At 43.0% G+C, this 48,458-nt stretch carries 42 protein-coding genes, 3 tRNA genes, 3 rRNA genes and 9 pseudogenes; 35 read left to right on the top strand and 22 right to left on the bottom strand.

Annotated features, from left to right (window positions below):
• The 9 genes and pseudogenes from C9889_RS02535 to C9889_RS02500 all read left to right on the top strand — a co-directional run.
• A pseudogene (locus tag C9889_RS02535) lies at nt 1-267 on the top strand (diphthine synthase); the annotation flags it as partial.
• Between the two features lie 45 nt (nt 268-312).
• Nucleotides 313-1,947, top strand: a complete 1,635-nt coding sequence (locus C9889_RS02530) for a helicase HerA domain-containing protein (RefSeq protein WP_129596930.1) — start codon at nt 313-315, stop codon at nt 1,945-1,947.
• Between the two features lie 10 nt (nt 1,948-1,957).
• Nucleotides 1,958-2,239, top strand: coding sequence for a DUF357 domain-containing protein (locus tag C9889_RS02525; protein WP_129596928.1), 282 nt, complete (start codon nt 1,958-1,960; stop codon nt 2,237-2,239).
• Between the two features lie 161 nt (nt 2,240-2,400).
• On the top strand, nt 2,401-2,745 hold the full coding sequence (locus C9889_RS02520; RefSeq protein ID WP_129596926.1) for a DUF555 domain-containing protein: 345 nt from the start codon (nt 2,401-2,403) through the stop codon (nt 2,743-2,745).
• Nucleotides 2,746-2,758: 13 nt separating this feature from the next.
• Nucleotides 2,759-3,313, top strand: coding sequence for a PfkB family carbohydrate kinase (locus tag C9889_RS11065; protein WP_318531497.1), 555 nt, complete (start codon nt 2,759-2,761; stop codon nt 3,311-3,313).
• Nucleotides 3,226-3,648: a PfkB family carbohydrate kinase gene (locus tag C9889_RS11060; RefSeq protein ID WP_318531583.1), complete on the top strand. Its 423-nt coding sequence runs from the start codon at nt 3,226-3,228 to the stop codon at nt 3,646-3,648. The genes C9889_RS11065 and C9889_RS11060 overlap by 88 nt, the downstream gene beginning before the upstream one ends.
• A 172-nt stretch (nt 3,649-3,820) precedes the next feature.
• Nucleotides 3,821-4,101, top strand: a pseudogene (locus C9889_RS02510) (DUF357 domain-containing protein).
• 161 nt (nt 4,102-4,262) lie between these two features.
• Complete coding sequence (locus C9889_RS02505; protein ID WP_129596924.1) at nt 4,263-4,607, top strand: DUF555 domain-containing protein; 345 nt, start codon at nt 4,263-4,265, stop codon at nt 4,605-4,607.
• A 13-nt stretch (nt 4,608-4,620) separates the two neighbouring features.
• A complete protein-coding gene (locus tag C9889_RS02500) occupies nt 4,621-5,532 on the top strand; it encodes a carbohydrate kinase family protein (RefSeq protein ID WP_129596921.1) in 912 nt (303 codons plus the stop codon).
• A 129-nt stretch (nt 5,533-5,661) separates the two neighbouring features.
• Here C9889_RS02500 and ppdK read toward each other — a convergent pair whose 3' ends face one another.
• Complete coding sequence (gene ppdK, locus C9889_RS02490) at nt 5,662-8,319, bottom strand: pyruvate, phosphate dikinase (protein ID WP_191985815.1); 2,658 nt, start codon at nt 8,317-8,319, stop codon at nt 5,662-5,664.
• Nucleotides 8,320-8,592: 273 nt separating this feature from the next.
• Between ppdK and C9889_RS02485 the strand changes: the two genes are divergently transcribed.
• The 5 genes and pseudogenes from C9889_RS02485 (at nt 8,593) to C9889_RS02465 (ending at nt 11,710) form a co-directional block, all read left to right on the top strand.
• Nucleotides 8,593-8,853: an H/ACA ribonucleoprotein complex subunit GAR1 gene (locus tag C9889_RS02485; RefSeq protein WP_164999259.1), complete on the top strand. Its 261-nt coding sequence runs from the start codon at nt 8,593-8,595 to the stop codon at nt 8,851-8,853.
• A gap of 47 nt (nt 8,854-8,900) precedes the next feature.
• A complete protein-coding gene (locus tag C9889_RS02480; RefSeq protein ID WP_072359502.1) occupies nt 8,901-9,914 on the top strand; it encodes a transcription initiation factor IIB in 1,014 nt (337 codons plus the stop codon).
• 49 nt (nt 9,915-9,963) lie between these two features.
• On the top strand, nt 9,964-10,575 hold the full coding sequence (locus C9889_RS02475) for a LysE family transporter (protein WP_129596915.1): 612 nt from the start codon (nt 9,964-9,966) through the stop codon (nt 10,573-10,575).
• A 4-nt stretch (nt 10,576-10,579) separates the two neighbouring features.
• A pseudogene (locus C9889_RS11405) lies at nt 10,580-11,573 on the top strand (class I SAM-dependent methyltransferase).
• 65 nt (nt 11,574-11,638) lie between these two features.
• Nucleotides 11,639-11,710: transfer RNA gene (locus C9889_RS02465), tRNA-Thr, on the top strand.
• 298 nt (nt 11,711-12,008) lie between these two features.
• Here the strand turns inward: C9889_RS02465 and C9889_RS10025 are convergent.
• Together C9889_RS10025 and C9889_RS10020 are read right to left on the bottom strand one after the other, a co-directional pair.
• Nucleotides 12,009-12,557, bottom strand: a complete 549-nt coding sequence (locus C9889_RS10025) for a hypothetical protein (protein WP_164999258.1) — start codon at nt 12,555-12,557, stop codon at nt 12,009-12,011.
• Between the two features lie 235 nt (nt 12,558-12,792).
• Entirely contained in the window at nt 12,793-12,948 is a 156-nt protein-coding gene (locus C9889_RS10020; protein WP_164999257.1) for a hypothetical protein, read from the bottom strand.
• Nucleotides 12,949-13,054: 106 nt separating this feature from the next.
• Between C9889_RS10020 and hsdR the strand changes: the two are divergent.
• From hsdR to C9889_RS02445, 3 genes and pseudogenes are all read left to right on the top strand, one after another.
• Nucleotides 13,055-15,360: pseudogene (hsdR, locus tag C9889_RS11400) on the top strand (EcoAI/FtnUII family type I restriction enzme subunit R).
• A gap of 33 nt (nt 15,361-15,393) precedes the next feature.
• The gene (locus C9889_RS02450) at nt 15,394-16,845 is read left to right on the top strand and encodes a type I restriction-modification system subunit M (protein ID WP_129596911.1); all 1,452 of its coding nucleotides are present in this window, start codon (nt 15,394-15,396) and stop codon (nt 16,843-16,845) included.
• Entirely contained in the window at nt 16,842-18,512 is a 1,671-nt protein-coding gene (locus C9889_RS02445) for a restriction endonuclease subunit S (RefSeq protein WP_129596909.1), read from the top strand. The genes C9889_RS02450 and C9889_RS02445 overlap by 4 nt, the downstream gene beginning before the upstream one ends.
• 453 nt (nt 18,513-18,965) lie before the next feature.
• Here the strand turns inward: C9889_RS02445 and C9889_RS02440 are convergent, their stop codons facing one another.
• The 5 genes and pseudogenes from C9889_RS02440 to C9889_RS02420 all read right to left on the bottom strand — a co-directional run bounded on the left by C9889_RS02440 (nt 18,966) and on the right by C9889_RS02420 (nt 22,051).
• Nucleotides 18,966-19,763, bottom strand: a complete 798-nt coding sequence (locus tag C9889_RS02440; protein WP_129596906.1) for a mechanosensitive ion channel family protein — start codon at nt 19,761-19,763, stop codon at nt 18,966-18,968.
• Between the two features lie 95 nt (nt 19,764-19,858).
• The gene (locus tag C9889_RS02435) at nt 19,859-20,275 is read right to left on the bottom strand and encodes a DUF1284 domain-containing protein (RefSeq protein ID WP_129596904.1); all 417 of its coding nucleotides are present in this window, start codon (nt 20,273-20,275) and stop codon (nt 19,859-19,861) included.
• Nucleotides 20,276-20,318: 43 nt separating this feature from the next.
• Complete coding sequence (locus C9889_RS02430; protein ID WP_129596902.1) at nt 20,319-20,726, bottom strand: fasciclin domain-containing protein; 408 nt, start codon at nt 20,724-20,726, stop codon at nt 20,319-20,321.
• 29 nt (nt 20,727-20,755) lie between these two features.
• Nucleotides 20,756-21,293 (bottom strand): annotated as a pseudogene (locus C9889_RS02425) (KH domain-containing protein).
• 16 nt (nt 21,294-21,309) lie between these two features.
• Nucleotides 21,310-22,051, bottom strand: a pseudogene (locus C9889_RS02420) (serine protein kinase RIO).
• A gap of 725 nt (nt 22,052-22,776) precedes the next feature.
• Between C9889_RS02420 and C9889_RS02415 the strand changes: the two are divergent.
• From C9889_RS02415 to rrf, 5 genes are all read left to right on the top strand, one after another.
• Nucleotides 22,777-24,251, top strand: a 16S ribosomal RNA gene (locus tag C9889_RS02415).
• A 75-nt stretch (nt 24,252-24,326) separates the two neighbouring features.
• Nucleotides 24,327-24,399: transfer RNA gene (locus C9889_RS02410), tRNA-Ala, on the top strand.
• Between the two features lie 121 nt (nt 24,400-24,520).
• Nucleotides 24,521-27,441, top strand: a 23S ribosomal RNA gene (locus C9889_RS02405).
• Nucleotides 27,442-27,552: 111 nt separating this feature from the next.
• Nucleotides 27,553-27,623: transfer RNA gene (locus tag C9889_RS02400), tRNA-Cys, on the top strand.
• Between the two features lie 24 nt (nt 27,624-27,647).
• A 5S ribosomal RNA gene (gene rrf, locus C9889_RS02395) occupies nt 27,648-27,769 on the top strand.
• Together the 16S, 23S and 5S rRNA genes with 2 tRNA genes alongside form the textbook arrangement of a ribosomal RNA operon.
• 226 nt (nt 27,770-27,995) lie before the next feature.
• On the opposite strand, the gene C9889_RS02390 is transcribed toward rrf, so the two are convergent.
• Nucleotides 27,996-28,328, bottom strand: coding sequence for an ArsR/SmtB family transcription factor (locus tag C9889_RS02390; protein WP_129596901.1), 333 nt, complete (start codon nt 28,326-28,328; stop codon nt 27,996-27,998).
• Between the two features lie 115 nt (nt 28,329-28,443).
• Between C9889_RS02390 and tgtA the strand changes: the two genes are divergently transcribed.
• Genes tgtA through C9889_RS11035 form a run of 7 tightly spaced genes read left to right on the top strand, consistent with a single transcriptional unit; the run spans nt 28,444 to nt 33,215 of the window.
• On the top strand, nt 28,444-29,919 hold the full coding sequence (tgtA, locus tag C9889_RS02385) for a tRNA guanosine(15) transglycosylase TgtA (RefSeq protein WP_129596899.1): 1,476 nt from the start codon (nt 28,444-28,446) through the stop codon (nt 29,917-29,919).
• A 48-nt stretch (nt 29,920-29,967) separates the two neighbouring features.
• The gene (locus tag C9889_RS02380; protein ID WP_129596897.1) at nt 29,968-30,909 is read left to right on the top strand and encodes a UbiA prenyltransferase family protein; all 942 of its coding nucleotides are present in this window, start codon (nt 29,968-29,970) and stop codon (nt 30,907-30,909) included.
• 6 nt (nt 30,910-30,915) lie between these two features.
• A complete protein-coding gene (locus C9889_RS11055) occupies nt 30,916-31,410 on the top strand; it encodes an NAD(P)/FAD-dependent oxidoreductase (RefSeq protein ID WP_318531495.1) in 495 nt (164 codons plus the stop codon).
• A gap of 8 nt (nt 31,411-31,418) precedes the next feature.
• The gene (locus C9889_RS11050) at nt 31,419-32,072 is read left to right on the top strand and encodes an NAD(P)/FAD-dependent oxidoreductase (protein WP_318531494.1); all 654 of its coding nucleotides are present in this window, start codon (nt 31,419-31,421) and stop codon (nt 32,070-32,072) included.
• An 11-nt stretch (nt 32,073-32,083) separates the two neighbouring features.
• Nucleotides 32,084-32,359 carry a hypothetical protein gene (locus C9889_RS11045; protein WP_318531493.1) on the top strand — a complete coding sequence of 92 codons (276 nt, stop codon included), beginning with the start codon at nt 32,084-32,086 and terminating at the stop codon, nt 32,357-32,359.
• A complete protein-coding gene (locus tag C9889_RS11040) occupies nt 32,341-32,628 on the top strand; it encodes a radical SAM protein (protein WP_318531492.1) in 288 nt (95 codons plus the stop codon). Before C9889_RS11045 ends, C9889_RS11040 begins: the two co-directional genes overlap by 19 nt.
• Before the next feature lie 17 nt (nt 32,629-32,645).
• On the top strand, nt 32,646-33,215 hold the full coding sequence (locus C9889_RS11035; protein WP_318531491.1) for a radical SAM protein: 570 nt from the start codon (nt 32,646-32,648) through the stop codon (nt 33,213-33,215).
• A gap of 33 nt (nt 33,216-33,248) precedes the next feature.
• Here the strand turns inward: C9889_RS11035 and C9889_RS02365 are convergent, their stop codons facing one another.
• Complete coding sequence (locus tag C9889_RS02365) at nt 33,249-34,115, bottom strand: coiled-coil protein (protein ID WP_129596895.1); 867 nt, start codon at nt 34,113-34,115, stop codon at nt 33,249-33,251.
• A 78-nt stretch (nt 34,116-34,193) separates the two neighbouring features.
• Nucleotides 34,194-34,877, bottom strand: coding sequence for a phosphoserine phosphatase SerB (serB, locus tag C9889_RS02360; RefSeq protein ID WP_129596893.1), 684 nt, complete (start codon nt 34,875-34,877; stop codon nt 34,194-34,196).
• Between the two features lie 172 nt (nt 34,878-35,049).
• Between serB and C9889_RS02355 the strand changes: the two genes are divergently transcribed.
• The 4 genes from C9889_RS02355 (at nt 35,050) to C9889_RS02345 (ending at nt 37,294) form a co-directional block, all read left to right on the top strand.
• Nucleotides 35,050-35,886, top strand: coding sequence for a F420-dependent methylenetetrahydromethanopterin dehydrogenase (locus C9889_RS02355; protein WP_129596891.1), 837 nt, complete (start codon nt 35,050-35,052; stop codon nt 35,884-35,886).
• 27 nt (nt 35,887-35,913) lie between these two features.
• Nucleotides 35,914-36,054, top strand: a complete 141-nt coding sequence (locus C9889_RS10015) for a hypothetical protein (RefSeq protein WP_157769641.1) — start codon at nt 35,914-35,916, stop codon at nt 36,052-36,054.
• A gap of 101 nt (nt 36,055-36,155) precedes the next feature.
• A complete protein-coding gene (locus tag C9889_RS02350) occupies nt 36,156-36,899 on the top strand; it encodes a proteasome assembly chaperone family protein (protein ID WP_164999256.1) in 744 nt (247 codons plus the stop codon).
• A 5-nt stretch (nt 36,900-36,904) separates the two neighbouring features.
• Nucleotides 36,905-37,294, top strand: a complete 390-nt coding sequence (locus C9889_RS02345) for a DUF473 domain-containing protein (RefSeq protein WP_129596887.1) — start codon at nt 36,905-36,907, stop codon at nt 37,292-37,294.
• On the opposite strand, the gene C9889_RS02340 is transcribed toward C9889_RS02345, so the two are convergent.
• From C9889_RS02340 to C9889_RS02315, 5 genes and pseudogenes are all read right to left on the bottom strand, one after another.
• Nucleotides 37,295-37,909: a DUF169 domain-containing protein gene (locus C9889_RS02340; protein ID WP_225419950.1), complete on the bottom strand. Its 615-nt coding sequence runs from the start codon at nt 37,907-37,909 to the stop codon at nt 37,295-37,297.
• Nucleotides 37,910-37,913: 4 nt separating this feature from the next.
• Nucleotides 37,914-38,482, bottom strand: a pseudogene (locus C9889_RS02330) (endonuclease V).
• A 98-nt stretch (nt 38,483-38,580) separates the two neighbouring features.
• Nucleotides 38,581-40,199: pseudogene (sepS, locus tag C9889_RS02325) on the bottom strand (O-phosphoserine--tRNA ligase).
• Nucleotides 40,200-40,211: 12 nt separating this feature from the next.
• Complete coding sequence (locus C9889_RS02320; RefSeq protein ID WP_129596881.1) at nt 40,212-40,847, bottom strand: translin family protein; 636 nt, start codon at nt 40,845-40,847, stop codon at nt 40,212-40,214.
• Nucleotides 40,848-40,892: 45 nt separating this feature from the next.
• The gene (locus C9889_RS02315) at nt 40,893-41,165 is read right to left on the bottom strand and encodes a UPF0147 family protein (protein WP_013037155.1); all 273 of its coding nucleotides are present in this window, start codon (nt 41,163-41,165) and stop codon (nt 40,893-40,895) included.
• A 220-nt stretch (nt 41,166-41,385) separates the two neighbouring features.
• On the opposite strand from C9889_RS02315, the gene C9889_RS02310 reads away from it, so the two are divergent.
• Nucleotides 41,386-41,877 (top strand): Sjogren's syndrome/scleroderma autoantigen 1 family protein, encoded by a 492-nt coding sequence (locus C9889_RS02310; protein WP_129596878.1) that lies wholly within the window; start codon nt 41,386-41,388, stop codon nt 41,875-41,877.
• Nucleotides 41,878-41,879: 2 nt separating this feature from the next.
• Here the strand turns inward: C9889_RS02310 and C9889_RS11030 are convergent, their stop codons facing one another.
• The 6 genes and pseudogenes from C9889_RS11030 to C9889_RS02290 all read right to left on the bottom strand — a co-directional run bounded on the left by C9889_RS11030 (nt 41,880) and on the right by C9889_RS02290 (nt 47,683).
• Entirely contained in the window at nt 41,880-42,647 is a 768-nt protein-coding gene (locus C9889_RS11030; RefSeq protein ID WP_318531490.1) for an ERCC4 domain-containing protein, read from the bottom strand.
• Between the two features lie 65 nt (nt 42,648-42,712).
• A complete protein-coding gene (locus C9889_RS11025) occupies nt 42,713-43,081 on the bottom strand; it encodes a helicase-related protein (RefSeq protein WP_318531489.1) in 369 nt (122 codons plus the stop codon).
• On the bottom strand, nt 43,066-44,142 hold the full coding sequence (locus C9889_RS11020) for a DEAD/DEAH box helicase (RefSeq protein ID WP_318531488.1): 1,077 nt from the start codon (nt 44,140-44,142) through the stop codon (nt 43,066-43,068). Before C9889_RS11020 ends, C9889_RS11025 begins: the two co-directional genes overlap by 16 nt.
• A gap of 76 nt (nt 44,143-44,218) precedes the next feature.
• Nucleotides 44,219-45,969 (bottom strand): annotated as a pseudogene (glyS, locus tag C9889_RS02300) (glycine--tRNA ligase).
• A 359-nt stretch (nt 45,970-46,328) separates the two neighbouring features.
• On the bottom strand, nt 46,329-47,120 hold the full coding sequence (locus tag C9889_RS02295) for a 2-amino-3,7-dideoxy-D-threo-hept-6-ulosonate synthase (RefSeq protein ID WP_129596876.1): 792 nt from the start codon (nt 47,118-47,120) through the stop codon (nt 46,329-46,331).
• Between the two features lie 44 nt (nt 47,121-47,164).
• Nucleotides 47,165-47,683, bottom strand: coding sequence for a deoxyuridine 5'-triphosphate nucleotidohydrolase (locus C9889_RS02290; protein ID WP_129596874.1), 519 nt, complete (start codon nt 47,681-47,683; stop codon nt 47,165-47,167).
• Between the two features lie 248 nt (nt 47,684-47,931).
• Between C9889_RS02290 and C9889_RS02285 the strand changes: the two genes are divergently transcribed.
• On the top strand, nt 47,932-48,162 hold the full coding sequence (locus C9889_RS02285; protein WP_129596872.1) for a hypothetical protein: 231 nt from the start codon (nt 47,932-47,934) through the stop codon (nt 48,160-48,162).
• Nucleotides 48,163-48,458 lie beyond the last annotated feature (296 nt).

Raw genomic sequence — 48,458 nt, 5'->3', positions numbered from 1 at the left:
AATCAGGGAATTGAACTTTTGCTTAAGATAGATGAAAAAAGAGGGCAAAATCTCATAAAAGGTTCAATAGCTGTAGGTATTGCAAACGCAGGTTCTGAAAAACCTATTGTAAAGGCAGATTTTGCTGAAAATCTCGAAAGTTACGATTTTGGCTCTCCCCTGCACATTGTAGCTATTCCGGCAGATCTGCATTTTGTCGAGGCAGAGGCCCTTGTTAAACTTGCGGGTGCACCTGTATCTATCCTTGAAGAAGGGGAAGAAAATTAATTTGAAGTATTCTGTGTAAAAATCATTTACTGGTGAGAGTATAATATGGTACGTGGTTCAGTAGGAGTAATATTCGGTGAAACAGGAACTCTTAATTTCAAGTTCCTGATATCGGACAGTACGGCAGTTCTGAGAGGCCATTATGTCAAAATATGGCATGAGACAGATGGCTGGATACTTGCGCAGGTGTTGTCAATTGTGCGCTCCAGTGAAAAATATTCTCTGGAAGAAGCTAAAAAAGGGCAGAGAAAAGATCGAAATGATGACCGTATAGTTGCCTCTGCCACAATAATAGGAAGCAGGGATAATAGTGGTCTTTTGAGGGCGCCTATGAGTCCTTTCAGTCCCGGGGATCAGGTCTATCTGGCAGATGATACACTTATTAGGGATACACTGGGTCTTGTGGGGGATGACATGTATATCGGATTGCTTGAAGGCACCGGTATTCCTGTGCACCTTAATGTGAACAGTCTTGTGCAGAAACATTGTAGCATCCTTGCAAAAACCGGCAGTGGTAAGTCTTATACTGCCGGAGTAATTCTTGAAGAATTACTTGATCATAATGTACCCATGTTGATAATTGATCCTCATAGTGAGTATTCTTCTATTAAAGAATCGGCCAGTGGAAATACTGGTGAATTAAAAAAATACGGTATAAAATCCAAAGGATACGGCTCCAGAATACAGGTTTACACTCCTGCCGATAAATCAATAAATCCAAACGCAGATCATCTTTTCAGGTTAAACGGGGTAAATCTCACTCCCAGTGAACTGATGACTTTATTTCCTGATAATTTTAACAGTACCCATTCCGGCATTCTCTATGAAGCTGTACACAGGTTACGTGCTGATGTGGAAACCTATTTCCTTGATGATATAATCAGGGAGGTCAGTAACAATGAAAGCAAAGCCCGCTGGAATGTAATTAATTTACTTGAAGATATTAACCAGCTGGATATACTTTCTCCTCAACCCACTCCGATTGAAGAGTTAATGCAGGATGGAAAGGCCTCGATCATTGACCTGAAAGGGGTTCCTCCCCATATACAGACAATGATTGTGGCCCAGCTCTGTGATACTCTTTTTGAAGCTCGCAAACTTGGCACGATCCCTCCGGGAATGCTGGTTGTGGAAGAAGCCCATAATTTTGCTCCTGAAAGAGGATATAGCAAGAGTTCCAGTTCCGAAATTCTCCGAACAATAGCCTCAGAAGGGCGAAAGTTTGGTTTGGGGATGCTGGTCATCTCCCAGAGGCCTGCAAGGGTTGATAAAAATGTACTTTCACAGTGTGGAAGCCAGATTATATTGAAAGTTACCAACCCCAATGACCTTAAATCCATCAGTAAAGGTCTGGAGGGTGTAAATTCCTATGTAGAAGAAGAATTGTTACGCCTGCCGCCCGGGATTGCGATGCTGGTGAGCAATGATATTGAACGCCCGATTCTTGTGGATATACGTGTCAGGAAATCCAAGCATGGTGGGGAATCCGTGAAAATTCTCAATAAATCTTCATCTAAAGCCTCTCCAGGTGTCAAAAAAGAGTCTAAAACAGAACCTGTAACCAAACCTGTAGAAGAAAAAAAATCCCAATCCCCGCCACCTAAAAGGAAACCAAGCCGCAATCCCAAGAAAGATAGTGGTGGTCTTTTCAATAAGCTGTTTGGCTCTGAAAGTAAATAAGGTGTTATAAATGGCAGCGGATTTGAATGAGAAAGTTGGACGATATGAAAAATTGCTTAAAAAGGCCCTGGAGCTTGCACAACCTGCTCCAAGAGCCAATTCCCATTTGATGAAAGTGGCAGATGATTACCTGAATATGGCTCGATCCTATTACAATGACGGTCTTCATTTCGTTAAGATTGGGGATCCTGTAAATGCCCTTGTATGTTTCAGTTATGGACATGCCTGGCTGGATGCTGGTGCAAGGCTTGGGATTTTTGATGTAAATGATGATGTGTTATTTACAATATGATCCATCATTCCTTATTCAAATTCGGTTTAAGCAGAGAATTAATATAAGTGAAACGAATATGACTGAGTTTATTGCTTAATGTACTATTTGTGCTTATTAGTTTTGATGGCGATGTTTTAATTTGAGAGAATGTAGAAGTTTTAGACCTGGAGACGAAAAGTATGCCGAGTTATCATGTAACCCTTGAAGCCGCCTGGTTGGTAAGAGATGTGAAAAGCGCAGATGATGCCATTGGTGTAGCAATTGCTGAAGCCGGAAAGAGGCTCAATCCCCAACTTGATTTTGTTGAAGTTGATGTGGGTTCTACTTTCTGTCCTGCCTGTAATGAACCTTTTAGTAGTGTTTTCATAGCAGCAAATACTGCTATAGTCGGCCTTATCCTGGAAATGAAAGTTTTTGATGCTGAAAGTGAAGAACATGCTTCCCGTATTGCCAAATCGGTCATCGGAAGGACCTTGAGGGATGTACCTCTTACTGTAATAGATGTCGAAGAATTTGTCAGATGAAGTGGGAGGTCTAATGTCAGGCCCCATAGATGTTGTAGGACATGCTGCACTGGATTATCTATTTGAAGTCGAACATATCGCTTCACCCAATGAATCCTATCCGATAACAAGCTATGAAGTACTTTTTGGAGGGGGTGGTGCCAATATTGCCGCAGCAATAGCGCATTTGGGTGGTTACTCCCGTCTGGTTGCTGCTGTGGGGGATGATTTTTCCACAAGTGGCTATGAGCAACATCTGAATAATCTGGATGTTGATCTTTCTCTCCTTTATCGTATAGAAGGTGAGGAAAGTACCAAAGCTTTTGTCTATACTGATCCAAATCATAATCAATCATCCTACTTTTACTGGGGTTCATCTTCAAAGTTGCCGGATATAGAAGCTCCAGCGCTGATTTTGTCCATCTGGCAACCTCTGAGGCAAGTTTCAATGCCCGGGTGGCTCAGAAATCAAAGTTTGTTTCTTTTGATCCTGGCCAGGATCTGGTTACTTACTCAAAAGAGCATCTGGTTACGATACTGGATAATACGGATATTCTCTTTGCCAATATCCATGAGGTCAAGCGTGTAAAAGAGATGACTGGAAGGTCTTTTGATGACCTGAAGAAATCCATTTCAACTATTGTAGTCACCTGTGATTCCAGTGGAAGTAAGATATATTGTAAAGATAAAAAAATTGATATCCTCATCGTATCTGTAAAAGCTGTGGACCCCACCGGGGCGGGAGATGGTTACAGAGCGGGATTCCTTTTGGCTTTCAGGAAAGGTTTTCCTGTAGAGGTATGTGGCAAAATAGGTTCAACAGTTGCTTCGTTTGCAGTGGAATGTGTTGGATGCCAGACCAATCTGCCAACATGGGATGTTATGAAAAAAAGATATGAAGAGAACTTTGGAGCATTGCCCTAAAGCCTCTCCAGGTGTCAAAAAAGAGTCCAAAACAGAACCTGTAACCAAACCTGTAGAAGAAAAAAAATCCCAATCCCCGCCACCTAAAAGGAAACCAAGCCGCAATCCAAAGAAAGAAGTGGTGGTCTTTTCAATAAGCTGTTTGGCTCTGAAAATAAATAAGGTGTTATAAATGGCAGCGGATTTGAATGAGAAAGTTGGACGATATGAAAAATTGCTTAAAAAGCCCTGGAGTTTGCACAACCTGCTCCAAGGGCCAATTCCCATTTGATGAAAGTAGCAGATGATTATCTGGATATGGCTCGATCCTATTATAATGACGGTCTTCATTTCGTTAAGATTGGGGATCCTGTAAATGCCCTTGTATGTTTCAGCTATGGGCATGCCTGGCTGGATGCCGGTGCAAGGCTTGGGATTTTTGATGTAGATGATGATGTGTTATTTACAATATGATCTGCCATACCTTATTCAAATTTGGTTTAAGCAGAGAATTAATATAAGTGAAATGAATATGACTGAGTTTATTGCTTAATATACTATTTGTGCTTATTAGTTTTGATGGCGATGTTTTAATTTGAGAGAATGTAGAAGTTTTAGACCTGGAGACGAAAAGTATGCCGAGTTATCATGTAACCCTTGAAGCCGCCTGGTTGGTAAGGGATGTGAAAAGCGCAGATGATGCCATTGGTGTAGCAATTGCTGAAGCCGGAAAGAGGCTCAATCCCCAACTTGATTATGTTGAAGTTGATGTGGGTTCTACTTTCTGTCCTGCCTGTAATGAACCTTTTAGTAGTGTTTTCATAGCAGCAAATACTGCTATAGTCGGCCTTATCCTGGAAATGAAAGTTTTTGATGCTGAAAGTGAAGAACATGCTTCCCGTATTGCCAAATCGGTCATCGGAAGGACCTTGAGGGATGTACCTCTTACTGTAATAGATGTCGAAGAATTTGTAAGATGAAGTGAGAGATTTAATGTCGGCCCCCATAGATGTTGTAGGACATGCTGCACTGGATTATCTATTTGAAGTCGAACATATCGCTTCATCCAATGAATCCTATCCGATAACAAGCTATGAAGTACTTTTTGGAGGGGGTGGTGCCAATATTGCCGCAGCAATAGCGCATTTGGGTGGTTACTCCCGTCTGGTTGCTGCTGTGGGGGATGATTTTTCCACAAGCGGCTATGAACAACATCTGGATAATCTGGGTGTTGATCTTTCTCTCATTTATCGTATAGAAGGTGAGGAAAGTACCAAAGCTTTTGTCTATACTGACCCAAATCATAACCAATCATCCTACTTTTACTGGGGATCATCTTCAAAATTGCCGGATATGGAAGCTCCAGCGCTGAATTTTGTCCATCTGGCAACCTCTGAGGCAAGTTTCAATGCCCGGGTGGCTCAGAAATCAGAGTTTGTTTCTTTTGATCCTGGGCAGGATCTGGTTACTTATTCAAAAGAGCATCTGGTTACGATACTGGATAATACGGATATTCTCTTTGCCAATATCCATGAGGTCAAGCGTGTAAAAGAGATGACTGGCAGGTCTTTTGATGACCTGAGAAAATCCATTTCAACAATTGTAGTTACCTGTGATTCCAGTGGAAGTAAGATATATCGTAAAGATAAAAAAATCGATATTCCTATCGTAGCTGTAAAAGCTGTGAATCCCACCGGGGCAGGAGATGGTTACAGGGCGGGATTCCTTTTGGCTTTCAGCAAAGGCCTACCTTTTGAGGTATGTGGCAAAATAGGTTCAACAGTTGCTTCGTTTGCAGTGGAATGTGTTGGATGCCAGACCAATCTGCCAACATGGGATGTTATGAAAAAAAGATATGAAGAGAACTTTGGAGCATTGCCCCTCTNGAGGTATGTGGCAAAATAGGTTCAACAGTTGCTTCGTTTGCAGTGGAATGTGTTGGATGCCAGACCAATCTGCCAACATGGGATGTTATGAAAAAAAGATATGAAGAGAACTTTGGAGCATTGCCCCTCTGATCTCTTCTTTTTTGTTTTATTTATTTTTGTTTTCGATTACAGCCTGGGCTGCTGCCAGTCTTGCAATGGGAATGCGGAATGGTGAACAACTTACATAATTGAGTCCCACGTTATGGCCATATTTTACAGAAGCCGGTTCTCCGCCGTGTTCCCCGCAAATACCAATCTTAAGTTCACTATTTGTGTTTCTTCCTTTCTCAATACCGATCTTGACAAGTTCACCTACTCCGTCCTGATCAAGTACTGCGAATGGATCCTGCTCCAGTATATTGTTCTCTATATAGGATGGGAGGAACTTTCCTGCATCATCCCTGCTGAAACCGAAGGTTGTCTGGGTCAGGTCATTGGTACCAAAGGAGAAGAATTCGGCCTCTTCAGCGATACGGTCTGCAGTCAGGGCTGCTCTTGGCAGTTCTATCATGGTTCCAACCAGATATTCAATGGTTGAACCGTTACAATCAATTACTTCCTGTGCAGCGGATTTTACTGTTTCCTTGATTACCTTGAGTTCGTTGACATGGCTGACCAGTGGAATCATTATTTCCGGTACAATTTCAAGCCCTTCCTTTTTCAGGTCGCACGCTGCTTCAATAATAGCTTTGACCTGCATCTCGTACACTTCAGGATATGTAATGCCAAGGCGGCATCCCCGGTGGCCAAGCATCGGATTGACTTCTTTGAGTGATTCTACTCCACCTATCAGTCTGTTTACTTCAGCGATCTCTGATTGTTTGGCGCCCTTAGTTTTCAGTTCGCGTAGTTTTTCCGTGAGTTCCTCATGGTTGGGCAGGAATTCGTGAAGCGGAGGATCAAGCAATCTGATTGTAACAGGATAGCCTTCCATTGCACGGAATATTCCGGTAAAGTCTTCCTTTTGCATGGGAAGCAATTTTTCAAGTGCCTTTTTCCTTTCCTGACTGCTTTCTGCCATTATCATTTCACGAACAACAGGGATTCTTTCCTCGCCAAAAAACATATGCTCTGTACGGCAAAGGCCAATCCCTTCAGCTCCGAATTCCCTTGCGACAGTTGCATCATGGGGGGTATCGGCATTGGATCTGACATTTATGGACCTGATATTGTCAGCCCATCCCAGAATTGTATCAAGTTCACCGCTCAGTTCAGGGGAAATGAGTTTGACTTCACCCAGTATGACTTCTCCTGTACTGCCGTCGATAGTTACATAGTCTCCTTCTTTGACAGTAACATTCCCGTTGGTGAATTCTTTTTTGTCCATGTCGATTGTAATTTCGCCACAGCCGGCAACACATGGTTTACCCATTCCTCTGGCAACAACTGCTGCATGGGATGTCATTCCGCCGCGAACAGTGAGTACACCTTCAGAAGCTGCCATTCCTCCGATATCCTCCGGTGAGGTTTCGGTACGTACAAGAATAGTCTGTTTTCCTTCCTTGGATTTTTCTTCGGCTTCCTCTGCTGTGAATACAACCTTTCCGACTGCTGCACCTGGGGATGCCGGTAATCCTGTAGCAATCACATCGAGGTTTGCATCGGGATCTATCATTGGATGGAGGACTTTATCGATCTGTGAAGCTTCGATACGTGATACTGCAATTTCTTTATCAATGAGGCCTTCTTTTTCCATTTCCACGGCTATTCTGATAGCTGCTTTTGCAGTTCGCTTCCCGGTTCTTGTCTGAAGCATGTAAAGGTTACCTTCCTGAATGGTAAACTCTATGTCCTGCATGTCCCGGAAGTGATTCTCCAGTTTCCTGTAGATGTCCACCAGTTTATCATAGACCTCAGGCATGCTATTCTGGAGTGCTTCGATGGGTTGTGGGGTGCGTATTCCTGCGACTACATCTTCTCCCTGGGCATTTGTGAGGAATTCGCCGAAGAAGCATTTTTCACCGGTTGCAGGATCACGTGTGAAAGCAACGCCGGTTCCGGACTTGTCACCCATATTTCCATAAACCATGCTCTGTACGTTTACAGCGGTTCCCCAGTTGTCGGGTATATTGTTCAGGCGGCGATATTTGATAGCCCTCTGGTTGTTCCAGGAATTGAATACAGCATCGATTGCCATCTGGAGTTGCTTTCTGGGATCCTGTGGAAACTCTTTCCCTGTATTGTCCTTTATTATTGCTTTGAATTTTTCGACCAGGTATTTGAGAGAATCCGTGTCCAGTTCGGTATCCAGTTCTACATCCAGCTCTTTTTTCTGGGATTCTATTACCTTTTCAAAATTTTCAGTAGATATTCCAAGTACAACATCTGCGAACATTGTCAGGAATCTTCTGTAACTATCATAAGCAAAACGCTCGTTAGATGTCTTTTTTGCAAGTCCTGTGACAGTTTTGTCGTTTAGGCCGAGATTGAGAACAGTATCCATCATTCCAGGCATTGAAACCCGTGCTCCGGAGCGAACAGAAAGGAGGAGGAGATTGTCCGGATCGCCAAATTGTTTGTTATTTGCTTTTTCGAGTTTTTGTAAAGCCCGGTCCACCTCATCAAGCATTCCGGGTGGATATTGATTGTCTCTTGTATAGAGCACACACACTTCAGTGGTAATTGTGAAGCCTGGAGGTACCGGAATACCCAGGTTTGCCATTTCTGCAAGGTTTGCGCCTTTACCACCCAGCAAATCTTTCATGCTGTTTTTTCCTTCGGTTTTATTATTTCCAAAAAGATAAACGAATTTTTTATCTGCCACTAACTTTCCTCCCATGGAAATTTAGATTCCTTATTATATGTAGGGTCCTGTTTGTTAGTAGATGACACAATAGTTCATTTTATATTAAGGTTTAACGATGCATCATATTTTTAAGTAAGAATGAAATAATTTCCGGGGAATTAATTTTGTTTTAATTATCGTTTTGTTCCCGGGAATTGTATATGTTTCTATTAAAGGTGTTGCGATACATTTATATGCAATCAATTTAATCTATTTATACTTCCAAATTACCTTATATAATGGACAATGCATATGAAAAGACTTGGAGTAGTATACCACCTGATAGGTGGCAGGAAACTTATAGTTAAAGGCTCCGAAAATATGTCTTATTGCAATATAAAGGAATTGCCCCGGAAAGGGTCGGCAGTTCTGGACAAGAAAGTTGCAAGAATTGGCAAAGTTTCCGATATAATAGGGCCGGCTTCCCGGCCTTATGTTGTAGTCAAAATTTTTAGTGACGTACCAGATTCGAAGATAAAAAGCTGGATTCGAGAAAAGGTGTATGTCAAATAATTAATGTTTACGTTTTTATTCCGTGATTTTAATCAGAGGTCCAATACATGGTAGAAGTTGAAAGGGTAAGGTATTCAGACACTTCCGAACGAGAAAAAATGCGTGCTATGATAAAAGCGCGTCGTGAGAAAGAAAAGAATACTGATGTAGAGAATAAGGCACTTGAGTGCCCTGAGTGTGGTAGCCGCAATCTTGAACAGGATTATGAACGTGCAGAACTTGTATGTGCGGATTGTGGTTTAGTAGTTGATGCTGATTTCGTAGATGAAGGACCTGAATGGCGGGCTTTTGACCATGACCAGAGGATGAAACGCTCCCGTGTGGGTGCGCCGATGACCTACACAATACATGATAAGGGTCTCTCCACAATGATCGATTGGAGGAACCGTGATTCTTATGGAAAGTCCATATCATCCAAGAATCGTGCCCAACTGTATCGTTTGAGGAAATGGCAGAGGCGTATCCGTGTAAGTAATGCAACTGAACGAAACCTGGCATTTGCTCTTTCAGAACTTGACAGGATGGCCTCAGCCCTTGGTCTTCCCAGGACGGTTCGTGAAACAGCAGCTGTTGTTTACAGAAAAGCGGTTGACAAGAACCTGATTCGTGGTCGCAGTATTGAAGGGGTTGCCGCAGCTGCTCTGTATGCGGCATGCAGGCAGTGCAGTGTTCCACGGACACTGGATGAGATTGGAGAGGTATCCAGGGTCAGCAGGAAAGAGATTGGCAGGACATACCGTTTCATTTCAAGGGAATTGTCCCTCAAACTAATGCCTACTTCCCCGATAGATTACGTGCCAAGGTTCTGTTCGGGCCTAAGCCTGAAAGGCGAGGTACAATCCCGAGGTGTAGAAATCCTGAGGCAGGCATCGGAGAAAGAACTAACAAGCGGACGTGGGCCTACAGGTGTTGCTGCTGCGGCTATCTATATTGCCTCCATCCTGTGTGGGGAACGCCGCACACAGCGTGAGGTTGCAGACGTGGCAGGTGTGACAGAGGTTACCATTCGTAACCGTTACAAGGAACTTGCAGAGGAACTCGATATCGAGATAATTCTCTGAGATTGGAAGGATAATTTTAAAATCCTTCAACTTCTTTTCTTTCCTATCCATGCTTGCAATACTGGACATGCTTTTTGTGGGATTCGCAGTAGGTCTTACAGGAGCGCTTGTGCCAGGCCCGATGCTTTTTGCCACCATTGAAGGGTCTTTGAAAAAAGGATGGAGGGCAGGACCTGAGGTTGTCCTTGGCCATGCTTTGATTGAACTTTTAATTTGTATTCTTATTGTGCTGGGCCTTACATCGCTTATCGGGGACACGGAAATGTCCGTTATATCCTTTGTAGGAGGTCTGGTACTTGTTGGATTTGGTTTACTTACGATAATACATTCCCGGAATACATCTATTGATTCAGGATTAGCTGGTGGAGTTCTGGCAAACCCTGTTTCTGCAGGTATACTAACTTCGGCTTCCAATCCTTATTTCTGGATATGGTGGCTGGCTGCAGGAAGTGCACTTGTGCTCCGGGGAATGGAAATTGGTATATTTGCTGCTGTGATGTTTGTAGTCGGACACTGGATGGCTGACCTTGGATGGTTTACCTTTGTTTCCACATCTCTTAGCAAGACGAGAAGTTTCTTTTCGGGACCTGTATATCGCGGTGTCCTTGCATGCTGCGGGTTTTTCCTGATGGGATTTGGTACCTGGTTTGCTTTTGGGTGATTTAATGGAACGTTTGTGTGTGAAAGTGAAAAAACGATTTGGTGAGCCTGTCAGGCAGGCACTGGCGCAGATGGATTTACTGGATAATTCATACAGGCTGTCTGCGGATGATGACTGTCTGTATGTGCCTGTCATGGACGAGTGTCCGGAAGATGTCTGTTCAAATCTTCCCCATGCGGCAGAACTGGTCAAACATGAGCTGCAACCCAATAAGAAACAGATCACTCCCGAAAGTTTACTTGGGTTTTCTCCCTCTTTTGAAATAGTGGGAGATATTGCAATTCTTGACGGCGATGAAGAGGAACCTGAAAAGGTTGCCCGGGCCCTTCTGGAATTTCGAAAGAGTCTGCGTGTGGTTTTACAGGAGGAATCAGGGATCACAGGAGAATTTCGGGTACGCAGTTTCAGGCTGGTTGCCGGAGAAAACAGGACTGAAACGATGCACCGGGATCATGGATACAGGTATCTGGTGGATGTCGCGAAGGTTTATTTTACTCCCAGGCTTTCTACAGAAAGACAACGTGTGATTTGCAGTTGAAACCGGATGATGTAGTTGTGGATATGTTTGCAGGGGTGGGTCCATACAGTATCCCGGCGGCCAAAAAATGTGGTTATGTGTATTCAATTGATAAAAACCCGCAAGCGGTTGAGTACCTGCAAAAAACATCGAACTCAACCGCCTGGATAACATTGAAGCCTTCGTGGCAGACGCCCGTGACCTTCCGCAGAGGCTGGGTCAGGTAGCAGACCATGTTATCATGAATTTGCCTCACAATGCCTGCGATTTTGTCAATGAGGCCGTGGCCCTGACAAAACCCGGAGGTGTTATCCATTATTACGCAATGGCGCATGATGATGATCTTTTTGGTCCCTCTCTTTGCCTGATCGAGGAGGCTGCAAAAAAAGCAGGCAGGGAATTTGAAGTACTGGAGACCCGCTCGGTCCGTTCGTATGCCCCGCATCAGTACAATGTATGTATTGATATGCGGATCAATTGATATTATTCAGGCAAAATAGCGAAATGGTTAAATCCTAAGATCCGTATCTGGATACGCCTCTGTGTGCCGTCGTGGCTTAGTGGTATAGCGGCTGATTCGTAATCAGCAGGCCGGGGGTTCGAATCCCCCCGACGGCTTATTATCCCAAGGTGTAAATCCCTCTTGAAGTGAGACATTTGTGAAATGTCTTTAATATAATCTTCTTTCCACTTTTTGGCAACACTATTTTGCTAATAGCACCTTACTGATGAATATATAGGATTTTTCGTTCACCACAAAGATTCAATCCCAACTTTCTACGATTAACCCTTTTTCTTGATTAACATACTGTATGAAATTCATTTCATGGATATTTATTCCATCTGCAGTATATTTTAAAAAATGAGCCTTCGTTTCCTTTCCCGCTTTGTCTAAATACACAATAAAAAGTTTTTCTTAAAAATTGAAAAATGAATTTTGAAATTCTTCAATGTCTTCAAGCATATTTCTTTCAATAGAATGTGTTTTATCAACATGTGGCCCACGCTTAGACTTATTTATATTTTCATATTTGAAAATCCACTGCCCTTTTTCTGTTCTTTTGACATCATAATCTCCTATTAAAAAATGATTCATATTACTTCGAATTAAATGAACTTCCTGATACCACTCCAAATCCCATTTAATAATATTTCTATATCTTTCAGGAATGGAATATTTATTTTCTTTATTTTTTTTGCATTGCTCTGTGAAATTTTGACTCATGTCTTTTTGCAAGTAAAAGCAATTAAATCGAGAAACGTTTTCCATTATATTATAAATGGTATCAAGATATTGTTTATATATCAACATTAACTTGAGAGAACTTGTGTTTGGAACTGGAAATCCTTCATAATCTTCATGGTCTCTTATTACATCCTTAATAACAGAAAGAAAATCATTCTTTAGAATATTCAAAATTCGAATTCTTGTAAAGATTGAAGCAGTGTAATCAAAATATCGCAACTTGTCAACCTATTCTTCTGTTGAAATTAAATTGTTTCTACATTCGTAACTATTCAGCCTGCCATAATCGGCCCAGTGATGCTGATTTCGTTGAAACAGAGATGTTTGTTCGCTAATAGTTCAAAAACAAAAAAAGCAATCGGTTGCAACAATCAAAATTAATAACTCTAAAGAAATTTACTCATAAGGAATTGAGGACAATGCCGGATGATTATGTTTTCACCAGGCTGAATAGTTACCTACATTCTTTATAAATAATGCCTTGCATGAAAGATTCAATAGCATATATTAAAGATGTTGTTTGGCTTGTTTTATCGTGTTTTGGCAAGGTGTAAGACTTGGTTTTACCTGTTTCAACATTAGTGACTTTAACTGATTTATCTTCATCCATAATTATTCTCCTATTGTAATCACACAATACCATATGAAAATATTTATATCAATTCATTATAATTCAATTGTGCTTTTACTTATAGTAAACCTACAGGAGTATATGGATGGACTTCGCTGAGAAGCAGCAATTAAGTGAGAGGGATATATGTCGCATCTTTATATCTCCAGCAATTGAAGGGGCCGGATGGAACAGGACTTCTCAAATAAGGGAAGAAGTGTACATCACAAAGGGTCGGGTTCTTGTCAGTAGGGAGGGAGTCCGTCGTGCCAATCCTAAGTGGGCTGACTATATTCTTTATTACAAACCTAATATCCCTGTAGCTGTTGTCGAGGCAAAAAATAATAAACATGGTGTAGGAGACGGCATGCAGCAAGCACTTGAATATGCAGAGATGCTTGATGTGCCGTTTGTTTATAGCAGCAATGGTGATGCTTTCCTTGAACATGACAGATCCCTTAATTCTGGGCAGATTGAAAGGGAAATTCCCCTTGATTCCTTCCCAAATCCTCATGATATCTGGGAAAAATATTGCAAATGGAAAGGGATTGAGGAAGAACATCAAAAACAAATTGTCAATCAGGATTACTACCCGTCTTTTGCAGGTAAAACCCCTCGTTACTACCAGATAAATGCAATTAATCGGGTCGTTGAATCTGTTGCTAAGGGGCAGGACCGTCTTTTACTCGTGATGGCCACAGGAACCGGGAAGACCTATACAGCTTTTCAGATTATATGGAGGTTATGGAAATCCAAGACCATGAAGCGTATTCTCTTCCTTGCTGACCGCAACATCCTTGTGGACCAGGCCAAAACCAATGATTTCAAACCTTTCGAGTCAGCCATGACCAAGATAAAAAACCGTGAGGTGGATAAGTCCTATGAAATTTATCTTTCCCTTTATCAGGCTGTAACGGGTAATGAGGAAGATAAAAATATTTATAAACAGTTTTCTCCGGACTTTTTTGACCTTGTTGTTGTGGATGAGTGTCACAGAGGTAGTGCTGCTGAGAATTCAGCATGGCGTGAGATTCTGGAATATTTTTCATCGGCTACTCAGATAGGTCTCACTGCTACGCCAAAAGAAAGCAGGGAAATTTCTAACATTGATTATTTTGGCGAGCCAATCTATACCTATTCACTGAAACAGGGGATAGAGGATGGTTTTCTTGCCCCTTACAGGGTGAGAAGGATTGATTTTGATAGAGATCTGGAAGGGTGGCGACCTGAAAGGGGCCAGATTGACAGGTATGGTTATGAGATTGAGGACAGGATATATAATCAGAAGGATTTTGACCGCAGTTTGGTACTGGAAGAGAGGGTCAAACAGGTTGCCAAAAACGTTTCCAGTTTCCTTAAAAAGACTGACCGATTCAGCAAGACCATAGTATTCTGTGAGGATATAGACCATGCGGAAAGAATGCGTCAGGCACTTGTGAATGAAAATGCTGACCTCATTGCTGAGAATGCAAGTATGTAGTAAGAATAACAGGGGATGAACCTTATGCTGCAGCGAATCTGGATGACTTTATTATCCCGGAAAACACGTATCCGGTGATTGCGACTACTTCAAAATTGCTGAATACGGGTGTCGATGTGCAGACTTGTAAATTGATTGTTCTCGACAAGCGTATCCAATCCATGACAGAGTTCAAGCAGATAATAGGCAGAGGAACCAGAATTAATGAGGACTTCAATAAATATTTCTTCACTATAATGGATTTCCGCAAGGCTACAGAATTGTTTGCCGACCCCGAGTTTGATGGTGAACCCATTGAGGAATCTACCTTTGAGATGCCAGGTGGATATGGAAGTAAAAGTGGACAGTCACAGGAGAAGCAGAAAAGCCACAAATATGTGGTTGGGGATGTATCGGTTGAGGTCCTTGCAGAAAGAATTCAATACTATGACCAGAGCGGGAAACTGGTTACTGAATCCCTGAAGGATTATACACGAAAAACTGTAGCACAGCAATATGGTACAATAGACGAGTTCCTTAATGAATGGAGTGAGGCTGAGAGAAAACAGCAGATTATCGAGGAACTGGAAGAGGAAGGCGTGCTTTTCGATGAACTTGAAAAACAGATTGGCAAGGAAATGGATGCTTTTGACCTTATCTGTCATGTGGCCTTTGATAAACCTCCATTAAGCCGCAGAGAGAGGGCTGAGAAGGTGCGTAAAAGTGATTACTTTGCCAAATACGGAGATAATGCACGCAAGGTACTCAGTGCTATGCTCGATAAGTATGCAGATGAGGGAATTGAAAATATTGAGAACATGGAGGTCCTGAGGCTGAGACCTTTTGACAATATGGGCACTCCTTTTGAGATACTGGATTATTTCGGTGGTAAACAGGGATACAAGGATGCCCTGAAGGATCTGGAAGCACAGATTTATGAGGCAGAAGTCTAATTCTCATATCTCTGTAATGTGAAGGTTGTTGTTATGTCAATTGGCACGGTTATTAAGGGCGTACAGGATATCATGCGTAAAGACGCTGGTGTGGATGGAGATGCACAGCGGATAAGCCAGCTCGGGTGGATGCTTTTTTTAAAGATACTCGATGACCGGGAAAAAGAGACCGAGTTAATGCGGGATGATTATGTATCCCCTATGCCCGAAAAACTTCGCTGGAGAAACTGGGCCAGTAATGATGAGGGAATCACTGGCGATGAACTTCTGGATTTTGTGAATGAGGAGGTTTTCAGGAAACTTAAAGAACTACAACCCAGGACAGAAGATGACGACCTGAGTATTGTAATAAGGTCTGTTTTTGAGGATTCCTATAATTACATGAAGTCCGGAACCCTGATGCGTCAGGTTATCAATAAGATTAATGAGATTGATTTTAATCGGTCCAATGACCGGCATACCTTCAATGATATCTATGAGAAGATTCTGAAGGATTTGCAGAGTGCCGGAAATGCGGGAGAATACTATACACCCAGGGCCGTTACACAGTTCATGGTGCAGATGACCAATCCACAACTTGGAGATAGAATTATGGATCCTGCATGTGGAACGGGTGGTTTCCTGACAAATGTCATCGAGCATGTCAGGAATAATTATGTCAATTCAATTGAAGATGAACAACTTCTGCATAATTGTCTGTTCGGTGTGGAGAAAAAGCCAATGCCACACCTTTTGTGTACAACAAATATGCTATTGCATGGTATTGGGGTGCCTTCCAATATCCGCAGGGATAATTCCCTTGCACGTCCTCTGAGGGATTACACCCCAAAGGACAAGGTGGATGTGGTGGTTACCAATCCGCCATTCGGTGGTCAGGAAGAAGATGGTGTCGAGCAGAATTTCCCTACAAAATTCCAGACACGTGAGACGGCAGACCTGTTTTTGGTTCTGATAATGAAAATCCTCAATGATGGTGGTAAATGTGCTATAGTGCTGCCTGATGGTACTCTATTTGGAGAGGGTGTGAAGACCCGTATCAAAGAGAAATTAGTCGATGAATGCAACCTGCATACGATTGTCAGGCTGCCAAACGGTGTTTTCAATCCCTACACAGGCATCCGTACCAATCTGCTCTTTTTCACGAAAGGAAAACCCACAGAAGAAGTATGGTATTATGAGCATCCCTACCCTGAAGGTTATAAATCGTATTCCAAAACCAAACCCATACGCATAGAAGAGTTTAAACCTGAAAAGGAATGGTGGGAAAACCGTGAGGAAAACGAACATGCCTGGAAGGTTCCTGTGGAGGACATACGCAAGAACAATTACAATCTCGATATCAAGAATCCCCACACGGTTGAAGAGAACCACGGCGACCCGGAGGAATTATTGGAAAAATATAATTCCCTCACCTCGGAAATTGAGGAAACACGCACTCTTCTGAAAGATGAACTCATTCAGGCTCTGGAGAGTAATCATCAATGAATTCTGACCTGCTCTCTCAGAACTTCGCTACACTAATTGAAGCACCCGGTGGAATCAATGCACTTAGGCAGATGATACTGCAGCTTGCAGTACGTGGTAAACTTGTTTCCCAGAATCCAGATGATGAACCTGCGTCTGTATTGCTGGATAGGATTGCCGAGGAGAAAAAGAGACTCCAAAAGGAAGGCAAACTCAAAAGGCAGAAGAAGTTGCCACCGATTGATGAGGATGAAGTGCCTTATGAAGTGCCGCAGGGGTGGGAATGGAAAAGATTAGGAAGTATCACCCACAATTTGGGTCAGAAGAAACCCGATAAGAGATTTATTTATATCGATGTCTCCTCGATTGATAATAAAAAAGGGACAATCGCTTCGACTGACAATATTTTAGAGCCTGAGAATGCTCCTTCTAGGGCAAGGAAATTGGTTTCTGAGAATACTGTGATTTATTCCACAGTTCGACCATATCTATTGAATATTGCAATCATCGACAAAAAGACCGAACCTGAAATGATAGTAAGCACAGCTTTTGCAATACTTCATCCTTATTCCACTATTTATAACAAATATCTTTACTATTATCTGAAGAGTTTGCAATTTACAAAATATGTTGAAAGTCAAATGATTGGGATGGCATATCCAGCAATCAATGATTCAAAATTACTGAAAGGATTGGTACCTCTTCCCCCTATCGCCGAACAACACCGAATCGTTGCCAAAGTTGACAAGCTCATGAACATGTGCGATGAACTGGAGAGGAAGCAACAGAAGCGCAGTGAAGTTCATATCTGCATGAATAACGGGGCTCTGTCCAAACTGCAACAACCGGACAAAGAGGCAGAATTCAACCGTATCTGGGCCTACATCAGGGATAACTTCGACCTTCTATACACAAAACAGGAAACTGTAAAGAAACTCCGGGAGGCAGTACTGCAACTGGCGGTTCAGGGCAGGCTTGTGGAACAGGACCCGAATGATGAGCCTGCTGAGGTGTTGCTGGAGAGGATTGAGGAAGAGAAAAAGAGGCTCCAAAAGGAAGGCAAACTTAAAAGGCAGAAGGAGTTGCCACCAATTGAAGAGGATGAGGTGCCTTATGAATTGCCGCAGGGGTGGGAATGGGCACGGATGGGGGATGTTGTTTTAAAGATAAAAGGCGGTGGCACCCCTAGCAAGCGTAATCCAAATTACTGGAACGGTGAAATTGCGTGGGCGAGTGTAAAAGACCTCAATTGTGGAAAATATCTTAGTTCAACAATAGATACAATTACTGAAGAAGGGCTGAATGAGAGTAGTAGTAATTTGATTATAGAAAATAACATTATTATATGTACACGTATGGGACTGGGAAAAATAAGTATAAATCAAATACCTGTGGCAATCAACCAAGATTTGAAAGCTTTATATTCATCCCAAAATATCGACATGGATTATTTTTATAATTTATATAACTCCTTATCAATAAGCGGAACTGGTATGACCGTCAAGGGAATTCGCCAAGATACCTTATTGAATATGCTCATTCCTCTTCCACCTCTTGCCAAACAACACCGCATTGTGGAAGAGGTAGACAGACTTCTGGCATTATGCGATAGGTTGGAAGCAAACATCAAGCACTCTGAAGAGGTGGCCCGGAGTTTCGCAGAGGTTATAGAGAAGGTCGGAGAATAAAGGGGCTACTTTCAATACTTGTGATATCTGGATTTTGCTCTCCTTACTTCAATCACCAGCACGTCTGCATGAGGGTGTTCCCTTTTATACGGGCAATTTCCTCATCCTTTTCATGGCCGGGGTTGAAAAATACTTTCGAGCATGTGTGTTTTGATTCGAGGGCATGCAACCGGCTCATTTATGGCCTATTGATAAGGATGAATGTCTTGATATATTGAGTTTCATATTATTTTTGATGAAAAAGTTGGATGGTGCAACTTATTTCAAGCAAAATTAAAAACGAACCAGTAATTACCAAAAACTACCAGAAACTAACGGATTGGTAGTTATGAAGGTTCCGCAGAAGGCCCCGGATATGTGGGCGGTGATTGAGAAGTAAAATAAGACCTCCATGACAATATTGTTATCACTGGATATTCTATGCAAGAGTAATAAAAAAAATATTGGATGCCATTACTCTTTTTCAAGATGAACATCCAGTTGTGGGAATGGAATCTCAATTCCAAGTTCTCTGTATGCTTTAAATATATTTTCTGTAAGTTCTTTCTTTACATTCCAGAAATCCTCTGTTTTTGTCCAGGCACGAAGCTGCAGGTTTACGGAGGAACCTGCAAGTTCGGTTGTCATTACTGCAGGGGCAGGGTCTGGCAATACTTTGCTGTGGGATTTCATTGTTTCAATGGCAATTTCAATGGCTCTGTCTATATTGGAACTGTAACTTATTCCTACGTCAACACTTACCCTTCTGGTGGGCAGGCGTGTTGCATTGATTATCGGGTTTCCCCATACAAGTTTATTAGGGATGGTGATGAATTTGTTATCTGGTGCAAGAAGTTCAGTAGCCATAATCCCAATGCCCGAAACAGTTCCTGAGATGCCGTTTATTTCTACGTATTCATTTTTATCTATGGGGCGAAGTGCAGCAATCCATATTCCTGCCCCCAGATTTGTGAGTGTATCCTGCATCCCGAATCCAAGGATCAATCCAATCACTGCTGACAATCCCAGAACTACAGGTCCAACATCAAAATTCAATGTGGACAACGTGGCAAGGATTACAATAACGTAGAGAAGAATGCTGAAAAATCTTGTCAGGAAGTCAATTACAAGTGAAGGTAATTTTGTTCTGGAGATGCTGTCTTTAAACATTCCTGTCAGGATGCGGGCAATGATATAGCCTGCAACCAGTACTATCAGGGCCGCCCCGATGTCCCATACTGTAAGGTTGTTGAATTGAAACATTTCTGCCATTCTATCCTCCTTGAATCAATTTTTAACTCTACAAAGAAAATGGGGGCATAGGTATATAAAACAGATGTTACTTGGACTTCAAGGTATGTTTTGCATTATATGCCAATAATTCTTTTTTTGCAGTAGCCGAGACTGTACCATTGGCATTCAGAACAAATATTATCGAATTTTTCTTCATCGATATATTTCAGTTTTTTAAGAATTTCGCTGTACAGGTAATGTTTTCCAAAATCAATTCCAAGAGAATCGGCTACTTTTCTGTCGAGCATTTTGACTTTCGTTTCAACTTCACAACCAATAAGACTTATTTTATCATTTGTGCTTTGCGCATCAATGATTTTCAGTCTGGGGCAGGCTGTGCAAATACAATCCGGAGCATTTGTGACCTCTATCAGGAGATCGCAGATGTTTAGTCTTTCAATAATGTTTTCCATGTTCTCTATAAATTCTTCAGAATAACCCTTCCCGATGAAGCCCTGGATGCAAAATATATGGTGTGCCCGGATTAGCATTTTTCATCCACATCTAAGAAAGTTAATGTAAAATGAGTACTATTCAGGGTACGAGAATGTCTCCTATGGAATGTATGATGCCATTGCTGCATTCGATATCAGGTTTAAGGATTGGCGTGTTTTCCACGAATATTTTCCCGTCACTTTCCCTCAACCTCAATTTGTTACCTCCTGTCGTAGTCAATGTGGTATTTTCGCGGAGGTCTTCGCTGCTGTATTTTCCTTCTACTATATGGTAACTAATAATATCTCTAAGGTAATCAAGATCTTCGAAGGCATCGTCTATCACTGAATCAGGAATGGGTTCAAAAGCACTTTCCACTGGCGCAAAAATGGTGAAAGGCCCTTTTGTGGAATACTTTTCCATAAGGTCGAGTGCTCTGGCTGCTTTTAAAAGGGTGGGGAATTCTCCCATGTCCTTTGCGGTTTGGATAAGATCCTTTGATTCCATTCTTTTCTCCTATGGCTAATTTTGTATGATTAATAGGAATCCAGCTGGGCTTGCATCAACTCTTTGTGTTTCTTTTCGAGGAAACTGTACACGGGTCCATGATTTGCTCCTTCTATGAGCATTTCAATTGCAGTTCTCATAATCTGGATTTGCTCCGGGTATCCTATGAAACTGACTGTTTTTCCATAGATTGAGATTTTCACTCCGATTAGGTTTTCAGCAATTTCTCGGGTTTTTCCTCCTTTGCCTATAATCCTCCCCTTTAGGCGAGTCATTTCCTTATTTGTAGATGCATATTTTGAAAGATCAATAACCTCTAACATCAGCAGATCATCATCCAGCATAGGTATTGTTTTTTCAGGGTTGAATCCTCTTCCAATGGCTTTGATTGTTTCGATGGCTCTGAGGGTTCCTACGGGGTCATCTCCCTGTATGACTTCCACGCTCCCATTTTCACTGTCGATGTTGAGTTGTGAAGATGATTTTTCTTCTATGAATTTTTTTAGTCTGGCCTTTTGGCCCGATGATTGCACCAATTCTATCTTTTGGTATTTTTAAATGCGTCATGATTTTCAACCTGTGTTTACTTGTCTCTTTGTTTTTCGGTAATAATCCTTAAAAGTTCTTCTTCGTCGGATTGTATGCCGTATTTCTTGAAGTGGCGGGCAAGGTTTCTGATATCTCGTTTTAGAAAGTCATTTGCCGATGGATGCTCCAGTGTTACAGATTGCCCCATGTCTATGAGATATGGTTCAAGGGTAGATGGATCGAGCAAAATATTGTATTCGCTAAGGTCTCCATGTACTAGTTTGGCTTCATTATAAAGTATTTCGAGGTAATGTATAATTGTCCCAAAAATTGTTTGTGCAGATTGTTCACTAAGTTTTACTTCCTTTAGAAGAGGGTAGGGTTTGTCTCCTTCTCCGATAAATTCCATGGCAAGTATGTTTTTGTGGGTATCTATTGGCCTAGGGGCAGCTATGCCGCATTCTCTGGCACGCATAAGATTGCGGTACTCTTTTTTTGTCCATGCAAATATGATATCTTTTTTTCTTGTGGCGTATATTGCTAAAACGTGGGTCTCCTCGTATATATTCATCCATGGACTTAAAGGTGCTTGAAGATATGCGGTATATTTTGAGGGCTATGTTTTTGTCTTTGCCTTCTGCAAGGAATACGTTTGCTTCCTTGCCGGTGCTGATTGATCCGCCGAGACTTTCTATCACGCCTTTTCTTGCTAGGTCATAAAGAGCTTTGAGGGTGGCTTCATCAAATACATTTTCTTTTACTTTCAGGTGCTCACTGTCTTTGCGTCTGATGCGCATTTTGTCAACATCAGTGTCAAGTTTTCGTATGTCTTTTGATTCTTTTTCCATGCTGCCACATCTTTTCAATATATATTTCCCGGGATTTGCTCTTGCAATATTTTTTTGTGGGATCTTCGTTTTTTTGTTTTGAAATATGCCAGCTTGATAGGTTCTTCATGCTATTTATGCGTTCCATTTATGGATGATTTGTTTTTTGCTGTTCTCAACATTTCATTTCAATATTTGTTTGCACGATAACTATTAATATCAGTGGGCACATGTAGGAGTCCCGCTCAATGAATGGGTGCAGATGTAGCATACAATGCTTGCAACTGCTTGATGCCTGTTTGTTCGGTGGAAAGTGATAATGCAATGCTTATATACGTTCAATGCGTATATATGTGTCCTGTGAATGGCACAGGATTGATAACCTGTTTCATGCGCGAACCTTGCTGGTTTGTCGTGTGAATTGTTCCGGCCTTGCCGGATCAGAAGGTTTATATACCAAACTCAATATTCATGAGTTCCCTCACAGAACGTGTGTGGGAGAGTAAATCACCTTCATTTTAATGGAGACAGGAGATAACAATTCTGTCTGACTCACGCAATGGCAGTTCGGTGAATTCTGATCGTTAGTATTAAGAATTCACTGTGCAGGGCCTTTAATCAGCATCATGTTGTTTAACAGGTACCCTGCCAACAATTTCCTTTAACCTTCAAAAGGTGTGCTAGAAATAATTAAAATTCTGGTTGATCCTGCCAGAGGTTACTGCTATCGGTGTTCGACTAAGCCATGCTAGTTAAATGTTCTTTGTGAACATAGCGGACTGCTCAGTAACACGTGGACAATCTGCCCTTGGGTTCAGCATAACCCCGGGAAACTGGGGATAATTCTGAATAGATCACATATGCTGGAATGCTTTGTGATTTAAAGATCCGTCGCCCAAGGATGGGTCTGCGGCCTATCAGGTTGTAGTGGGTCTAGAGTACCTACTAGCCGACGACGGGTACGGGTTGTGAGAGCAAGAGCCCGGAGATGGATTCTGAGACATTAATCCAGGCCCTACGGGGCGCAGCAGGCGCGAAACCTTTACACTGCGGGAAACCGCGATAAGGGGACACCGAGTGCCAGCATACAATGCTGGCTGTCCACATGTGTAAATAGCATGTGATAGCAAGGGCCGGGCAAGACCGGTGCCAGCCGCCGCGGTAACACCGGCGGCCCGAGTGGTAATCACTATTATTGGGTCTAAAGGGTCCGTAGCCGGTTTAATCAGTCTTCCGGGAAATCTGACAGCTCAACTGTTAGGCTTCCGGGGGATACTGTTAGACTTGGGACCGGGAGAGGTAAGAGGTACTACAGGGGTAGGAGTGAAATCTTGTAATCCCTGTGGGACCACCAGTGGCGAAGGCGTCTTACCAGAACGGGTCCGACGGTGAGGGACGAAAGCTGGGGGCACGAACCGGATTAGATACCCGGGTAGTCCCAGCCGTAAACGATGCTCGCTAGGTGTCTGGAATGGTGCGACCGTTTCAGGTGCCGCAGGGAAGCCGTGAAGCGAGCCACCTGGGAAGTACGGCCGCAAGGCTGAAACTTAAAGGAATTGGCGGGGGAGCACTACAACGGGTGGAGCCTGCGGTTTAATTGGACTCAACGCCGGACAACTCACCGGGGGCGACAGCAATATGTAGGTCAAGCTAAAGACTTTACCTGAATCGCTGAGAGGAGGTGCATGGCCGTCGTCAGTTCGTACTGTGAAGCATCCTGTTAAGTCAGGCAACGAGCGAGACCCGTGCCCACTGTTGCCAGCATATCCTTTGGGATGATGGGTACTCTGTGGGGACCGCCGATGCTAAATCGGAGGAAGGTGCGGGCTACGGTAGGTCAGTATGCCCCGAATCTCCCGGGCGACACGCGGGCTACAATGGTTGGGACAATGGGCTCCTACACTGAAAAGTGACGGTAATCTCATAAACCCAGCCGTAGTTCGAATTGAGGGCTGAAACCCGCCCTCATGAAGCTGGAATCCGTAGTAATCGCGTTTCAATATAGCGCGGTGAATACGTCCCTGCTCCTTGCACACACCGCCCGTCAAACCACCCGAGTGAGGTATGGGTGAGGGCGCGGACTTAGTGCTGCGTTCGAACCTAAATTTCGCAAGGGGGGTTAAGTCGTAACAAGGTAGCCGTAGGGGAATCTGCGGCTGGATCACCTCCTAAGCAAAAAAACTTTCGATCAGAAACCGAAAAACTGTCATTGCAATCATATAATCCAACATCGTTGGGAAACCAAGGGCTTGTAGATCAGTTGGAAGATCGCTGCCTTTGCAAGGCAGAGGCCCTGGGTTCGAATCCCAGCAAGTCCATATTTAATGCACCAGGCAAGTAATTTTGCCCGGGAAGGATGGATGTGCTCTTTCTGACCAAGGAGAGCACGATGAGATCGTGTATAAGTTGCATACCTGACGCTTACTGGAGTAAGCAAACGGATAATGGCATTTATGCCAGCAGGTGAATGGCTCGGCTCAAGGACCGATGAAGGACGTGTCAAGCTGCGATATGCCCCGGGTAGGCGCATGAAGCCTATGAACCGGGGATCTCCTAATGAGACCTCTTGACCTTAATGGTCGATCAGTAATGATCGGGAACGTTCCGAATTGAAACATCTTAGTAGGAACCGGAAAAGAAATCGAAGAGATGCCGCTAGTAACGGCGAGTGAACACGGCACAGTTCAAACCGAATCCCTCTGGGAACAGAAGGGAAATGTGGTGTGGAAGGACTTTTCCAAGGATCCCATCTCACAGAGACCGAATTTGACTGGAACGTCAAACCACAGAGTGTGATAGTCACGTAGGAATTAGTGAGCGGATCTGGAATTGTTCCAGAGTACCGTGCGTTGGATATCGCGCGGGAACCCGGGAGGCATCAACTTCCAAAACTAAATATCTCTTGAGACCGATAGTGAACTAGTAGGGTGACCGAAAACTGAAAAGTACCCCAAAAAGGGAGGTTCAAAGTGCCTGAAACCTGTTGGTTATGGAACGATATGGCATGAAAGGATCTGCGAAATGAAGGAAACAGTCGCGAGGCTGCTGTACGAGTTTCGTTGCCGATGTCATATCTTACGTTTTGAAGAACGGGCCAGGGAGTGTATTTCAATGGCGAAGGCTAACCGAAAGGGGAGCCGAAGCGAAAGCAACAAGCATGCAGTCTTCGGACAAGATGCGGCGTATACAAGTGCGTGGAGTCATTGGAATACGACCCGAAGCCGGGTGATCTAGGCGTGGGCAGGTTGAAGCGTGGCGAAAGCTACGTGGAGGACCGCAAGCGGTACTGACCTGCAAATCGTTCGTGTGACCTGCGTCTTGGAGTGAAAGGCTAATCAAACCCGGCATCAGCTGGTTCCTTCCAAAACATGTCGTAGCATGACCTAACCGGAGATAGTCGGTGGTGTAGAGCACTGATTGGGGATCCCGGGGGAGAAATCCCTCGCTCCCCTGTCAAACTCCAAAACTACCGTCGTCTGAGAAAGTTGGAGTCCGGGCTACTGGGGTAAGCTTGTAGTCCGTAAGGGAGAGAACCCAGCCCGTGGTTAAGGTCCCTAAGTGTCGACTAAGTGTTAAAGATAAAGGGTGTCCCAGGCCCTAAACAGCTGGAAGGTTAGCTTAGAAGCAGCTACCCTTTAAAGAGTGCGTAACAGCCCACCAGTCGAGGTCTGGGGCCCCGAAAATGGACGGGGCTCAAGTCGACCACCGATACCACGGAGTACCGAAAGGTAATCTTGTAGGAAGGCGTTGCGTTCGGGCAGAAGCAGGGTTGTGAAGTCCTGTGGACCGTACGGAAACGAAAATCCTGGTAATAGTAGCAGCATAGTCAGGTGAGAATCCTGACCGCCGAAGGGGCCAGGTTTCCTCGGCAATGATCGTCAGCCGAGGGTTAGTCGGTCCTAAGACGTACCGTAATTCGAGTACGCCAAAAGGGAAACAGGTTAATATTCCTGTACCGTTTAGCATTAAAACCAACGTCTCAGGGCAGGTTGAGCAGCGTTGTCGCGCTGTCTAAGCATCGAAACCCGTGGAGAGCCGTAATGGCGAGAAGCGGGCGAATATGTTATTGCGAAAGTCAACTGCACCCCGGGACCCGTGAAAAGGAAGCTAAACGACCGTACCAAGATCTGACACTGGTGCCCCTAGCTGAAAAGGCTAAGGCGTGTCGGAATTAATCTGGCTAAGGGAATTCGGCAAATTGGCTCCGTAACTTCGGGAGAAGGAGTGCCTGCCATGAAGATGGCAGGTCGCAGTGACCAGGGAGCTCTAACTGTCTAATACCAACATAGGAGATCGCAAACCCGAAAGGGCTAGTACGATCTCTGAATCCTGCCCAGTGCGGGTACCTGAAACTTCGGTCCAACGGAAAGAAGGGCCCGTAAACGGCGGGGGTAACTATGACCCTCTTAAGGTAGCGTAGTACCTTGTCGCTTAATTGGCGACTCGCATGAATGGATCAATGAGAGCTCTACTGTCCCTAGCCAGAATCCGGTGAAGCTTACATTCTAGTGCAAAGTCTAGAGACCTCTAGGGGGAAGTGAAGACCCCGTGGAGCTTTACTGCAGCCTGTCGTTGGGTTGTGATTTCGGATGTACAGTGTAGGTAGGAGGCATCGAAGCCCGTGCGCCAGCATGGGTGGAGCCACCAATGGGACACTACCCTTCTGAAGTCGCGACCCTAACTCCGCAAGGAGGACCCCGATAGGTGGGCAGTTTGCCTGGGGCGGGACGCCCTTGAAAAGATATCAAGGGCGCGCAATGGTTGACTCAAGTGGGTCGGAAACCTGCTGAAGAGTGCAAGAGCATAAGTCAGCCTGACGCGATTTAGCATAGCAATGGATCGCGAGACGAAAGTCGGTTCTAGCGAACCTTTATGTCCTGCTTGATGCGGGCTAAAGCTGACAGAAAAGTTACCCCGGGGATAATTGTGTCGTTGCCGGCAAGAGCACATATCGACCCGGCAGCTTGCTACCTCGATGTCGGTTCTTTCCATCCTGGCCGTGCAGCAGCGGCCAAGGGTGAGGTTGTTCGCCTATTAAAGGAGATCGTGAGCTGGGTTTAGACCGTCGTGAGACAGGTCGGTTACTATCTACTAGAGGTGTATGTGGTCTGAAGGTAAGTTGCTTTTAGTACGAGAGGAACAGGGCAACGGCGTCTCTGGTCGATCGGTTGTCTGACAAGGCAGTGCCGAGCAGCTACGCGCCAAAGAATAAGAGCTGAAAGCATCTAAGCTCGAAATCCAACCTGAAAAGAGACCACTGTAAGGATTCCGGTAAAAGACCGGTTTAATAGGATCGGGATGTAAGCACTAAGGAAACGAGGTGTTAAGTCCGCGGTTACTAATAATCCGTGCCGCTTCCAATTGCTTATTCCAGGCGAAATCAGGTATGTAATGTATAAATACACGGTCCGATGAAACGCAAAGTTTATGACGGTTGCGTCATATGAATACGCTTCGCACATGCCCGATGTGCCAAGGTGGCGGAGCGGCTACGCAATCGCCTGCAGAGCGATTCCATCCCGGTTCGAATCCGGCCTTGGCTTTCATCCATCTCATATAAGTTGAGTACAGCGGCCATAGCGGCAGGGTAACTCCTGTACCCATCCCGAACACAGAAGATAAGCCTGCCAGCGTTGTATACTGTACTAAAGTGCGAGAGCCTTTGGGAACTATGCATCGCTGCTGACTCAACTTATTGAATCGCTGCTGACTCAACTTATTGACACTTACCTTTTCTCAATAATCGTTTTCTACAATTCAATTACTTACAACTCAATTCCTGCATCTATTAACCCTTTTAGGGAAATCTATAACATATCTCTCAAATTTTATAGCAATTCTAACGTTGAGTGGATAACAGGTGGGAAGTACAAAATGAATTGAATTTATAATAAAGGAATGTGATTTAGTTCCCTTATATTCCCTTTATCATCTGTTTACCCTCTTCTGTAGCACTATATATTATCCAATTTCCTTCTCTGGTTCCTTTTATAATACCACTTTCACTTAATATTGAAAGGTGGTATGATAACTTTGAATCAGATACTTTCAGAATATGCTTTATTATGCATACACAGAGGGGTTGCTTGGCTACCATATATAATATCTTCAACCTGAGTGGGGATGATAATGCATGGTGAATCTCACTCCATCTCTTGAATTCATCTTCTGGAGGCATTTTTTTATAAAGGTTGTCCACTCCTCCTTTATATTCTATTTCGCATTTTATGGGTTCGGGAATAATCATTTTTTTCACCTGCTACAATAAAGACTGAACTGGGATATATTGTCTTCCTCCTTTACACATCTTTCCATTATCATTCAAATACACATATATACTATCACCGGTATCTATTGCTCCCATGACCGCTGTATTCGAAATACTGCAAAAAGACGCAGCTGGCCGTATTGGTAGACTGCATACACCACATGGTGTTGTTGAAACACCAACGGTTATGCCAGTTATCAATCCCAATATAAACACGATACCCTCTTCTGAAATGCATCAGTTTGGGGCACAAATACTTATTACAAATTCATATATTATTTCTCGCAAGGAAGAACTCAGGAACGTAGCACTGGAAAAAGGCCTGCATCATCTTCTGGACTTTGATGGTCCGATCATGACAGATTCAGGTTCTTTTCAACTATCCGTTTATGGGGATGTTGAAGTAACAAATGAGCAGATCCTCGATTTCCAAAAAAATATTGGTTCGGATATTGCAGTCCCCCTTGACATTCCAACTCCTCCTGATGTCTCTTACAAAAGGGCAGAAGACGAACTTGAAACGACCCTTGAACGAGTGATTGCAGCCAGAGAAATTGTAAGGGACGATATGCTTTTGGCGGGTCCTGTACAGGGCTCCACTCATCTGGATCTCAGGGTACACAGTGCGAAAACCCTTTCAAAACATGCCTTTGATGTATATCCTATAGGAGCTGTGGTTCCACTTATGGAATCCTACCGTTATGCGGATCTGGTTGATGTTGTTATTTCTTCCAAAAAGGGCCTTGATCCTGCAAAACCGGTCCATCTATTTGGTGCTGGTCATCCAATGATGTTTGCTCTTGCTGTAGCAATGGGATGTGACTTATTTGACTCAGCAGCTTATGCCCTTTATGCAAAAGCAGGCCGCTATATAACTGTTGACGGGACCACCCATCTTGAAGATCTTCAGTATCTTCCATGTAATTGTCCGGTGTGTTCTGCTCATACCGCATCGGAAATAAAATCCGCTTCCAACTCCAAAGAATTACTTGCAAGACACAATTTATATGTGACATTTGCAGAAATTCGCAACATCAAGCAGGCAATAAGGGAAGGTAATTTGTTAGAGCTTGTGGAACAGCGGTGCAGGAGTCATCCCTCAATGTTGTCGGCCCTTAAAAGATTGTACAATTACAGTCCCTGGCTTGAAGGACTTGATCCGTTTTCCAAATCCACTTTCTTTTATACCGGACCCGAGTCCTCAAAAAGACCGGAAGTTGCACGATTTAAAGAAAGACTTGGTCGCTTAAATCTGGATGGTAAAGTTCTTATACGCTCAAGGTCTTTGAAAGGCGAAGGAAATTATGATCATGTCCTGAATTTCAAGCCCCCGTTTGGAGCATATCCCATTGAACTCTCTGAAGTATATCCTTTCAATGCGGAAATCCCGGACGAAATGGATCCAGGTGCAATAGGTGTGGCATTACAAAACGTAATAGAACTTATTAATAAAAACAGGAATGGATTATTCTATTTGAATCTCCCAAAACAGTACACTGCTCATCCACTTTATGAAGATCTCAAGAAGAATGCCATTCCTTTAGATGAAATGCCCAATGAAAATCTTTAACTAAACTGACAGAAATCACGGATTTGAATCTAATCCCGGGTGGTTTACTTGGTATCTACAACTGGATCGAAGTCCCGCAACCCCTATCTGGAACTGCTCAGACCTGAAATAGCTGATATGGATCTTGCCCTGCCGGCAGCAAGTGCATTGCTTGCATCATATATATACGCCGGAGATCTACCTTCGGTTTTACCTTTCATTATTGCAATTATTGGTGGTTATGCTGCGATAACAAGTTCTTATGTGTTCAATGACTGCTGTGATATTGATATAGATAAGATTAACCTGCCTGATAGGCCCATGGCATCTTCTACTCTCACGCAGGAACAGGGGTTCAAATATGCCTTTGTCCTTGTAGTTATTGCATCAATAGCTGCCTTGTACCTGAATCCCGAGTCTTTTGTGGTACTTGTGATAGCAGTTAGTACTATAAGCATATATTCAAAATTTGCGAAAAGATCTACCTACTTAAGTTTTGTACCAGTGGGTATTGCATACGGGCTTGTACCGATTGGTATTTGGCTTGCTTTTGATCCTGCGGGAATTCTTAAGGGTGCGGACACTTCTATTCTTCCCCTTCCCGGGATTTTCCTGGGTATTATGATGTGTGTTACCGATTGGGGATTTACTCTTTCCGGTGTCTCCAGGGATGTGGAAGGTGACCGGGCTAAAGGTGCGCCTACATTCCCTGTAGTATTTGGTGTACCTGCGACATCTAAATTGGTGACTGCCTGTTGGATTATAGGTGTAATTTCTTCTCTCATAATAGGTTGGACGGCACAACTTGGTCCTATTTTCTTCGCAGGGGCAATTCTTGCGGGGATATGGATGATTATCCAGTCCCTTGATTTCATCAAAAATCCTCTGCCAGAAAGAGGAGGAATGCTTTTCCTTCAGGGTTCTCGCTACAGGGGCGTGATGTTTGGCTCTCTGTTAATTGATGTAATTCTGTCTATAGTTTCTGAGGGTTATGTGAATATTCTATGGTGATTTTTAATGGATGCTGATGTCATTGTGGTCGGTGCTTCCCCTGCCGGCTTAGCTGCTTCCAGGGTAGCATCAGAGCAGGGTTTGGATGTCCTTTTAATGGACAAACAAGACGTATTGGGTGAAAACACACATCCTGCTAACACTTTTTTTAAAGGGATGTTTGACAGGGCCGGCGAAACTGTGGATAGTTCCTATGTCCTCAAAAATTTAAGGGGAGCTAATATTGTTGCCCCTTCCGGATCCTATGTGGAAGTCGAAAGCCCCGCTTATTTACTGGACCGGCCTGCATTTGACCGGTACTACATACAGAAAACCAGGGATTCAGGTGTTGATATTGCGACATCAGTTGAAGCATATAATGTATTGAAAAATGATGAAGGGGTTTCTGTGAGTACTTCGCAGGGCACCTTCGATTCAAAACTTGTAATAATCTCAGATGGAATCAATTCCAAACTCGCTTCTCTTTGTGGCCTTTCTGCAATGAAACATCCGGACGCATAGGTTGGGCTATGGAGGCAGAGGTAGAAGGTGAGGGGATTGGTGAGCCGGACATGTTTGAATATTTCGTGGGAAGCGTGGCTCCCGGATGGAAATCAACTTATTCTCCCTGTGGAGGCGACAGGGCAACCCTGGGTGTCTATGTAAGAAGGCATGGTCGGGATGTATCTTCCTTTTTTGATAGGTGGGTGGATAAATTCAAGCGCATGAAGGGTTTGTCAAATTTACGCATAGGTGAAATGAAAACCGGAGGGGATCCTATCGCTACTATTCCCAACCAGATGGTTGCTGATGGTATTATGCTTACAGGAGGTGCATCCGGGCAATCCGGCATTGGCTATTCCATACACGGAGGCAAAATGTGTGGAAAAGTTGCTGCTGAAAGTATACAGGAGGCAAATACTTCCTCACGTTTCCTGTCCCGTTATTCACGTATGTGGGCAAAGGAATACAGGACCGAATATTATTTGGGTAGAATGGCGCTTGAAACTCTCCGCAAAATGGATGATAGTGAGATAAACAGTATGATGGAAGTTTTCAAACAGGAGGACCTATCTTTCCTCCAGGGTTCATCTCTTCAAAAAGCATTACAGGTCTCTCTTTTCATGCTAAAAAAGAAACCGTCATCGCTTCTTGGCTTCAGTGCATTCCTGAGAAACAGGTGATGTGTGGTAACATGAAATACGATTTTTACAAAAATCCCTTCTTCAAGGTTTATGCTACTGTTGAAAACGGACGTGTCAATATGCATACCTCAGGTCTTGCATCAAAAGCATTGAAACCGCTGCTATCAGATATGATGGACATGTTCGATGGTTCCAAACCGGCCCTTGTAAATGGTGAGTCTCTTGTATTTTCCACCTGGATGCCTCCAATCCCGGGAAAGGCTTTTGGCAGATTGGTTTCCAGTCAGATGGGGTATATGAGGGGAAAATGGTTCCTGAACAGGTGACAATTTCCATCACCGAGGAATGTCCCAACAGGTGTCTGCATTGTGCGTTGCCTAATACAAATAACAGGGCATCTCTTTCACCTGAGATTGTGAAAAATGCTATTGACCAGTGTCTGGAAATGGGTTCGACTCTAATTATTTTTGATGGAGGAGAACCTCTGTTATATGAAGGACTTGAAGATCTCATTAACTATGTTGATAATGAGAAAGCAATAAGCGGTATGTTTACTTCCGGCGTAGGTCTGGATTTTGCAAAGCCCTGGCATTAAAAGAAGCAGGCCTGAATATGCTCAGTGTCAGTCTGGACAGTGCATTTGAAGTAAACCATGACAGGATGCGTGGCAGGACAGGTGTTTACAGGGCTGCTATGTCTGCTATAGAGAAAGCCCTTGATGTCGGATTAATGGTAAATATATATGTTGTAATTTCTCCTTCTAATATCGATGAGCTGGACAATTTCTACCAACTTGCAAAGGACATGGGTGTACATGAAATTACCTTTTTTGAAATAGTACCCACCGGTCGATGGTTTGATCATAAGGATGACCTTCTCTCATCCGGGGACATGCAAAAATTCAATGATTTTATTGAACGTTCGAATAACATGAGTGGACCTCATGTATTTTCGGTTCCTCATGTATTGCGCAAAATGGGATGCTTTGCTGGTAAAAAATGGTTGCATATAACCCCTGAAGGAAATGTCAGTCCATGTGCATGCATACCAATTTCGGTGGGTAACATACATGAAGAAAAAATAAATAAAATATGGGATAGAATCCGGAAAGATTCTGTCTATAAAGCAAAAACCTGTCTTATGCGGGATGATAATTACAGAAATCAATACGTCCTTAAATAATATATAAAATATAATCAGGGTTTCCCCTGATAATTATTTCCATTCTGATAGAAGACCGGACTTCTGGAGTGTCATAAGGTTTTCTGTAGTAAGTTTCTCACCGGATTTGAACTTATCAAATATATCCTCGGCATCCTTACGGACTTCTTCCATGTCTGCGCCTTTCCTGCCACCGTCTTTCTTCTTGAGTTTGCGAAGTTCTTTGTCAATATCCCGGATTTCCTTCTGGGCTGCAATGAACGCCTTGTGCTCTTCATCTGCCTTTTCCTGGATTTGTACAAACTCTTTATGTGCAGTATCGGATTCTGCGCGTATCTTATCCGCTTCTTTGAAAGTGGTAATCATCTTGTCATGATATTCCTGAGCTTTCTGAGCATATTCAGAAAGGGTTGTATGGTAGCCGGAAGCCTCTTCCCTGATTTCCTGTGCTTCCGTAAGCAGATCATTTAGCTCAGTATTACTTTCAATTTGCTTTTTCTTTGTATCGTAAAGTTTCCGGAGTTCGGATATCTTGTTGACCAGTTCTTTTTCTTTTGATGGTGTAAGTACTTCGGTCTGCTGTGAGAATTCCAGCCTGTCGATATCCTTGCGAATCTCTTTCAGGGATGGTCCTGTAAGATTATTGGCACTTCTGAGCTCATCAACTTTTCCAAAAAGTTCATTTGCCTTCTCATTGGTCTTATCACGAAGATCCTTGAATTCCTGGACTTTTTCGTTGTTTTCATCACGAAGTTTTTTGTATTCCTGTGCTTCGTTGATAAGATCTTTGGTCTTTTTGTTGAGCTCATTGCGGTTTGATGCAAGCGTACTTGCCTGTGCATTAAGTTCATTACGTTTATTCTTGTGTTCTTCAGAGGTGTCCCTCAGATCTTTCCTTTTGTCTTTCAGTTCTTTTTGCATGTTCGATTTATCCTCCCGGTCCAGCAAATGTAGCTGGCATTTCATGCATTTCTAATGCACGATACTTCAGGATCCACTTTATTGTAGTGAATCAATCACGGAGATTAATGCCCTAAGGTCCTTCTTTGAAATTATGACATCTGCATGTTGATGAAGAATCGGTTTTGGATTGAATGCAATTGAATAACCTGCTCTCTTGAATATACAGACATCATTTGCCCCATCTCCTACCACGATACAATCTTCAGGTAGGAATCCGTTATTTCTGGCAATTTCTTCAAAGGCAACTTCCTTTGAAAGGTTTTGTGTCATAGGGCCAGACACTACACCTGTAAGATATCCATTTTTCACCTCTAGAGTGTTAGCATATACGTAATCGATGTTGAGTAATTTTGCAACCCTGTCAGAGGAAAGAGTAAATCCTCCGGATAACATTGCAGTTTTGTATCCAAGTGATTGTACATGCTCAAGGAGTTCTTTTGCACCAGGCATTAGTTCGATCTTTTCGACCGCATCCTTTGCCTTTGTTATTTCCAGACCTTTAAGAAGTTTCACTCTTTCCAGAAGAGCCAGATGGTAGTCGAGTTCCCCTCTCATTGTGCGATCTGTAATCTGTGCAACTTTGTCTGCCACTCCTGCAGCAAGTGCAAGCTCATCGATACACTCAGCATCTATTAGGGTGCTGTCCATATCAAAAACAATCAGTTTAGAATATTTTCTGTTAGAATTGCTAGCTAAAGTCACTTCATCAAACCTGATCATTTGAGATAATAATAGAGGTATGTAGGAAATATGGCTGTAGATTAGTCACATTGCTTTTAACTTTTTCGGATAAAAAGGTCCGCTATTTCCATTCTTATTTAACAATTTGGTACTGTTATGTGTGATTCCAAAAATAATATATGCTACGTAGTTATTTTCCCTCTGTGATTATATGGTAAAAGTAGGATTTATCAAATTGGGTAACCTGGGTATGAGCCAGGTCATTGACCTTGTACAGGATGAAATTGCAGCCAGGGAAGGTATCAGCACCCGCGTGTTTGGTACTGGCCCCAAAATGGACAAGGAAACAGCAGCTTCTACTGAAGAATTGAAGGCATGGGAGCCTGACTTTGTTGTAATGATCAGCCCCAATGCAAGTGCACCGGGCCCCAAATCTGCCCGTGAGTTATGGAACGATTATCCATGCATTGTCGTCTCTGACGGACCTACCAAGAAAGATGACAGACAGGCTCTTGAGGATGCAGGCTTCGGTTACATTATAATGACCGTTGACCCGCTTATCGGTGCTAAGACAGAGTTCCTCGATGCTGTTGAAATGGCCTCCTTTAACTCTGATGCAATGAAGGTCCTTTCCACATGTGGTGTTGTCAGGCTTCTCCAGGAAGAACTTGATGCGGTAACTGCTCAGGTCGATGAAGGCAAATCCGGTGCAGACCTTGAACTTCCACATATTCTTGCAAAACCACAGAAATGCATTGAACGTGCCGGTTTCAATAATCCTTACGCTAAAGCAAAAGGTCTCGCAGCCCTTCACATGGCAAGCAAAGTCGCAGAAGTGAACATGCCAGCCTGCTTCATCCTCAAAGAGATAGAGGATGTCACTCTCACTGCAGCAACAGGCCATGAACTCATGCGTGCAGCCGCACAGCTTGCAATTGAAGCCAGGGAAATTGAGAAAGCCAATGATTCTGTGTTCAGGCAGCCTCATTCCAAGAAAGGTGTCCAGCTTCAGAAAACAAAACTTTACGAGAAACCACAGAAAGTGTAAACTCACTTTCTTTTTTATTTTTGAGACATGGATCCACTGACAATTGTTATTATTGCACTACTTTTCTTTGCACTGGCAGTGCTTTTAACGGCCTTTTTCTTAAAATCTGCAATATTGATGTCACACCAGCAGGATGAAGATATAAACCTGAAAGAAAAGAAATTATAAAATTTATATGTTTCATTTCGGGCAGGACTTATCTATCAGTATAAACATATACTATGCTAGTTGGTATAGTTTATATTAGATTTCTAAACGCAGGTGGTTTTTTGTCGGAAACAGATTACAAAAGTGATGTACATATTATCACAGAGAAGGTAAAATCCGAAGAACCTATTTTAATAGAAGGGTTCCCGGGTATCGGGCTTGTGGGTAATATTGCAAGTCAGCAAATAATTGAAGAACTCGGTATGGAATATATAGGTTCCATAGAATCTCGTTATTTCCCTCCTATAGCCGTGCTCTATGAGGGTGTAATCAATATGCCTGTAAGGATATATGAAAATCCGGCTCTCAAGCTAATAATGGTTGTGTCGGATATCCCCATCAATCCTTCTATTTCCTATGATGTAAGTAAGGCCCTTGTTGATTGGGCCCAATCGGTAAATGTAAAGGAAATCATTTCAATTGCCGGAATTGCTACCGCGAGTGAAGAACCTATTGTCTTCGGTGCTGCTACAACTGAGGAAATGCTGGAGCGCATAAAAGAAAAAGTGCAAATCTTCCAGATGGGTACAATATCGGGTATATCCGGCAGTATTATGGCGGAATGCTTTATGCGTAAACTTCCTGCCATCAGTCTTCTGGGGGCTACACAAACCCAGAATCCGGATCCAAGGGCTGCTGCAGCTGTAATAAAGATCCTAAATGACCTGTGTGATTACTCAATAGATACGGAAAGTCTCATCGAGCAGGCTGAGAAGATTGAAGTTGAGATGCAGAAACTTGCAGAAGATGTGCGGTCCACAGAACAGCCATCTTCCGCCAGAAAAGAGTTCCCGATGTATGGGTGATATAAATGGAATATGTTGCTTTAACCGGAATCTCTCACGATGTAGTTACAGATCTTAAGAATCATGGCTTAAGGACTATTGAGATTAGAAGTCCTCATAATTTTTTCACGACACTGAATCTGAACGTAGGAGAAAATATTTTCCTTACTTCTACGGGTACACAGGATTTGACTGCAGGCACGAAAGGTATTATTGTAAAACTAATGCAGCATCAGGTTTCTACGCATCGTATAATTAACGGTACGGATAATTTTTACGAGGAAAGAGAAATGACCATGATACGTATCCAGCTGCAATCTAAATGTGTGGCAAGGGTGAGGAAAGTGCTCTCCAATCAGATAGGGCAGGTAACCCTGGTGGATGCAGAAGAGATATCCTACTATGATGCCCGTTGATCAATCAAAGGTATCCGGGATTATTCCCAGTGCCTTTTCTACTTTTTCCAGCATGTCATAGCGTATTCCGATAGGTACTTCTTCGCTGCTATACTTGCTGTGTTTTCTGGATCCCTTGCATCCAAAAGACAGGCCGATTCCTTTATCCAGAGCCCCTGCTATACAATCACTGCATACAGAAGCTGCGCCGATTGTTTGAATATCTGCCGGCGTTCCATTGTAATAGGCCATCGCCTGGATTATTCGCATTGCCTTTTCCGGTCTCAGGTACAAAATACAAAGATCAAAATTAGTGCTGTTTTTTGAAAGAGGTTCGATTTTCAAAGTTCCGTATTCTTTTTCAAGCCGGCAGAGGGAAAGGATTGCATTTTCTGCGATTTCGTATGATGCGTATCTACCGGAGTTGAAATAATATTCAGCCGGAGGTTCACTGCTTTTGCCAAGGATGAACTTGCAGACTCTGCATCGTTGTGCTTTTATCAGGGATTGTTTTCCATATCTTGCATCGGTAATAATTTCGCAGAAGAGTTTCTCCGACAAGTCCCCTTTCGTACTGTTCTGGAATGTAATACAAACCGGACTTCCTTCATCCATAATGCCCTTTATGTTTTTCATCCACTCATGTGCCACTGCTTTTACCCCATTTCTTTTTCTCTTCTCCTGCACATCGATGAGCAATCCTTAATGGTTCAGGCATTTTGTTTCCTTTCAGGCACTTTTTTGTGATCTCCAGGCAACTCCTGATGGATGTAAGATGTCCGACTGTAATTACTATTGGTTTTGTTTCGGGCAATACTTTAAGGAGCCAGCCTTTTTGTTTTCTTCCATGATATAATGGCTGGGCTTCATTTCCTTTTTGTGGTATTTTTGCCCTACCGCAAAAATTCTTTTTGTAATCCCTATTGTAGGCTTATCCAGGACCACTCCAATATGAGAGGCAAATCCGGCATTTGCAGGATGGGTGGTACCACAGGCATTGATCATAAGCAGATCAGGTTTGTGGCTGAGCTTCTGGTAGGCTCTTATTGTCCCTTCTCCCTCACGAAATGAAAAAAATCCCGATATATAAGGAAAACTTATCTTTCCAATATGAACTGTCCTTTCGACAAATTCCATTGTGGGATATTTTAGTACGACAATACAGCATATTACAAGATCTTTGAAATAGGTACAGTCCGCACCCCCAATAAGTTTGATATTTTCAAACCCATCAGTGGTGACTACCTGTCTACCTATTTCTTCCTGCAGATTTCTGAACCACTATAAAGCCGAATAGGATAATATTTTCATGAAATTTCTGTCTTTATCGTGGTAAACACAGGTCCCCTTATGTCTATTTTCTTGTTTTTGCCGGTCACATAACGCTGGGCAAGGGGGGATAGTTTAATGTTGATTTCTGCAGGTGTCTTTATTATTCGTGCACGTGTTTCAATTTCAGTATCGTCTTTTGCAACAGCATCTTCGACCTCGCTTGCTGCCTTTGCCGCCAGTGCTTCAATAAACCTGACACCGGTCCTTGCTGAATGGTTGGAAAATGCTTTTTTCCATTTTTTATTATTTGGCAATCCCAAGATGTCGTTATTGTAAATTACAATCTCATTAAAAGCAGCCGGGCCACAGAGTTTAGTGTCTTCTTCGGGTTCAATGACTGAAACCTTTACATTGTGCCCTTCAATTTCTCCTTCCCATGCAGGGACTCGCAGGGGCTGTGTTCGGATGCATGGGCCTCACACTGCTCAACAATGGCTTCGAATATTTCCCTCCCCTGAGGTGTTTCGGGTATCATGTCAATTTCGACATGCCTGGCAAGTTCGCTGTCGGATATCTCCCATTCAGAGTACAATTCCATCTGTGGATAGCTCATGCCTCGCAGGTCAGTGGCCTCATGGATGATCATGGCAAGCCTTTCAACCCCAAGGCCCAGATTCATCACAGGGTAGGGAATATCATATTTTGAAAGAGGTATCGGGGAATATATTCCAAAAGTAGCAATTTCTACCCATCCATCCGAATATTTGGTATTGGAATCTACAAGTTTTGGATGGTATGCAAATACCTCTATCTGGGTATCAGGACTGTAATATTTACTGCGTTTTTCATCAGGCCTGAACTGGAATTTCTCAAAACCAAACTGTGATAGCAGGGCCTGGGCAACAGCTTTTCCGTGATCTACAGTCACATCCTCGTCCATGATAACACAGGATGCTGAATAGTAGGTCATAAGTCTGGCAGCATCTTCCTGTTGTTCCCTGCGGAAGCACCTGTCGATGGAGAACAAATTGAATGGGGGTTCACGGCGTTTGAGAATCTCTGAGAGACTGATAAACCAGCCGGAGGTCATATGACTGCGCAGGGTACGTTTGCCTGCTTTGGGTGTCAGTTCTTTAAATTCCGGGAATACCTGATCTATGACTTCAACTATGAGGGAATCTGACACGTCCAGCTTTGCGGCCATTTCGGGGACAAGATCATCGCCTTCGATCTCTCCTTTCTTATAGGCGTGCAGGACCTTTCGTATTATATCAATATCTTCTGTGGAAAGATCTCCCAGCATTTCTTTTATTTTAGATATACGCTCATCGGATATGCCGGCATTTGGTCGGGGAAGTCCTGCCAGATAGAAACATCTGTCAAGTACGGCCAGTGCTTCATGGCCGAATTGTTTGTGTACTTCCTGTTCATCAACAATGATGGGATTCATCATTTCCTCAAAACCCATGCGGAGATAGGCTTCCCTGAGTTTTGCAATAGTATCATAAACAGGATGGGGTTTACCATAGTTGAGTGATGTTATAGGATAGCGTTCATTGAACAGGGGCTTTTTGACATACTTTGCGCTATCGTTCCAGGCCCTGTCAAAATCTTCGCTGGCATCTTCTCTTATTTTATCAGGATCGAATTTCATATGAGTTCCCTTTTAAATTTGCTTTATTTCCTGAGAATTTGTCATTAATTTCTGGAATTTATATTGCTGTAATGCATGTGTCAGATCTCCTCTGGTCTTTTCATTCAGGGACCTGAGTACATCCGTGTGCCGCCTGAGGTTTGCGGTAATTACGTCGGGGTAATCAAACATGATCAAAAGTGAATAAATGTTATCCATTATCTGTAAATATTTTTCCCCTTCTGCCACTTTGTCTTCTCTTATCAGATCGAGTACATGCCTTCTCAATTCCCCGCCTGCCTCTGCTAGGCCATTAAGATAGGCTGAATCTTCTACTTCCATCTGTTGAGGAGTTGGCAGTTCTTCAAGTGTCTTATTTTCACATAGTAAAGAATAGGTGATAATGCATTCCGCATATTCCTGCTGTGCCTGTCCCACAGGTCCTTTGTAATAGATTTCAGGGTATTTACCCAGGGTTTCATTCATTTCCCGGAGATAATTATGGGCAGTCAGGAGATTCTTTTCGACAGTATCCCTGTCTTTGCGATGAATGGCGATAGTAGTTGTGCGGCACGCTCTTACAATTTTACGTGATAGGGCCAGACCTTTTTCCCGCGCAGCATCCTTTTCTTCAAAATTTCCAATAAGGATGTCGGTAATAGAATCCATGTTTCCTGGGAATTATCTAGATATTAAAAAAAGATACCTGATGAATTATTCATCCACAGGTATTGTTTCAAGCTGACTTGCTACATTCCAGATTAATGTACGGGTATGAAGGGGAATGTTGGGGTCATTGCTGATGTCTTCAAGAATGGATATGCTTGAAGAAGCTCTCAGGAAAAGGGCTTCACTGTCATCGTTTAACTTTTCCACGACTTCGGTTGCGGAGCGCCTGATATTTCTTGGGACTGAATTATCGTTTGCTATGTGCTCCAGTACCTGTGTGCATTGCTCTATAACATCTTTAGTATTAACAGACAGCATTTTCATCACCTTGAGTTAATTAGGGATATAAAATAAGGGTTAGTTCTGTATGTCTAACTAATAATCTCATATAAAAACTTACCCGTTTGCTGGAATCTTATCTTATGAAAGTTGTTGGTTCTATTCAGTCAGATTTAAATTCCTGGGTGGACTATTACCTCTTTGTACTGAATGTTGTATTCCGGTTACATATTATTCTTTTAGTTGTGATGTGATAATAATGGGAAGAAATGATGACGATGCTAAAGTAAGAAGAATTTCCAAATTGCTTGAGCTTGGTGGCACAATGCTTGCACAACATTGTGATACTTGTGGCTCTCCTTTATTCCGTTATCAGGGTCAGGTCCTATGTCCCCTATGTAACGTTGCAGAAGAGGGGGAAGAGGCCCAGGATGAAAAGATAGAGGAAACTATTCCTTCTGTTGAAACAGAAGTATCCACCGGCAAAAAAGAAGAGTTTGAAACAGGGCCTGTTGAAAGTAAACCAACAGTTGCTTCGGAGCAACCGCACACTAACCTTCAGGAACCAGTATCTGATGCATTGCACGCTGAAAGGAAGGGGTCAAGTCCCCTTGAGCAATTGATTGAATCCAAACTTGTGGAAATAGCAAAAAACATTCAATCAGAATCAGACCCCCGGCGTGTAGAAGACGCTTTTGACCTTATCGAGAGGGGAATGAATATTCTGGAGAGGATAAGGCACAATTCCTGATCTTATCCTTTATATTCGCTACAAACCACTTCCCTTATACGTGCAGCGGTTTTAGGACCAATGAGTTTCACTTCCCTGAGCTCTTCTTCACAAGCCTTCATTACAGCCTCAACAGACCCGAAATGTTCAAGCAGGTTGCGTGCTGCCTGTGGTCCAAGCCGGGGAATTGCGGATACAATATATTCCTGCTGCTTTGAAAGGATTGGAGCAGCTTTTTTCCCGTGAGGATTGATAGGTTTTTTATCCTTACCCTGCTGTCTTTTAGCTATCTGGAGTATGAGAGCTGCTGTTTCTTCTGCATCTCTGGTATGGAGAATAGTTGTTTCAAAATCCATTGATATTGATAACATTGCACCGTATATGGAAGATGGATTGATACGACGGGCATTGAATAGTCCTTCTCCTTCGATAATCAGGATGGTTTTTTCATAAGTACGTGTCAGGTTTGAAATCTGCTCGAAGAGCTTCCCCTCAATAAGTGAATTCACGAAATCCACGGTTTCCTTTCTCTCAATAGCGACATTCTCACTGACAACGTAATCTCCCACTTCGAGGGTTTTTACACTAAGGGCTGCACCTGCTTTTTGTAGATTGCGTGTTACAGTACTGCGTATCTCTCTTTGGTCCGCCACGACTTCCGGCCCGGTGTCATCTGCAGGTTCTGCACTGTTGTCGAAATCTTCAAGACTGCGCTGCTTTTCTTTAATGAAAGGATTATCTTGTTCTTCTGTGGACAGTGTTTCCTGGAGTTGTCTGATATTTCCCTGCATCTTCTTTTCCCGGTTTGCACTGCTCCAGTAGTAGCCTTCGTCCCGGGTTCCCTTTGTTACCAGAACTACAACCCTGCCGGCATGTTTGCGGCCGGTTCTCCCCTTTCTCTGGATACTGCGTATTTCCGAAGGGATTGGTTCATAAAAACAACCAGGTCTGTTGCAGGTATATCCAGTCCCTCTTCAGCAACGGAAGTTGCAACAAGTACATTGAAGTTTCCCTGTTTGAAATGATCGATAATTTCGACCTGTTGTTTCTGGGTCAGGCCTTTGTCTTTGTATTTTGAACTCTGGCCTACGAATTTCACTGGATTTATATCTTCAATCTCCGATAGTGCATCTGTTACCATTTCTGCTGTATCCCTGAAATTGGTAAAAACGATAACTCTTGAATCCGGATTGGAGATTAATTCTTCTTTTACAATGTTACACACGGTCTCAAGTTTGGGATGCTCTGCACCGCACTCTTTAAGACGTGGGATAATTGCCTCATGAACAGGTCTTCCATGAGTCTTTTAGAAGCTTTACTCGCTCCCTTTGTACAGGCTTCCCTCTCCAGGCGGTCCACATACTTGGCAAGAGCCCCTACTCCTTGGGTTTCAATGACTTCTATTGCATGGCCTGCTTTGAGGATTTCTGCCATGAGGGATATGGAACTGTATACAGAAGGATCAGGGTTTCCACTTCTGAGTTGGCCCTGCATTTTTCTCTGGAGTCCCAGTAGTTCCTTTTTTGAGGTTTTTTTCCCGTAAGGCAGTCTGTATCCCAGTTCATCCAGTTTTTGGATCCTGTCTTCCAGGACTTTATCGAGTAAATCCTTGAGCCTTTGCATTTCATCGGGCAATTTTAAGTGAACCCATTCGACTTGCTTATGGTGGATATAAGGGGCAACATCAGAATCGTCTTCTGTTTTGACTGCCACTTTTTCGATATGCAGACTTTCGCAGACCTCTGCTATCTTTTCATCTGAGTTTCCCGGGCTTGCGGTAATTGCCAGGCACAGGGGTTCTTTTGCCTGGTTGAAGTATTCCTCTGCAATGTAGGTATATGAATAGTTTCCAACAGCACGGTGTGCTTCATCGAATGTTATGTGGGCCACATCCCGAAGACTGATCCTTTTTGTGAGCAGGTCATTCTCGATAACCTGGGGCGTGGATACTATTACCCTGCCCTTTTCCCACATATTTTCCCTCTTTGCAGGAGGAAGATTTCCCGTAAATGTCATCACTTCTTCAGGTTCCAAATTTAACATCTGGCTAAAAAAAGCTGCGTGTTGTTCGACCAGTGGTTTTGTGGGTGATAACATTACCACCTTTTTTCCCGTAGCCTCCAGTCTTGACGCCATGACAAGCAGAGCTACTATTGTTTTGCCCAGTCCTGTGGGAAGGACTACCAGTGTAGAGGAAGATAGTGCTTTGCCTGCCAGGTCAAGCTGGTAGAGACGTTGTTCGACAGAATCGGGTTTAATCAGGGGATGTTGTATGTACTTTACCATATTACCCTTTACTTATCTTTAAAGGGGAAATAACAAACAATTTTTATTAATAGCTTAGCAAAGCGGATTGAAAGTATTAGAGGGGGCTTCCGGCCTCCTCAAACACCATATTTCCACTGATTAATTTTTCCAGGTTTTCTTCAAGATCGCTTACAGGGGTGCGCACCTGCTTCATGGTATCTCTCTCACGAATTGTAACGGTATTATCTTCAAGGGTGTCGTAGTCGATAGTTACCGAATATGGAGTGCCGATTTCGTCATTCCTGCGGTATCTTCTTCCGATTGTTCCCGAATCATCATAAGCTACCATCAATCCCATGTCCTTGAGGTTGCTTACGATCTGCCTGGCTTTACTGACCAGTTCATCACTGTTTTTCATAAGTGGCAGGACTGCTACCTGGATGGGGGCGATTTCGCTTTTGAATTTGAGAAGAATACGCTCTTCTTCCTTTTCTTCCTCAGCTGTAGGGGCCATTTCAGCTTCATAAGCATGTTCCAGTAATGTGTAGAATATCCTGTCGATTCCATAGGACGGTTCTATTACATGGGGTACCACAGTTTCCCCGCTTATTTTCTCTTCCACTTCCTCAGCTGAAACAACATCTTTTGGTACTGAAACTTCTTCGCCGTTGACTACTACTTTTATATCGCCATCTTTTTCAAGTTCTTCAGGCCCGAGTTGCTTGAGGGCTTCTGCAACATCCTTTGCTTTTTTCCTGAATAGGGGGCCTAGTTTTCCCATATCTGGTTTTACAGCAAATTTTTTCACCATTTTAGGTTTATCATATTCAATATAGACAGCCAGCTCGTTTTTGCTCATTTTTGTATGGGCAATCAGATCATAGTCGGTCCGATCAGCAATACCCACTGTTTCTATCCATCCAAAACGAACCGTTTTGATTTCGGCATCCCAGCAATCGATTGCATAGTGTGCCATTTCATCCTTCTTATGCTGGCGGAATCTCAGTTTGTCAGGAGAAATACCAATACGTTTGAGGAAGCGATTGGTAAGGGCAATATGATAGGCAAGGAATTCGTGGGCAATGATTTTGTTGTCGATTGCTTCCCGAATTGTCATTTCTTCCAGTTCTCCTCTTTCCTGGGCTTTATCGGAATAAAGTATTATCAGGTCATTCTCCACTGCAGTAATTTCGGGGTGTGTTTTTTCTTCCGGATGGGTGAATATTTCAGCTTCAGCCTGGGTAAATTCCCTGAGTCTGATGACACCCTGTCGCGGGGAGATCTCATTACGATATGACTTACCGATCTGGGTTACGCCGAAAGGCAGTTTTTCCCTGTAATAACGCGCCAGCCTCTGGAAATCAATGAAGATTCCCTGGGCGGTTTCCGGACGCAGGTATCCGGGTCTGCCATTACCGGGTCCTATGCTTGTCTCAAACATCAGGTTAAACTCTCTGGCCTTTCCGAGTTTCCCCTCACATTCCGGGCAGCAAATATCATATTTGCTGATCATCTCATCTACTTCTTCGTTACTCAATGCATCAGCAACCGCTACATAGTCTTCAATCAGGTGGTCTGCCCGGAATGCCTCTTTGCATTGTTCACACTCACACAGGGGTCGGAGAAACCACCTACGTGACCGGAAGCTACGAAAATGTCCTCAATGCCGATGGTAGGAGTTTCGATTTCCATGAAGCCTTCCCGGACAACATAGAATTGTCTCCAAATGTTTTCTATTCTGCGTTTCAGGGTACTTCCCAGGGGTCCGTAGTCATAGAATCCGGCAGTACCTCCATATAATTCAAAAGAGTTCCACAGGAATCCGCGTCTTTTTGCCAGTTCGATAACCTGCTCATATTTATCCATAATTTAATCCTCGATAAATGGTATAATATCTATGAAAGTGATCTCATTCTCCATATTTCCATGACATTTAATTCTATCGAACTATTTCAAAATTGCACTATAATTATGAACAATTAAAATCCAATAACATTTGTTCATTTATTGGGAATGTGTGATCTGTCAATATTTTCAGATCATATCTATTTGTATATATAGCTTACAATTTCTCATCATAATGATGATATTATCAAAAAGTATTTATAGGGAACTGTATATACACTATAATTAGGCAAGGCCATTTTCATATCGTACCACCACCACCTAACATATCTTCATTTGGCCATACCACTTACATGGTCTTGCTCTCTTCTTTTCAAATTTTATCTATTGAGGACTTCTTCTACAGATTCTCCTCCATGTACAATGCGGGATATTTTAGATACGGTAACAACCGGGTCTTCGGACTGGAATACATTTCTGCCGATTGCAACACCTTTGCCGCCTGCCTCCAGTGAATCATGTATCATCTGCAGGAGGTCTTCTTCTGTTTCCATCTGGGGGCCGCCTGCTATAACAACAGGTACCGGGCAGCCTTCCACGACTTCTTTGAATGAATCAATATCTCCTGTATAATTTGTTTTTACGATATCTGCCCCCAGCTCGGCACCAACTCTTGCAGCATGTTTCACATACTCTGCATCATGTTCTGATGCTACGCGGGGTCCTCTGGGATACATCATTGCCAGAAGTGGAATTCCCCACTCATCACAGCCCTTTGCAATTCTCCCAAGGTCCTGCAACATCTTTGCTTCATCATCTGCACCTATATTTATGTGGACTGATACTGCATCAGCGCCCACTTTTATTGCTTCTTCAATGGTGGTAACCAGTACCTTGTGATTTGGGTCAGGGCCAAGGGATGTTGAACCGGAAAGATGGATTATCAATCCCACGTCCTTTCCATATCCTCTGTGGCCGTATTTGGGAAGACCCATGTGCCCCAATACTGCGTTTGCACCACCTTCAGCGACTTTATTTACAGTAGTAGGCATATCTGTCAGTCCTCTTAGAGGCCCGGCCCCGACTCCGTGGTCCATTGGTATTATTATTGCGTTTTGTGTATTACGATCAAATATGCGTTCGATCCTTACGGATTTGCCAATTTCACTCATGTGTACTCTCCTGTACATATTTGTACATGTGTTTTTATAAAAAATTATTGTAAGCAGGTATTCTCATTCTGGTATTTACCATTGTATCCTTCAGCCACTTCTGTGTGCAGAGTATAAAATACAAGTTGTATAAGACGCGCGTTTTTTTGCAGTTTCAGGCCATTAGGGTTATACACAACAAGTAAACATTCACTTCTGCCCCGGTATCCGGCATCCCATACAGCAGTTTCCAGAGTCGCTCCGGCACGTATCAGGCTTGACCTTGGTGTTGCGAGTGCTGCAATATTTTTGGGAATATTAACGATTTCATTGAAGATAATTTTGTATATGCCCTTTTCAAGATCAATCCATTCCTCATAAAAATCAAGAGGTATACTTTCAGGAATTTGCCTTTTTGAATTATCAAAATCGATGGTACCCTTTCCATTTAGTATGTGCACACTCTCAAGTGTAAGTTCGATTCCATTGGGTTGCACCTGAAGTTCTTCATCCACAAACCCTTCGACAAGAGGCTGCTCCCTCTCCAGGAGTTTGTTAAGTTCGTTTTTTGATAGCATTGTCATGTGTTATAAACCTCTTTTTTGTATTTCTATTGTAAGGCAGTTTTTATATCATTCTGTCCCAATATTCAGTAAGATACTTTGGACGGGGGTATTTTATGTTGAACCTTATCATTCAAACAATTCTGATCATTATTATACTTGTTTCAATATATCTTGTTCGTAATAATAAAACTAAACTCCATTGTCGCATAATGGGGTTTGCTTTGTTTGCACAGCTTTTGTCGACAATATTTTTTATGTACCCTGCTATGTCTGGTGTAAGATCTACTTATTATTTTAACACGTTTTTCAATATTGAACTGCTTTTCCATCATGGATTGGGCCTTTTTGTCCTTCTTTTGGGCCTTTACGTAGAATTACTTTTTGTGGGCAGGGTTAAGGATATTCTCAATCGGTTCATTGCAATGAAACTCATAGCTGCATTATGGTTCCTTTCTTATCTGCTGGGGGTCCACATCTATCTTGTGATGTACTATTGAATCTCAGGTTGATTGACTCTCTTCTAATAAACAACTGCAGACATCTTTTCAACTCGTAAAACAGGAGTCCCCTTCCGTGAGGTAGGGGAGGAATGCGTCCAACAATTCACAGTAAAGCATTTATAGTTTGCGTGTGAATATAGTAGTATATGTTTCTTACTAAAACAATTATCTTGAAATTGGTTAATCCTGATAATGATTTAGTGGAAACTGTGAAGAAATATTCTGATGGAATGAACTATGCTTCCGAAGTTCTTTTTGATAAAGGTAAACCAATTCCAGCAATGAAATTACAG

It is taken from the genome of Methanohalophilus profundi (assembly GCF_004137855.1).
GTDB lineage: Archaea > Halobacteriota > Methanosarcinia > Methanosarcinales > Methanosarcinaceae > Methanohalophilus > Methanohalophilus profundi.
The sequence above is the reverse complement of the archived record's forward strand: the minus strand, read 5'-3'. Positions and strand labels throughout refer to the sequence as shown.

Bases quoted from the DNA above. Each gene is read 5' to 3' on its own strand.
- C9889_RS11030 (WP_318531490.1), bottom strand. From the start codon at position 42,647: ATGCAGGGAAATATCAGACAACTCCAGGAAACACTGTCCACAGAAGAA.
- C9889_RS02440 (WP_129596906.1), bottom strand. From the start codon at position 19,763: ATGGCAGAAATGTTTCAATTCAACAACCTTACAGTATGGGACATCGGG.
- C9889_RS02365 (WP_129596895.1), bottom strand. From the start codon at position 34,115: ATGCAAAAAGAACTGAAAGACAAAAGGAAAGATCTGAGGGACACCTCT.
- C9889_RS02320 (WP_129596881.1), bottom strand. From the start codon at position 40,847: ATGGATTCTATTACCGACATCCTTATTGGAAATTTTGAAGAAAAGGAT.
- C9889_RS02450 (WP_129596911.1), top strand. From the start codon at position 15,394: ATGTCAATTGGCACGGTTATTAAGGGCGTACAGGATATCATGCGTAAA.
- C9889_RS02290 (WP_129596874.1), bottom strand. From the start codon at position 47,683: ATGACAATGCTATCAAAAAACGAACTTAACAAACTCCTGGAGAGGGAG.
- C9889_RS02435 (WP_129596904.1), bottom strand. From the start codon at position 20,275: ATGCTAATCCGGGCACACCATATATTTTGCATCCAGGGCTTCATCGGG.
- C9889_RS02310 (WP_129596878.1), top strand. From the start codon at position 41,386: ATGGGAAGAAATGATGACGATGCTAAAGTAAGAAGAATTTCCAAATTG.
- C9889_RS02340 (WP_225419950.1), bottom strand. From the start codon at position 37,909: ATGAAAAACATAAAGGGCATTATGGATGAAGGAAGTCCGGTTTGTATT.
- C9889_RS10020 (WP_164999257.1), bottom strand. From the start codon at position 12,948: ATGGATGAAGATAAATCAGTTAAAGTCACTAATGTTGAAACAGGTAAA.
- C9889_RS02505 (WP_129596924.1), top strand. From the start codon at position 4,263: ATGCCGAGTTATCATGTAACCCTTGAAGCCGCCTGGTTGGTAAGGGAT.
- C9889_RS02530 (WP_129596930.1), top strand. From the start codon at position 313: ATGGTACGTGGTTCAGTAGGAGTAATATTCGGTGAAACAGGAACTCTT.
- C9889_RS11050 (WP_318531494.1), top strand. From the start codon at position 31,419: ATGGAGGCAGAGGTAGAAGGTGAGGGGATTGGTGAGCCGGACATGTTT.
- C9889_RS11065 (WP_318531497.1), top strand. From the start codon at position 2,759: ATGTCAGGCCCCATAGATGTTGTAGGACATGCTGCACTGGATTATCTA.
- C9889_RS02285 (WP_129596872.1), top strand. From the start codon at position 47,932: ATGTCTGGTGTAAGATCTACTTATTATTTTAACACGTTTTTCAATATT.
- C9889_RS10015 (WP_157769641.1), top strand. From the start codon at position 35,914: ATGGATCCACTGACAATTGTTATTATTGCACTACTTTTCTTTGCACTG.
- C9889_RS02295 (WP_129596876.1), bottom strand. From the start codon at position 47,120: ATGAGTGAAATTGGCAAATCCGTAAGGATCGAACGCATATTTGATCGT.
- C9889_RS11045 (WP_318531493.1), top strand. From the start codon at position 32,084: ATGAAATACGATTTTTACAAAAATCCCTTCTTCAAGGTTTATGCTACT.
- C9889_RS02430 (WP_129596902.1), bottom strand. From the start codon at position 20,726: ATGGAATCAAAGGATCTTATCCAAACCGCAAAGGACATGGGAGAATTC.
- C9889_RS02475 (WP_129596915.1), top strand. From the start codon at position 9,964: ATGCTTGCAATACTGGACATGCTTTTTGTGGGATTCGCAGTAGGTCTT.
- C9889_RS02485 (WP_164999259.1), top strand. From the start codon at position 8,593: ATGAAAAGACTTGGAGTAGTATACCACCTGATAGGTGGCAGGAAACTT.
- C9889_RS02355 (WP_129596891.1), top strand. From the start codon at position 35,050: ATGGTAAAAGTAGGATTTATCAAATTGGGTAACCTGGGTATGAGCCAG.
- C9889_RS02520 (WP_129596926.1), top strand. From the start codon at position 2,401: ATGCCGAGTTATCATGTAACCCTTGAAGCCGCCTGGTTGGTAAGAGAT.
- C9889_RS02525 (WP_129596928.1), top strand. From the start codon at position 1,958: ATGGCAGCGGATTTGAATGAGAAAGTTGGACGATATGAAAAATTGCTT.
- C9889_RS02480 (WP_072359502.1), top strand. From the start codon at position 8,901: ATGGTAGAAGTTGAAAGGGTAAGGTATTCAGACACTTCCGAACGAGAA.
- C9889_RS11040 (WP_318531492.1), top strand. From the start codon at position 32,341: ATGGTTCCTGAACAGGTGACAATTTCCATCACCGAGGAATGTCCCAAC.
- tgtA (WP_129596899.1), top strand. From the start codon at position 28,444: ATGACCGCTGTATTCGAAATACTGCAAAAAGACGCAGCTGGCCGTATT.
- C9889_RS11055 (WP_318531495.1), top strand. From the start codon at position 30,916: ATGGATGCTGATGTCATTGTGGTCGGTGCTTCCCCTGCCGGCTTAGCT.
- C9889_RS11035 (WP_318531491.1), top strand. From the start codon at position 32,646: ATGCTCAGTGTCAGTCTGGACAGTGCATTTGAAGTAAACCATGACAGG.
- serB (WP_129596893.1), bottom strand. From the start codon at position 34,877: ATGATCAGGTTTGATGAAGTGACTTTAGCTAGCAATTCTAACAGAAAA.
- C9889_RS02315 (WP_013037155.1), bottom strand. From the start codon at position 41,165: ATGCTGTCTGTTAATACTAAAGATGTTATAGAGCAATGCACACAGGTA.
- C9889_RS11020 (WP_318531488.1), bottom strand. From the start codon at position 44,142: ATGGTAAAGTACATACAACATCCCCTGATTAAACCCGATTCTGTCGAA.
- C9889_RS02390 (WP_129596901.1), bottom strand. From the start codon at position 28,328: ATGATTATTCCCGAACCCATAAAATGCGAAATAGAATATAAAGGAGGA.
- C9889_RS02345 (WP_129596887.1), top strand. From the start codon at position 36,905: ATGGAATATGTTGCTTTAACCGGAATCTCTCACGATGTAGTTACAGAT.
- C9889_RS02445 (WP_129596909.1), top strand. From the start codon at position 16,842: ATGAATTCTGACCTGCTCTCTCAGAACTTCGCTACACTAATTGAAGCA.